General features: G+C 24.8%; 43 protein-coding genes, 10 tRNA genes and 1 rRNA gene (1 of these 54 running past the window's edge). 16 read left to right on the plus strand and 38 right to left on the minus strand.

What is annotated here, in order from left to right; all coding sequences use genetic code 4:
- Positions 1–25: 25 nt before the first annotated feature.
- Positions 26–101 (plus strand) — tRNA-Lys (locus tag EXC48_RS03635).
- Between the two features lie 296 nt (positions 102–397).
- The gene (locus EXC48_RS03640; RefSeq protein ID WP_308506917.1) at positions 398–1,615 is read left to right on the plus strand and encodes a DUF2179 domain-containing protein; all 1,218 of its coding nucleotides are present in this window, start codon (positions 398–400) and stop codon (positions 1,613–1,615) included.
- Between the two features lie 69 nt (positions 1,616–1,684).
- Here EXC48_RS03640 and EXC48_RS03645 read toward each other — a convergent pair whose 3' ends face one another.
- The 5 genes from EXC48_RS03645 to EXC48_RS03665 all read right to left on the minus strand — a co-directional run bounded on the left by EXC48_RS03645 (position 1,685) and on the right by EXC48_RS03665 (position 5,882).
- Entirely contained in the window at positions 1,685–3,310 is a 1,626-nt protein-coding gene (locus tag EXC48_RS03645) for an ABC transporter permease subunit (RefSeq protein ID WP_129720860.1), read from the minus strand.
- Positions 3,303–4,028 carry an ATP-binding cassette domain-containing protein gene (locus EXC48_RS03650; protein ID WP_129720862.1) on the minus strand — a complete coding sequence of 242 codons (726 nt, stop codon included), beginning with the start codon at positions 4,026–4,028 and terminating at the stop codon, positions 3,303–3,305. Before EXC48_RS03650 ends, EXC48_RS03645 begins: the two co-directional genes overlap by 8 nt.
- A gap of 3 nt (positions 4,029–4,031) precedes the next feature.
- Positions 4,032–5,183, minus strand: a complete 1,152-nt coding sequence (gene cypl / locus EXC48_RS03655) for an ABC transporter thiamine pyrophosphate-binding lipoprotein p37/Cypl (RefSeq protein WP_129720864.1) — start codon at positions 5,181–5,183, stop codon at positions 4,032–4,034.
- A gap of 196 nt (positions 5,184–5,379) precedes the next feature.
- Complete coding sequence (locus tag EXC48_RS03660; protein WP_015287576.1) at positions 5,380–5,739, minus strand: hypothetical protein; 360 nt, start codon at positions 5,737–5,739, stop codon at positions 5,380–5,382.
- Between the two features lie 69 nt (positions 5,740–5,808).
- Positions 5,809–5,882: transfer RNA gene (locus tag EXC48_RS03665), tRNA-Gly, on the minus strand.
- A 315-nt stretch (positions 5,883–6,197) separates the two neighbouring features.
- On the opposite strand from EXC48_RS03665, the gene EXC48_RS03670 reads away from it, so the two are divergent.
- The 3 genes from EXC48_RS03670 (at position 6,198) to tig (ending at position 8,699) form a co-directional block, all read left to right on the plus strand.
- A tRNA-Trp gene (locus tag EXC48_RS03670) sits at positions 6,198–6,272 on the plus strand.
- A gap of 66 nt (positions 6,273–6,338) precedes the next feature.
- A complete protein-coding gene (locus tag EXC48_RS03675; RefSeq protein WP_041593900.1) occupies positions 6,339–7,349 on the plus strand; it encodes an NAD(P)H-dependent glycerol-3-phosphate dehydrogenase in 1,011 nt (336 codons plus the stop codon).
- A gap of 36 nt (positions 7,350–7,385) precedes the next feature.
- Positions 7,386–8,699 carry a trigger factor gene (gene tig / locus EXC48_RS03680; protein WP_129720866.1) on the plus strand — a complete coding sequence of 438 codons (1,314 nt, stop codon included), beginning with the start codon at positions 7,386–7,388 and terminating at the stop codon, positions 8,697–8,699.
- Positions 8,700–8,795: 96 nt separating this feature from the next.
- Here the strand turns inward: tig and EXC48_RS03685 are convergent.
- A tRNA-Gln gene (locus EXC48_RS03685) sits at positions 8,796–8,870 on the minus strand.
- 5 nt (positions 8,871–8,875) lie between these two features.
- A tRNA-Tyr gene (locus tag EXC48_RS03690) sits at positions 8,876–8,959 on the minus strand.
- A 204-nt stretch (positions 8,960–9,163) separates the two neighbouring features.
- On the opposite strand from EXC48_RS03690, the gene rpsT reads away from it, so the two are divergent.
- Together rpsT and asnA are read left to right on the plus strand one after the other, a co-directional pair.
- Positions 9,164–9,424 (plus strand): 30S ribosomal protein S20, encoded by a 261-nt coding sequence (gene rpsT / locus EXC48_RS03695; RefSeq protein WP_015287580.1) that lies wholly within the window; start codon positions 9,164–9,166, stop codon positions 9,422–9,424.
- A gap of 130 nt (positions 9,425–9,554) precedes the next feature.
- Positions 9,555–10,538, plus strand: coding sequence for an aspartate--ammonia ligase (gene asnA, locus EXC48_RS03700; RefSeq protein WP_015287581.1), 984 nt, complete (start codon positions 9,555–9,557; stop codon positions 10,536–10,538).
- An 814-nt stretch (positions 10,539–11,352) separates the two neighbouring features.
- Here the strand turns inward: asnA and EXC48_RS03705 are convergent.
- From EXC48_RS03705 to EXC48_RS03725, 5 genes are read right to left on the minus strand one after another with little or no spacing between them, the layout of a single operon-like run.
- The gene (locus tag EXC48_RS03705) at positions 11,353–11,862 is read right to left on the minus strand and encodes an adenine phosphoribosyltransferase (RefSeq protein WP_129720868.1); all 510 of its coding nucleotides are present in this window, start codon (positions 11,860–11,862) and stop codon (positions 11,353–11,355) included.
- A 9-nt stretch (positions 11,863–11,871) separates the two neighbouring features.
- Positions 11,872–13,677 (minus strand): translation initiation factor IF-2, encoded by a 1,806-nt coding sequence (gene infB / locus EXC48_RS03710; protein ID WP_129720870.1) that lies wholly within the window; start codon positions 13,675–13,677, stop codon positions 11,872–11,874.
- On the minus strand, positions 13,653–13,952 hold the full coding sequence (locus tag EXC48_RS03715) for a YlxR family protein (RefSeq protein ID WP_223216326.1): 300 nt from the start codon (positions 13,950–13,952) through the stop codon (positions 13,653–13,655). Before EXC48_RS03715 ends, infB begins: the two co-directional genes overlap by 25 nt.
- Entirely contained in the window at positions 13,933–15,669 is a 1,737-nt protein-coding gene (locus tag EXC48_RS03720; protein ID WP_129720874.1) for a transcription termination factor NusA, read from the minus strand. The genes EXC48_RS03715 and EXC48_RS03720 overlap by 20 nt, the downstream gene beginning before the upstream one ends.
- A 14-nt stretch (positions 15,670–15,683) precedes the next feature.
- Positions 15,684–16,112 carry a ribosome assembly cofactor RimP gene (locus tag EXC48_RS03725; protein ID WP_015287589.1) on the minus strand — a complete coding sequence of 143 codons (429 nt, stop codon included), beginning with the start codon at positions 16,110–16,112 and terminating at the stop codon, positions 15,684–15,686.
- 464 nt (positions 16,113–16,576) lie between these two features.
- Here EXC48_RS03725 and EXC48_RS03730 point away from each other — a divergent pair, with 464 nt between their 5' ends.
- Entirely contained in the window at positions 16,577–17,092 is a 516-nt protein-coding gene (locus EXC48_RS03730; protein WP_129720876.1) for a PTS sugar transporter subunit IIA, read from the plus strand.
- A gap of 133 nt (positions 17,093–17,225) precedes the next feature.
- On the opposite strand, the gene EXC48_RS03735 is transcribed toward EXC48_RS03730, so the two are convergent.
- The 5 genes from EXC48_RS03735 to EXC48_RS03755 form a co-directional block, all read right to left on the minus strand.
- Positions 17,226–18,320, minus strand: coding sequence for an IS30 family transposase (locus EXC48_RS03735; RefSeq protein ID WP_129720878.1), 1,095 nt, complete (start codon positions 18,318–18,320; stop codon positions 17,226–17,228).
- 213 nt (positions 18,321–18,533) lie between these two features.
- On the minus strand, positions 18,534–19,673 hold the full coding sequence (gene metK, locus EXC48_RS03740; protein ID WP_129720880.1) for a methionine adenosyltransferase: 1,140 nt from the start codon (positions 19,671–19,673) through the stop codon (positions 18,534–18,536).
- A 304-nt stretch (positions 19,674–19,977) separates the two neighbouring features.
- Positions 19,978–22,179, minus strand: coding sequence for an IdeS/Mac family cysteine endopeptidase (locus tag EXC48_RS03745; RefSeq protein ID WP_129720882.1), 2,202 nt, complete (start codon positions 22,177–22,179; stop codon positions 19,978–19,980).
- A gap of 800 nt (positions 22,180–22,979) precedes the next feature.
- A complete protein-coding gene (locus EXC48_RS03750; protein ID WP_129720884.1) occupies positions 22,980–23,168 on the minus strand; it encodes a hypothetical protein in 189 nt (62 codons plus the stop codon).
- 514 nt (positions 23,169–23,682) lie between these two features.
- Complete coding sequence (locus EXC48_RS03755; protein ID WP_129720885.1) at positions 23,683–24,963, minus strand: hypothetical protein; 1,281 nt, start codon at positions 24,961–24,963, stop codon at positions 23,683–23,685.
- Between the two features lie 628 nt (positions 24,964–25,591).
- Here EXC48_RS03755 and EXC48_RS04905 point away from each other — a divergent pair.
- Positions 25,592–26,326: an IS3 family transposase gene (locus tag EXC48_RS04905; protein ID WP_223216327.1), complete on the plus strand. Its 735-nt coding sequence runs from the start codon at positions 25,592–25,594 to the stop codon at positions 26,324–26,326.
- A 51-nt stretch (positions 26,327–26,377) separates the two neighbouring features.
- Here EXC48_RS04905 and EXC48_RS05075 read toward each other — a convergent pair whose 3' ends face one another.
- Positions 26,378–26,506 carry a hypothetical protein gene (locus EXC48_RS05075; protein ID WP_268814401.1) on the minus strand — a complete coding sequence of 43 codons (129 nt, stop codon included), beginning with the start codon at positions 26,504–26,506 and terminating at the stop codon, positions 26,378–26,380.
- A 437-nt stretch (positions 26,507–26,943) separates the two neighbouring features.
- Entirely contained in the window at positions 26,944–28,401 is a 1,458-nt protein-coding gene (locus EXC48_RS03765) for a hypothetical protein (RefSeq protein ID WP_129720887.1), read from the minus strand.
- A 766-nt stretch (positions 28,402–29,167) separates the two neighbouring features.
- Here EXC48_RS03765 and rrf point away from each other — a divergent pair.
- A 5S ribosomal RNA gene (rrf, locus tag EXC48_RS03770) occupies positions 29,168–29,273 on the plus strand.
- Between the two features lie 52 nt (positions 29,274–29,325).
- Complete coding sequence (locus tag EXC48_RS03775) at positions 29,326–30,456, plus strand: DnaJ C-terminal domain-containing protein (protein WP_129720889.1); 1,131 nt, start codon at positions 29,326–29,328, stop codon at positions 30,454–30,456.
- A 397-nt stretch (positions 30,457–30,853) separates the two neighbouring features.
- Here EXC48_RS03775 and EXC48_RS03780 read toward each other — a convergent pair whose 3' ends face one another.
- The 7 genes from EXC48_RS03780 to EXC48_RS03815 form a co-directional block, all read right to left on the minus strand.
- Positions 30,854–33,895 carry a hypothetical protein gene (locus EXC48_RS03780; RefSeq protein ID WP_129720891.1) on the minus strand — a complete coding sequence of 1,014 codons (3,042 nt, stop codon included), beginning with the start codon at positions 33,893–33,895 and terminating at the stop codon, positions 30,854–30,856.
- Between the two features lie 1,121 nt (positions 33,896–35,016).
- Positions 35,017–36,522, minus strand: coding sequence for a hypothetical protein (locus tag EXC48_RS03785; protein ID WP_129720893.1), 1,506 nt, complete (start codon positions 36,520–36,522; stop codon positions 35,017–35,019).
- A 365-nt stretch (positions 36,523–36,887) separates the two neighbouring features.
- Positions 36,888–37,322 (minus strand): hypothetical protein, encoded by a 435-nt coding sequence (locus tag EXC48_RS03790; protein ID WP_129720895.1) that lies wholly within the window; start codon positions 37,320–37,322, stop codon positions 36,888–36,890.
- Positions 37,323–37,938: 616 nt separating this feature from the next.
- Positions 37,939–39,270: an MnuA family membrane nuclease gene (locus EXC48_RS03800; protein WP_129720896.1), complete on the minus strand. Its 1,332-nt coding sequence runs from the start codon at positions 39,268–39,270 to the stop codon at positions 37,939–37,941.
- Positions 39,271–39,376: 106 nt separating this feature from the next.
- Positions 39,377–40,249, minus strand: a complete 873-nt coding sequence (locus tag EXC48_RS03805) for an MAGa7180 family putative nuclease (protein WP_041593824.1) — start codon at positions 40,247–40,249, stop codon at positions 39,377–39,379.
- Positions 40,250–40,264: 15 nt separating this feature from the next.
- Positions 40,265–40,897 carry a hypothetical protein gene (locus tag EXC48_RS03810; protein WP_129720899.1) on the minus strand — a complete coding sequence of 211 codons (633 nt, stop codon included), beginning with the start codon at positions 40,895–40,897 and terminating at the stop codon, positions 40,265–40,267.
- Between the two features lie 130 nt (positions 40,898–41,027).
- Complete coding sequence (locus EXC48_RS03815) at positions 41,028–41,864, minus strand: PTS glucose transporter subunit IIA (protein WP_129720901.1); 837 nt, start codon at positions 41,862–41,864, stop codon at positions 41,028–41,030.
- A gap of 241 nt (positions 41,865–42,105) precedes the next feature.
- Between EXC48_RS03815 and EXC48_RS03820 the strand changes: the two genes are divergently transcribed.
- The 4 genes from EXC48_RS03820 (at position 42,106) to EXC48_RS03835 (ending at position 47,576) form a co-directional block, all read left to right on the plus strand.
- Positions 42,106–43,257, plus strand: coding sequence for a restriction endonuclease subunit S (locus EXC48_RS03820; protein WP_129720903.1), 1,152 nt, complete (start codon positions 42,106–42,108; stop codon positions 43,255–43,257).
- A gap of 480 nt (positions 43,258–43,737) precedes the next feature.
- The gene (locus EXC48_RS03825) at positions 43,738–45,834 is read left to right on the plus strand and encodes a PTS fructose transporter subunit IIABC (RefSeq protein WP_015287612.1); all 2,097 of its coding nucleotides are present in this window, start codon (positions 43,738–43,740) and stop codon (positions 45,832–45,834) included.
- A complete protein-coding gene (locus EXC48_RS03830) occupies positions 45,834–46,742 on the plus strand; it encodes a PfkB family carbohydrate kinase (protein WP_129720905.1) in 909 nt (302 codons plus the stop codon). Before EXC48_RS03825 ends, EXC48_RS03830 begins: the two co-directional genes overlap by 1 nt.
- Positions 46,743–46,847: 105 nt before the next feature.
- Entirely contained in the window at positions 46,848–47,576 is a 729-nt protein-coding gene (locus EXC48_RS03835) for an MAG0110 family membrane protein (protein WP_129720907.1), read from the plus strand.
- Between the two features lie 533 nt (positions 47,577–48,109).
- Here EXC48_RS03835 and EXC48_RS03840 read toward each other — a convergent pair.
- From EXC48_RS03840 to EXC48_RS03895, 12 genes are all read right to left on the minus strand, one after another.
- Positions 48,110–48,196 (minus strand) — tRNA-Leu (locus EXC48_RS03840).
- A gap of 45 nt (positions 48,197–48,241) precedes the next feature.
- Positions 48,242–48,317 (minus strand) — tRNA-Thr (locus tag EXC48_RS03845).
- A gap of 3 nt (positions 48,318–48,320) precedes the next feature.
- A tRNA-Val gene (locus EXC48_RS03850) sits at positions 48,321–48,396 on the minus strand.
- Between the two features lie 5 nt (positions 48,397–48,401).
- Positions 48,402–48,477 (minus strand) — tRNA-Glu (locus EXC48_RS03855).
- Positions 48,478–48,485: 8 nt separating this feature from the next.
- A tRNA-Asn gene (locus tag EXC48_RS03860) sits at positions 48,486–48,560 on the minus strand.
- Positions 48,561–48,731: 171 nt separating this feature from the next.
- Positions 48,732–49,616 (minus strand): MurR/RpiR family transcriptional regulator, encoded by an 885-nt coding sequence (locus EXC48_RS03865; RefSeq protein ID WP_041593904.1) that lies wholly within the window; start codon positions 49,614–49,616, stop codon positions 48,732–48,734.
- A gap of 188 nt (positions 49,617–49,804) precedes the next feature.
- On the minus strand, positions 49,805–50,641 hold the full coding sequence (locus EXC48_RS03870) for a hypothetical protein (RefSeq protein WP_129720909.1): 837 nt from the start codon (positions 50,639–50,641) through the stop codon (positions 49,805–49,807).
- A gap of 12 nt (positions 50,642–50,653) precedes the next feature.
- Entirely contained in the window at positions 50,654–52,558 is a 1,905-nt protein-coding gene (locus EXC48_RS03875) for a M13 family metallopeptidase (RefSeq protein ID WP_129720911.1), read from the minus strand.
- A gap of 12 nt (positions 52,559–52,570) precedes the next feature.
- On the minus strand, positions 52,571–54,379 hold the full coding sequence (gene lepA, locus EXC48_RS03880; protein ID WP_129720913.1) for a translation elongation factor 4: 1,809 nt from the start codon (positions 54,377–54,379) through the stop codon (positions 52,571–52,573).
- Positions 54,380–54,990: 611 nt separating this feature from the next.
- Positions 54,991–55,200, minus strand: a complete 210-nt coding sequence (locus EXC48_RS03885) for a hypothetical protein (protein WP_129720915.1) — start codon at positions 55,198–55,200, stop codon at positions 54,991–54,993.
- Positions 55,201–55,241: 41 nt separating this feature from the next.
- Complete coding sequence (locus tag EXC48_RS03890) at positions 55,242–55,607, minus strand: transposase (RefSeq protein ID WP_015287620.1); 366 nt, start codon at positions 55,605–55,607, stop codon at positions 55,242–55,244.
- Positions 55,608–56,089: 482 nt separating this feature from the next.
- A complete protein-coding gene (locus EXC48_RS03895; protein ID WP_129720917.1) occupies positions 56,090–56,275 on the minus strand; it encodes a hypothetical protein in 186 nt (61 codons plus the stop codon).
- A 243-nt stretch (positions 56,276–56,518) separates the two neighbouring features.
- Between EXC48_RS03895 and EXC48_RS03900 the strand changes: the two genes are divergently transcribed.
- Positions 56,519–57,671, plus strand: partial view of a family 20 glycosylhydrolase gene (locus EXC48_RS03900; protein WP_129720919.1) — the 5' end (the start) only. 2,435 nt of this gene lie beyond the right edge of the window; the window shows 1,153 of its 3,588 coding nt (coding positions 1–1,153); it begins with the start codon at positions 56,519–56,521; its stop codon lies off the right edge, out of view.

Below are 57,671 nucleotides of genomic sequence, written 5' to 3' on the forward strand. Positions count from 1 at the left end.
ATTTAAAATTTTGTATAATATATGTGCATTGTTAGCTCAGTCGGTAGAGCAGCTGGCTCTTAACCAGCGGGTCGCAGGTTCGATCCCTGTACAATGTACCATATCATTTATTGGCCAATAACTACTTATTTAAGTAGTTTTTTTATTTTCTTAGTTCTTTTAAAAATTATTCTTAACATTATTCTAAAAAAGTATTAAAATAATTATAGATACATGACAATTATATTGTTGTGTTCTTTCTTTTTTTAGTTTGGAGGTTAGATTGAATAAAAAAAATAAAGAAGACCAAAAACAATTAAGTAATGAAGAGACTATAGAAAATGAAAAGATAGAAAATGAAGGCTTCCTCACTAGTGTTTTTGGGAAAGAAAAACAAGATGAAATAGCAGACGCTTTAATGGGAAAAGATATTTTTTCAAATCGTCTTGTTAAAAAGAATACAATTTACAACAGAACCAGAATGTCGAACTTTGGTATTAAATTAAGTAAATTATATTCACAAATGTCAACATGAAAATTAGTATTAATTACTACAATTACAGCAATTTTCTTTGGAGTAATTAGTGTTTTCTTTGTCAAAAATGTCGGAATATACAATTTTGGTTTGGCTGCATTTGGTCAAGCCCTTGCAAGACTTGTTGTAGTACTTTTTAAAGAGGATCAAGTTTCGATTGCATTAAGAAATCTTATTGAACAATTCATATTTTGAATTGCTTACATTATACTAAGCATTCCAATTTTTATTTTTGGCTACAAAAAAATTGGAAAGACTTTTAGTAACTTAACTGTTTTATTTTTAGTTGTATCATCTATTGTTTCATTCTCAATTGGTTTAATCCCTGGAGCAAATGATATTTATTTAATTGGTGATTTTTCAAATCAATCAGTTAGACAAGCATTATCACCTTTCAAGCAAAAACTTAGTTCTATTATTCCATTATTATGAAATGATGGAGGTAATATAATTGCGCTATTTATTTATGCAATTGTTTATGGATATTTACTTGCATGAATTTTTGCAATAATACAAATAATCGGTGGTACAGCTGGTGTTACTGGGATTATTGGTGAATGATACGCTAATGAAAAGCAAAAATCATTTGGTACTATTTCTGGATATATGAATATCATAATTGTTCTTATTGGAGTTTTAGTCGGTTCATGATTGCCTGGTTCAATATTACTTTCAGAAGCCAATAATTCAAATGCAAGTGATAGTTTAAAAGAAGTTACAAAAAATGCTTGATCTTTCGGAATTTATTTATCACCTAATTTTGTTGCAACAGTATTAACTAATGTTATTTATATCATCGCATTAAATAAACTTTATCCTAAATTTAAGTTAGTAAGAGTTGAGATTTTCTCATTAAATAAATCTTCTGAAATCTCAACAATAATAGCACAAGACAAAAAAATTGTTACAGGTATTACCGAATTCCATGCTCATGGTGGATATTCAAAAGAACTCTTAAATGTTGTTACAACTATAACATTGTTTAGACAAGTAAATAGAATTATTAAAGATGTTAGAAAAATCGATCCAGATGCTTTTATTTCAGTATCAAATGTAAAAAGTATTGATGGATTTATTTATCTACCTAAAAATAAATTCTAAATTTATGACAAAAAATATTCGGATGTCCGAATATTTTTTTTGATATTCAAAAGCCGTTACTCCTAAAAATTAATTTTGTGTTTTTTTTGCTTTATTGTTGAAATATTTTATGACAAAAAACGTAAGTTCTAATAAGATAAAAAATAAAAACGCTGGTAAAATTAATGGAAAAATTCGATCATAAGTATTTTGATCCTGATACTCTGAAAGTTTTTTACTAAGTACTATTGTAGCAAAAATTCCATAAGAAATTCCATTTCTAAAAGTATTTTCAAATTCAAACAAAATTAGTCCCATCACATCCCTTCAAGCATTAGGCAATATTTTCTTACAATAAATGCTTCATGTATTGTATCCAAGTGTTAAATAAAATGAAATTTCTGATTCAGAATAAGAATTAATTTTAGTACAAAAATGCTTTGCTAAAGATCTAAAAGCCACAATTGATAAAACAATTGTTATTGATGTAACTGAATTTAAAAATGTATTAAATAAAATAAATCAAACAAGAACTGGTACCGTCTTAATAATAATCAATAAAGATTTAAATATGGCCGCTATATATGATTTTAGGACTTTTTCACTCATAAAAAATGCATAAATAATGCTAAATATAAAAGCGAAGTATAAACCAACATATGTTTTCATAAATATCAAAACATAATCATAATAATAAATTGGGTTTTCACTAATATCACTAAAATCGAATATAAAAAAAGTTTTAAGATAATTAGTTAATATTTTTCAATCAACAGAAGCAGAAAAAATATCAACAAAACTTCAATTATAAATAATAGCTACTAAAAAAATAATCACACATAAGATAATTTTATTTCGGTTGTATCTTGCTGTTTTATAATATTCATTATTCCTTGTTTTTTTAAAAACAAAATCTTTTAAATATTTATTGTATATATAAATCAAAAATTCTAAAATAAAAACAACTAAAAAAATGTAAAATAAACTAATTCCTAAATATTGAAAATCATTCTTATTGTTTTCGATGAAAAATCCGATACCAATTATTCCTATTGAACCAAGAATTGTGCTTCATCTAACATTTGATTCATAAGCTAAAAAAGAATTTGTAACATATCTAGATTTATTAAGTAAATAAATATTTTTATAAAAACTTAAAAATTTCGATCTTCCTATTTTTATTTCTTGCCAATATATTTTAGTATCAGAACTTTCAATTATCTCAATAAAATACTTATGCATTCATAATCAAGTACTTCAGAAGAAAATCATTCAAGCAGCTAAAATACTAGAAAATGCACTTTGAAATAAAAGAATTATGATTAAGACTGGAAAAGATCGAAGAAAAACAACACTAAACTTGATACAAATAGCAATTGCTCTTTTATTTTTAAGATTAGAAGCCGCGTTATATGAAGTTATAATAGCTAAAATTAGACCGGTTATTGTTCCGCCAGTAACTGTTTTTAGTGTAATTCATAAATATTTAAAATTAATGATCCATAAAGATTGATTTGGTAAATCCGGATGATGCGAATTAAAATAAAACAACAAACCAATGTATCTAAAAAATCTCTTTAATCCGCTTGAGTATACACTAGTAAAGAAATTAAGTTGATACATAAAGAAAATTAATAAGATTAATGAAATAGAAATAAAAATAAACTTCTTTCGATTCTTGTTTTTAATTTTTTTAAAATATATTAATTTATTCATGATAATATTTTGTTAAATTGTCCATATTAAATTCATCATTTGGTATTTCTATAATTGATTTCTGTTCTTTATTAATGGTAAAAATATGATCGAACTCGCTAGCATTATTAAGATCATGTATAGCGACAAAAATTAATGACTTACTCTTGTATTTTTGAAAAAAATCAAAAACTTTTTTGGAATTTAAAATATCTAAATTACTAGTTGGTTCATCAGCTAAGATTATTTTCGGTTCATTAAAAAACATTTGTACTATGCTTAAACGTTGTTTTTGTCCTGATGATAAATTAGCTATTTTCTCAAAAGCTAGTTCTTCAACATTAAAATATTTTAATAAATCAAAAAGATAATTTTTCTGACTTTTAGTAAGAATTTTGAATAATTGATAAAAAATGTTTTTATATTTCCTAAAACCTAATAATATATTTTGAAAAAAATCTAATTCTTCGAGAAAATTATTATCAGGTCTAAGATAAAAAATTGATGATTTATATAACTTTTTCTCTTTTTTTGACATCATTTTAACATCTTTATGATCTTTTGATATTAATGAACCTTCTAAAATGAGATCTAAATCAAAAAAAGACTTTAAAATAGTAGATTTACCTACACCACTTTTTCCGATAATTCCATTTAATTCACCAATTTTTAATGTTAGATTGACATCTTCCAAAATTATATTTTTTTCGTAACCAATTTTTGCTTTTATAAATTTCATATTTTATTTATTTAAACTTTGTTTAACAACATCTCAAAATTCATTTTTAGGATCTTCAATATATCCATAACCATTAAATCCATTTAATGGACCTCATGGATCTTTACCATTTTTAGCTAATGACTCAAACACCTCAGCTAATTTTTTTATTTCTTCCTTTGTAATTTTAGCTGAATTATATAAACCTATATTATAAGGTAAAACATCTGTAACAGTTAAAAATGTAATCTTTTGACCGCTTCTCTTTGATGAATTAATTGTATATGGATCAAATTTTCCTGGTTTAAACCTACTATAAGCATATACACCTTCATTATCGAAGAAAATTTTAATATCTTTAAAACTTTCATCATTCATTTTTGATCATTTAGTTTCTTTAATCTTATCTTGATAGTTCTTATTTGTTGATAATTCTAATAATGAAGTAAATTTATCAGCAAATTGCTTTTTAAGCAATGCCTCTGGAAGTAAATATTTACTTCCTGAATCTTTTTTCCCAATTCCAAGACCATAATTTATGAATTCATTAAGATTTTTTTCATTTCATGCTTTAATAATACCATTTGTATCATTTTCATTAGCAACAATAACAATCAGACCTCTTTGGTATGGGGTTAATTCATCATTATAAAATGCCTTATAAACTCCATTTGAAAATTCGTTTTTATCATTTCATTCTGATCTAGGAAATTTTTTAAATAACTTTTCTTGTTCATTTGCTAAAACTCTTAATGGATCCTCTTCTCTTCCATTAATATATTTATCCATATTATGATTTAATGACCCTTTGAAAGCCTTCGTTTTAGTTTGGATGCCTAAATCAATTTTGCTTAGTTCAATATCCTTCTTATTTGCATAAACTTGTCCAGCTGATACAAAAACAAGGTCTTGACTACCTTTTAAAATATCATCCTTATTAGTTTGATATGCATCTGTATCTCCATCAAAACTAAACTTAACACTAAATTTTGAACCTCTTTGCTTCAATAATTTATTAACATCTGCTTCGAATTCTTGTTGTTTGTTCTTATCTTTTAAAGAATTCCCTAATTTGATATTAACAATCTTAGATTCAGAGCCTTCACTAAAGCTACATGAAGCAACGATTAAAGGCGCTAAAAGCGCACTACTAAACAATAATTTTTTAAATTTCATAAATGTTCTCCTTGATTTTTGGACAAAGTTAGGAGAAAAAAGACTCGCTACGCTAGAATTACCTAGATCAGCTACTAAGAGTATCTCTCGACCATTCTATAAATATAAAATAGTACCCCTGTCCATGACTATATTATAATACAAAAAGTATTTCACTACAATATTAGTTAATATTTAAAAAATAAAAATCTACATTTTACAATGTAGATAATGTGTTACCAGCTATAAAAGCTACACCAATAAAAATCACAAGAATTCCAAAAAATAATGGAAAATTAAATTTTACTCTTTCTCATGATGGTATGTAAAGTCCTGTTCTTTCATAAGGCAAATGAGTTTTTTTGGGATTATCATTATAATAAGTTTGCAGTTGTCTTTCTTTAAATTCACGAAGTTTTTTAATACTTATTTTAATATAGTAAAGAAAAAATAAAAGTCCAATCACAATAAAAATAGCACCGATTATTATTAATGCAATCTTATTTCCCGGAATATTAGAAACCTTTTCGTTATAAAAAGGATTAATTTCAAAATATTTTGTTATGGTTATATTCATAATTACTATTTTACCTTAAAATTATAAAAAACAATCCAAAATTGGATTGAATCGGTCAATTTCTTGAAATGGAGCGGGTGAAGGGAATCGAACCCTCATAGTCAGCTTGGAAGGCTGAAGTTCTGCCATTAAACTACACCCGCACTTTTGGAATGCTTAAATATTATAACACTTTTAAAATTAATAAAAATATTTTTTTATTTTTTTATTCCGCAAATTATAAAAGTCATATACAACTTTTAAAAATACATATAACTTATTTTATGTATCACATAATAATTATAGTTTCAACAACAACAACAACAAAAAAAAAAAAAAAAAAAAAAGCTTAAGGTCTATAATAATATATTTTAAAAAATATACTTATAAAATAATAAATTTTTTTAATATAATAAAAATACTTCTTTTTAAATTTTCATTTAGTTCAGGTTATAGTATAATATTTTGGATTCTTAAATAGGAGTATAGTTCAACGGTAGAACAACGGGCTTCAACCCCGTGTGTTGTGGGTTCGAATCCTGCTACTCCTGCCAGAAAAAATGTTTAATAAATGATGTTTTACCTCATATATTAAACATTTTTTTATATATAATTTTATTATGCAAAAAAAATATAAATTTGGTTTTATTGGAACAGGTGCTTTCGGTTCTGCGTTAGCTAATGTTTTAACAACTAATAATCATAAAGTTATAATGTACGGAATTAATGAACAAGAAGTAAGAAATATAAATAATGGTAATAATAGAAAATATTTTGAAAATTCTGAGTTTACAAATCCTGAATTAATCTCTGCTACAATGAATTTTGAATATTTAGTTGATAATTCTGAAATTCTAATGTTAGCCTTACCGTCAATCGCAATTAACGATACCTTAGCAACACTAAAAAAAATACGTCCAGAAAGAAAATATAACATTATAAATTTAGCAAAAAGTTTTGAAAAAAATACTAAGATGTTTTATTCAACCTATATTAAAGAATATATGAAAGATAATTTAGAAAATATCGCCACTTTTATTGGACCATCCTTTGCAAATGAATTATTCAATAAAAAAGCAACAATAATAAATGTTTTTGGAAATAATCCAAGATTCATTACTAGTATTCAAAAATATTTTAATAATGAATATTTTAGATTGCGCGTCGCGGATGATGCACTAGCTGCCGAATTATTTGCTTCGTTAAAAAATGTCTTAGCAATTGGGGTTGGAATACTGAGTTATTTTGATGATGCCAGAAATACAAATGCAGCATTTTTGACAATCGGTATCAAGGAAATTCTAAAAATTTATAAAGCGTTAGCAAAAACTAAATCATATAAATCAGTTGCTGATTTTGCAACATTTGGAGACTTAATTTTAACTTGTTCATCAACAAAGAGTAGAAATTTTTGTTATGGACTATCTATTGCTCAATACGGAATTATAGATACAGAAAAAAACTTCGAAGGTACTATAGAAGGTAAATTTACTGCAAAAATTTTAGAAGAGATATTAAAAGTTTTAAAAATTAAAACAACTATTTTTTGATTAATTATTAACATTTTAAATAACAAAATACAACCTAATAAAATTCTCTCATTTTTAGCAAAAAGTGATGAAATAGTGTAAAATATTGTCTATATTGACAAAGAAATGGAGATATAAATGTTCAAACACAAATATGATGAAAAAAATAGCGTTGTTAGTGTAACAACAATTTACGAATATGAAGAATTTGACAAAAAATTTAATAAACTTTTAAGTCAAGCTTGCTCAAAAATAAAAGTTCCTGGTTATAGACCTGGTAAAGCACCTAAAGAACAACTTTTAGCAAGAATTTCTCAATTTGAAATTCAAAATCAAGTACTTGATGAGTTTTTAAACTCCAAAAAATCAGATATTTTTAAATATTTACAAGATCAAGGAATTAAATTTGTACCTTATATTGATGGAGTAGATATTAAAGACTCTAAAGATAAGGATAATAAAGATCTTGAATTAGAAGTCACTTTCGCGACTTTTCCATTATTAGAAAATGTAAAATACGATGATGTTGATGTTGAATTTAGCATCAAACAAATATCTAAAAGCGATCTTGAAAATGAAAAACAAGCAATTTTTAGTAAATTTAATACTCCAGAAAAAGTTGAAGATAAAAATGCAAAATCTAAATTAAATGATATTGTAAATATTGATTTTAAAGGTTATATCAATGACCAGCCTTTCGATGGTGGTGAAGCTGAAGGTTATAATCTAAAATTAGGTTCAAATACATTTATACCAGGTTTTGAAGAACAACTTTTAGATAAAAAAGTAGGATACAAAGGAGAAGTAAAAGTTAAGTTCCCTGAAAATTATTTTGTTAAAGAATATGCTAACAAAGATGTTGTTTTTGATGTTAAAATTAATGAAATTTTAAGAAATAAATATCATAAAATTGATGATGAGGTTGTTAAAAAGCTAAATATTGAAAATGTTAATAATGTAAAAGAATTTGATAAATATATGAATAGTTTAATTTGTATGAATAACTTAACAAAAGCAATCAACAATTATCTTGAAAAATTAGCTCATGAAGTTTTTAAAAAATCTAACATTTCTATTCATAAATTCTTTTTAACAGACGAAATGAAATCAATGAAATCTGATTTTGAAAAGGCATTAAATACAAATGGATTGAAAAAGCGAGATTATTTAAAATTAATTAAATCTTCTGATGAAGACTTAGAAAAGGAATTTTTTAATCAAGCACTTGAAAAAGTTGGTGCAAATCTTGTCCTTATGAATATGAAAAATAATATTGAAGAAAACGATAAGGATTATGAAGAAAAATATATCAAAACTTTTGAAAAGCATTTTCCAAGCGAAGCACAAGAACTCTCAAAATTTATTTCTTATTTCCTTAGAATATTTGAAAAAATTGGTAAAACAAAAGTTGTTGATGAAGTGAACAATTATATTTCAAAAAATTTTAAATAATTATTTATTCTATTTAAAAACTGGTTTTTAACCTGTTTTTTTTTTTTTTTTTTTTAAAAAAAAAAAAAAAAAAAACACCACCATTAGGTGATGATATGGCTGCCCCAGTTAGATTCGAACTAACGCGTGTCGGAACCAAAACCCGATGCCTTACCGCTTGGCTATGGGGCAAAAAATGGTGGGGGGGGAGGGATTCGAACCCCCGAATCCTAAGAAAGTGGGTTACAGCCACCCGCATTTGGCCGCTTTGCTACCCCCCCATTTTTTGATTGCTATAATATTATACATAAAAACAAAAAAAATAAAGAAAATAATATTTAAATTTTTATAAAAATTTTCCTTTAATTTTTAAGTATAAAAAATATATTTATGCATTGTATAACATATATTTATTTTTAAATTTTAAATATTTTAATATAATAAATATGATTTTTCAACATAAAGAAAAAGGGAGGTCATAAAAAATGGCTAATATCAAATCAAAAGTGAAAAGCATTGTTAAAATGGAACAAGCACGTCAAAAAAATGCTGCTATGAAATCACGTGTTAAAACAGCAATTCGTAAAGCAAGAGAAGCTGTGCTAGCAAAAAGTGAAAATGCAAATAGTTTAATTGCACAAGCACACAAAATAATTGCAAAAGCAGTCTCAAAAGGCGTTTTCCATACAAACAAAGGTGCTAGAAAACACTCACGTTTAGATATGTTTGTAAATAAAGCAAAATAAGTTTATAAACATACATTTTCAAGTAGGCAAATAATTTTTGATGTTTTATCCAAAATTATTTGCCTACTTTTTAATAAAAAATAAAATATTGCTTTTCAAATTAATTAAAATACAATAAAATTTATTCATTATGTATGAAAGTAAATTAAATATTAAACAAACTCAAAAAGCAATTCAAGACCTAAAAAAATTCTTTCAGAAAAGCTTACAAAAATCGCTAAATTTAACAAGAGCTACAGCTCCACTATTTGTTGAAACTAAAACTGGCCTTAATGATGGATTAAACGGGGAAAAACCTGTTACCTTTAATCCGAAAAACGATAATTTTATCAACCTTGAAATTGTTCATTCATTAGCAAAATGAAAGAGAAATGCATTAAAAGAATATCATTATGAAGTGGGTGAAGGAATTTATACTGATATGAACGCAATTAGACGTGAAGAAGATTTGGATAATACTCATTCATATTATGTTGATCAATGAGACTGAGAAAAAATTATTTCAAAAGATCAAAGAAATATTGATTTTCTTAAAGAAACAGTAAATAAAATATACAATTCTATCTATCAAACTAAATTAATGCTTATAGAGCAATATCCAATACTAAAAAATAATTTAGTCAAAAATGTTTTTTTTATTTCATCTCAGGAATTAGAAGACTTATATCCAAATTTAACTCTTTCAGAACGTGAAAATAAAATAGCAAAAGAAAAAGGTGCAGTTTTCATATATCAAATTGGTCACAAATTAAAGTCAGGATTAATTCACTCGTTAAGGGCATTTGACTATGATGACTGGAATTTAAATGGTGATTTAATTGTTTATTCAAATATCTTAAATAAAGCATTAGAACTTTCATCAATGGGTATTAGAGTTGATGAAAAATCGATTCTAAAACAAACAAAATTAAGTTACCAAGAAATTTATAAACTTTCTCCATATCATAAAGCACTTTTGGATTCAAAACTTCCATTAACAATTGGTGGCGGTATTGGTCAAAGTAGACTAAGTATGTTTTTACTTGAAAAAATACATATTGGTGAAGTTCAAGCAAGTTATTGACCAAAAGAGTATCGTGATGAATTAGAAAAAGAAGGTATTAAACTTTTATAATTCCATTTTATTTTTATACTAGCAAAAATAGTTAAAATTCTATTTTTGTTTTTTTTTATAATTTTTTAATTTGTATTTATTATTATTATTATTATTTATTATCCAATGACTTTTTTAAGAAATATTGTTATATAAAATAATCATTTGAAACTTATTTTAATGTATTTTAATATCATTTTAATAGATAGATTATTTGTAATTTTTTAAGTATTTTACCTATATGTACTACGCCAGTTGTGGTGACTTCTTGTTTAGTTTTAGGAGGAAATTCAGAAATGCAAAAAAAAAAAAAAAAAAAAAATCAAATAAGTCCTAAAAATTCTAATAAGGTTAACAAAAATAAACAAGAGAAAATTAAAAATCCTAACAAATCAGATAAATCAAATATGTAAGATCAAGCAAATCCTAATGGGTCAAATGAATTAGAAGAAAACCGAAAAAATTCTAATAAATCTACAAATGATTCATTAGCAATGAATACCAAACAATGTAAAAATAAAAGAAGGAGATTTTTTAATTTTTACTAAAAGTTCTGAAAATAGCAAATAACAATTGAACTAAAAATACTAAAATGTATATAAAGATATTGATGTAACATCAAAAATTATAGTTAATGTTATTTAAAAAAATACATTAGATTTTGAATTTAATATTGATGAAAAAATGACGCCTAATTTAAAAATTCAATTGGTAAAAATTTTAGAATTATTAATTCGTGATGTTGAAGTTCAACTTTAATTTATTAAGTTAAATAGAATAAAAAACATTAACATTTATAATGTTAATATTTTTAAATTATTTAAATCACTAATTATTAAACTTTTATTAATGAAATAGTTTGTATATCTTTATTAAATAGTTTTCTGCCATTTAGATCTTTAAGTTCTAAAAGCACAATTACTTTAATAACCTTAACTCCTTGTGATTCTAATAATTTTATGATTGCGTTAGTAGTTCCACCGGTCGCTAAAACATCATCAACAATGGCTGCTGTTTGTCCTTGTTTGACAAAACCTTTTTGAATTTCTAAAACATTCGAACCATATTCCAAATCATATGACATAGAGATTACTTCACCAGGTAATTTATGTGGTTTTCTAACCATAATAAATGGTTTTTTTAAAATAGCTGCTGCTGGGGTCCCAAATAAAAAACCTCTGGCATCTGGTCCAACAATAATATCAACATCTCCTGCATATTCTGCAATTTTATTAATTGTATAATTTAAAGCTTCTCCATTTGCTAAAAGCGGCGAAATATCTTTAAACATTATTCCGGGTCTTGGAAAATCTTTAACATCTCTAATATATTTTTCTATATTCATTTTGTTCCCTTAATTTATTCTTACATCCTCAAAAAACTCTAATACATCATCTAATGCAATATCATTGAAATTTTTAATATGAGTACCAAATTCTTTTCCTTTTGCAACTTCTTTAACATCATTTAATTCACGGCGAAGGCTCTCTATAACCCCTTCATAAATTAATTTTCCTTTTCTATAAACTTTTACTTTTGATCTTTCTTTAACTACACCAGAATCTTGTAGACATCCAGCGATCTTACCGACTTTAGAATAAAAGAAAACTTTAATAATATGAGCCTCGCCTATTTTTCTTTCTTCATAAATTGGAGTTTTTTCACCTTCTAAAAAATTATTACAATCTTCCACAATTTTATAAATAACTGTATGTTCAATAATACTAATACCAAGGTTAGTTGCGTTTTGCTTTATTGTACTTGGTGTTTTGAGGTTAAAAACAAAAATAATTGCATTCGATGCCTGAGCTAGTAATATATCACTACCATTAATATGTCCAACACTTGAAGATATAACTTTAATTATTGCATCAGAATTCATTAAATTATTGATTTGTCCCTTAATTGCTTCATTTGTACCATGAACATCACTTTTAATAATAATATTAATAATTTTCTTACCGTCTGATTCAGTAGCCTTAAGATTTTTATCATATAGAAGATTCATTTTGTCAGTAATTGCCTTATCATTAGCCAATTTCTTAGCAAATTTTTCATCATTAAATCCAATAAATTTATCTCCTGCATCAGGGGCGTAATTTAATCCGGTTATAATACCAGGACATCCAGGAAGAACTTTCTCAATTTTATTACCTAATGAATCGGTTAAACTTCTAATTCTTCCGTATTTTGAACCAGCAACAATGAAATCACCTTTCATTAAGGTACCATTTTCAACAATGATTGTTGATACCGCTCCAGTTCCTTTATCAATTCGAGACTCAATAACTGTACCAATTGGATATCTATTTGGGTTTGCTTTTAGATCTAATATTTCAGCTAATAACATAATAGCATCAAATAAATCAGTAATTCCTTGACTATTTATTGCTGAACCATATACAATCTGGGCATCACCTCCATATTCTTCAATAACAACACCAGCCTCTGCTAATTCACCTTTTATTCTATCGAGATCTTTATTAGGTTTATCCATTTTATTAACAAAAACAATAATTGGAACATCAGCAGCTTTTGCATGAACAATGGCTTCTTTTGTTTGTGGCATAACTCCATCGTCAGCTGCGACAACTAAAATAATAATATCAGTAACTTTCGCACCTCTAGCACGCATTTTTGTAAATGCCTCATGTCCAGGGGTATCTAAAAATGTGATCTTACTATTCTTATGTGTAATTTGATATGCACCAGTATGTTGAGTGATTCCGCTTGATTCAGTCAATGCAATATTTGAATTTCTTATTTTATCAATTAAAGTTGTTTTTCCATGATCTACGTGTCCCATAACTGTAATAATCGGACACCTCTTAACCAAGTCATTTTCATTATCTTCAAAATACACTTCTTCAAGGAAATTTGAACCATCTACATTTGTTTCCTTTTTAAAATCATATCCATTTTCTATACATATTTCAGCAATTTCTTCTTCATCTAAAATGTGGTTTAAATTATACATTTTACCTTTTAAAAAGAATTTTTTAATAATGTCATTAGCATTAATTTTTGTTAGTTGTGAAAAATCATTAATCGACATTTTACTTGTAAAAACAAATATCCCGTCTTTTAGTTCTGTTTTTGTCGTTTGTAATTGATTTTTAACATCGCTAACATTACTTAATCTTGATGTTTTTTTGCTCATAGTTTCTCCTCTAACTCTGGTTCGAGTTTTAAATATAATTCAAAGGTAAAATTAGTCTTAAATATTCTATTTAATGCTCTTGTTTTTTTTATTTTCTCTCAATTTTGTTTTTCTGGTACAAAGTATGCACCTCTACCATTCATATTTTTATCTCAATCAATTTTTAATATATTTGTTGCCTTTTTATAATCAAATCGTATAAGTTTGGAAATTTCAATTATCTGATTTGTAATTATGCATTTTCGTTTTAAAGAATTAATTTCATTCATCTTCATCAAATTCACTTAAATCAATATCGCCATCTAGTCCATAATTAGCTAAATCATTATCGACTTTGAAATCTTTAATTTTCTTATATTCTTTAATTATTGTTTTTTCCTTTTTAGTTGATTCATTATCGTTTCTGTTATTAGTAGGTTTTTCTTCAACCTCATTATAGTTTTCAAATTCTTCATCACCAGCAACAAACTCAGGATCAAACATTTCATTTAAATTATCAATAAAATCATATTTATTATTTATTTCGTGTTCTAATGAATTATTTACTTCCTCAAATATATTATCAATGTCTTTTAAATTAGGTTCATTATCTATAGGAGTTTTTGGTTGTTTATTTAAAATAGTTTTTGGTTTTATTTCTACCTTATTTTGCTCATCTTGTGAAATTAATGCTGCCAAATCATCATTAAGATTACTTAAAGCCTTTTCTAATTCAAAACTATCAAGAAATTTAGCTGCATTAGCTCTTCTAATACTTTTTGGCTGAGTCTTTTTAAATAATGGTTTTTCATAATTTGAATGTTTAACCATTGTTTCAAGATACTTTTTATTATATGGCAATTTCTTTTCATCTGCTTTTGTAATTCCGACAACCTCAAGATTAATATTTGTAATTCTTGAAGCTAACTCAACATTAATCCCGCCTTTTCCGATTGCTTTTGTAACATCTTCATCTTTAACAATAATAAATGCCTTTTCAAGATTTTTAGTTATTAAAACATCAACCGGTTTAATTGGAGAAATAGCATTTTTAATAAATTCTTTTTTGTTATCAGAATATCTAATTACATCAAGTGATTCACTTACTCTTTGTGAAGCAGCTAAAATTCTTTTTGCACCCTCACCAAAAATTGAACCAATAATATCAAAATTAAACTCTTTTGTCGGATTAGGTCTAACAGCTACTTTCGTTCTATTTCCAGCATCTCTTTCAATTTTTACAATTTCAATATCATTATTTTCGATTTCATAAATTTCCTCTGTCAATGCTTTTCTAACCTCATTTGGATCAATCATAGAAACTTCTAATGAAAAAGTACTCTTTTCAAGATTAATTTTTTCTAGTGTTACTTCGACTTTTGAACCTGGATTTATTTTTTTACTTTTATTTATCTTATTTTTAGGTAAAAAAGCTCTAAACTGTTCTCCATCATAAAATAATTCAACATCATAGCCAAACTTCATAGCTGTATTTATTTCTGCAATAAAATTTTGACCGATTTTATCTTGAAATAACGAATTTACTCTAGTATGTTCGGCATTTTTTATTTCTATTTTTACACCATTTAAAATTGCCGCTTTAGACTTGAAGGGTAAATCGTTAAAGAAAAATTCAATCACAATTTCACTACCATCTTTATATTTTAATTTATCTTTAGTAGGTAAATCAGAAATTTTAGCATAAATAAATTTTTGAATTTCAGAATTATCACCTTCTTTAAGAATCATATCAACTGTTTCATCAGAAATAGCTTGACCTTTAATATTTAATAATTTAGCAATTTTATTTTGATCATCATAAATAATTTCAATCATTGCATCAGGGTCAAAAGTCTTATTAATAACTTTTTGAATTTCTAATTTAAAAATATCAATAATGGTTTCTTTTGGAAGTTTTTTGCTTTCTGAATAAGCTTTAATTGTTTGGTAAAAGATTGCTTGTTCTGAGTTTTCAATATTTTGATCTTTTATTATTTCTTCTTTTTTTCTCACAATATTTCCATCCTTTAAAATTTTATATACTTCTCTATTTTTTTTATTTCTGATTTAGGAATAAGAATTTTTCTTATATTCCCTTTTTGGTTTCATAAAAATTTTATTTCATCATTTAAATTTTCAAGTATTTTAGCTATTATAAATTCATTGCCATTAAAACTTTTAGAAAATGTCACTTTAACATCATTATTAATAAAATCGCCAATTTGTTCAAATCTTATTTCTAGATCTTCGCCTTTTGATAAAACCTCTAAAGTATATTCATCATTAAATCATTCTTGAGTATCAAGAAAATCGCTAATTTTTCGCGAAATATCTTCAACATCATTTAGATCAGTATAATTCACCACAACCTCAAACGTATTTCCAAATGAATTTGTTAATTTCGCAGAAATTATTACATTCCCAAAATGATCAATTAACATTTTTTTATAGTCCATAAAAACTCCCTAAAAATAGGAAAGAGTTGCACGTATGCAACTCTTAGCCTTTGTACTTACATATTTTATACACTAATTATTAAAATACATATGAAATTATACACTAGTTCAAAAGATTTTTGAAAGAAATATTTTCGTTTTTTAGTTGGTGCTAATTTAGGCATTCAAGCCTATATTATAGATGTTTACATAAAACTAATTGTTTAAAAATATAAAAACATCTATTTTTATAAAATATTTCTATCAAAGTAGTTTTAACAAAATGAATAATTCCATTTTTTTGGTTAAATTGATCTAACAGAAGATAAAATACTAATATTTTCATTGAAAAGTAAATTAACAATTCAAAAAAATGCAATATTTCATCAAAAATTAACAAATTAACCAAATATGTATTTGTATTATTATAAACTTTTTATTGGAAAGTAATATAATATTTATATAATTTTTTTAAGGACAATTTTATGCGGTTTTTTAACTTATTTAAGAAAAATAAGGTTGAAGAATATGTTGAAATTTCACCAGTATATGAAGGAAAATTAAAAAGTCTTCAAGAGCTAAATGACCCAGCTTGTTTTTCTAGCGAAGCATTGGGAAAAGGTTTTGCTATTGAATTTTCAAACGATGAAAATGAAGTCATCTTAAAAGCGCCTATTACTGGAAAAATCTCTGCAATATTCCCCACCAAACATGCTTATGTATTTGAATCTCTTGATGAAGTAAAGGTTTTAGTCCACATCGGTTTAGACACTGTAAATTTAAAAGGTGAAGGTTTTGAATCATTGGTAAGCATTGAATCTATGGTAAAGAAAGGTGAACCATTTGCGAAAGTTAATTTAAAACTAATTCGTGAAAATAATCTAGTTTCAGATGCAATCGTAACAGTTCTACCAGAAAGTAATGTGCATTCAATGGATATTGTTGATCTAAACGGCAGTTTTATTACAACCGATAATGTAGTTATTAGAGTAAAGAAGTAAGCATTATATAAAAAAGTTAACATTATTTTGTTAACTTCCCAAAATGCAAAGTCAAGTGCAACACTTATTTTGTATAAAAATAACAATCAAGAATTGTAAAAATGATTGTTATTTTTTTATTTAAAAAATTTATTTATTTTATTTTTTTAAAAAATAAATTTCTACTTGTGTTTGAAGTTCTTTTTTTCTGATTATAAATATAAAGAGGTTCTTCCTTAGGTATTTCCTTTCAAGGTTCATCACTATAATTTAAATTAAAAAATAATTCATCAGCAGAGAAATAATTATGAATTTTTCTTGGCATATTGTTTATGGTCTTTTGAAGGTCATAAATTTCTTTTTCTGATATTTTGTTGAAATTTGTTCCTTTAGGAAACTCTCTTCTTACCAATCCATTAAAATTTTCATTTAGTCCTCTTTGGAAGGAAGCATAAGGATCAGCTTGATAAATTGGTATGTTTAACCTATAGCCAATATAAAATAAAGCTTTAAATTCAAATCCATTATTAGTAGTTATTGATTTAACATTTAGTTTGTAAATTTTAATATATTCCCAAAGCTTTAATATTAATTTCCATAGATTCTTGTTTTCTAATTTTATTATAAGTCCTCATCTTGTTTTTCTTTCAGTAAATGTTAATAAATGGGATGATAAACTACTTCTTTTTCCGACTATTAAGTCTATCTCTCAATGACCAAATTCATTCTCAAAATTTTTATTAAAACCCCTTGTCCATATAGGTTTTACTATTCTATTACCGACTAAAGTTTTGACAACATCATGTGTTTTTCTTCCTTTATTATATTTTCTTAAACGTTGTTTCGAATTCAATACTCATAGACCACTATTTATTCAATTAAATACTGTTCTTAAAGTAGGTATTTTAAATTTGAAATGATGTTGAATATAAAAATGAGTTAGATCTACTCCAAAATATTTTTTGTTAAATTTTAAAATAAATTGATTAGTAAATTCTTCATATTTATTTATATTATTAATGAGTTTAATTTGTTCTTTTCACCTTATTCTATTTAAATGTTTGTTATGTGCTTCCATACCAATATAACCATTTTCAGTTGAATTATTTTTAATTTCTCTTAGTACTGATGATTTTGTGTAACCTAAAATTTGAGAAATTTCAGAAATTGGAGTTTCAAACTTTTTAAGTAAAATTTCTAATTCAATTCTTTTTTCTAAGTTAAAATGTTTATAATTAATAATGAGCACCTCCTGAGTTTATAAATTGGTGCTTTTTCTTTTTTAAAGCACCAATTTAATTTTATATTTTATTAAGAAAAGAATAATAAAATTTCCCCCCACCCAAACACATAAAAACAATTAAGTTTTTTTGTGTTTGGGTGGGGGGAATTTTTAATTAAGCTGTTGCACTTGACTTTGCAATTCAGCAAGTTAACATTATTTTGTTAACTTTTTTATTCCTTAATTTTTAGATTGATTAATAAATGTCTTTATTTGTTCGACTCTATTTAACTTTTCTCATGGAAATTCAACATCTTTTCTTCCAAAATGACCAAAATATGATGTTTTCGCATAAATTGGTTTTCTTAATTCAAGAACATCAATAATACCTTTGGGTGTTAGATCAAACACTTCATCAATAATACTTAAAATAGTTTGATTATCAATTTTTTCAGTTCCAAATGTTTCTACCATAACAGAAACAGGTTGAGCTATCCCGATCGCATATGATAATTGAATTTCAAGTCTATCAGCCACACCAGCTGCAACTAAATTTTTAGCAACTCATCTAGCTGCATAAGCTGCAGATCTATCAACTTTTGTAGCATCTTTACCACTAAATGCACCACCACCATGACGAGAAGCACCGCCGTAGGTATCTACAATTATTTTTCTACCGGTTAAACCTGTATCCCCAATTGGTCCACCGATAGTAAACTGTCCAGTTGGATTTATTAAAATTTTATCTGGTTCAGATAAATTATATTCATTTAATGTTGGTAAAATAATTTCATTTTTAATATAATTTTTAAACTCATTTTCAACATATTTTGTTGAATGTTGAACGCTCATTAAAACAGTATCAATTTTTGTTTGATTAGGATCAGAATAATCAACTGTAACCTGAGTCTTCATATCTGCCTTAGCTCATTTAAATTTTCCATTTGCTCTTAATGTTTCAGCTTTTTTAACTAATTCATGGGCTAATGTAATTGCTAACGGCATATATGTGTCAGTTTCATTGGTAGCATAACCAAACATAATTCCTTGATCACCTGCTCCAATCTCATAATTTTCCAATTCAACTCCCATTGTTATATCAGAACTTTGTTTTCTTATATCTGTAATAATACTTGTTTGGGTTGTAAAATAATTCAATGATTTTAAAATATTAATTGCAATTTCTATAACATAAATATTAGCAGTTGATTTTACTTCTCCTGCGATAAAAATATTATGTCCACTTGCCATTGTTTCAATTGCAACTTTCGCTGATGGATCTAGTGTAATATAAGCATCTAATATTGCATCAGAAATCTGATCACATAATTTATCAGGATGTCCCTTCCCAACTGATTCGCTTGTAAATAATTTTTTCATAAAAACCTCACTTTTCTTTTTAAATGAGGTATAAAGATTTTATAGTATGTTAGAATTATAATTCCCTGACTATCCACCTTGCAAACGCAGGTTGGCGATGGTTATCGTTGTCAAACTACCATCCTCTTTATACCTTAGTAAATGTTTTAATATTATATTACGATTTTGTTTTTACAAAACAAAAAAGTATATATTCCAAAAGCGTATATTCCAAAAGTTATGTGCAACTTATTAGTAAAAAAATGTTATTCAAAAAACCAAAAATATTAATTTTAAATTTAGCAATATTTTTGGTTAAATTTAATTAATTATTATCATTAAAATATTGATCTCAATATTTTGTTCCTAGATCATATGTATAAATATCAAGAGCTTGAGTTAAATTTTCTTTCTTCCCACCGATGTAAATTTTACCTGTTTTAGTATCAAAGTCTACTTTATAACGTTTCATTCCAAGCCTCTTTTTAATTCCACCTTGTGTTAATTCAAATTTAGGGTCATCAGAATCAGTCACATAAAGAGCCTTTAGAATACCATCTTTATCAAAATCCGCACCTCATACATTTATAATGTGATTAAATCTTACAGATGAATATGTATGAGAAATTGCAAGTATTTTGTTTGCTAATATTTCGTTTTTTAGTTTTTGGCTCAAATACTTAGCTCCATATCCATTTCTAAAAGATCATCTATTTGTTAGTAAATGACTACCAAAAACATCTTTAAAAAATCCATGAAATGATGACTTATTTCTTTCATAATTAGCTTCTATATTTAAATTTGGATTAAAAGGCGTATATCCATAACCATTAATAAAAGTATCGAATAATTTATGAGGTCATGCAAATCTACCACCTAGAAGTTTTCTGAATATTTCAAAAAGTTCACTATGTTCAGAATTAGTAATGATGTTATCGCTAGATTCTGTTTCTTTAAATTTATTTACTTCTCTAAAATCTGCATAAAAACTACTTATTGAATTTGTATTCTGCACAATTCCTTTTTTAGGGTCTTTTAAATATTTATCAATATAATTTTTATTTTGCTTACTTCAATAATGAATAGCATTAGCGGTGACAATCGCAGCACATAAAAAGTTATCTCCTCTATCAAACTCTTTATTTACATCAAATCATCCTTCATTACGATCATTATGTGCATATCATCAACTATCTATGTCATCGCTTTCATTTTCATAATGCACAAATTCATTAAATTTTAGATTTACACCTTTTAAGAATAAAGTTTTAGTTACTCCTTGTTCTTCTAAAAATTTACCTAATTCTGTTCCTTTTAATTGATCATTTTTAAGATAATCCTTTAATTTTTGATCATTTTTCCTTTCTTCTAATATTTCTTTCTGTTTAGCATCAAGTGTTCTTAAGTCCTCATTTTCTGCGTCTTTTGCAAGTTTGTCCATTAATATTAATCTAGTTTTTAAAACATCAATTGTAACATTATGAGAGTTTTTGTTTTGTTCAGGTATTTCAGGAATTTGATTTAGATATTCATCTCTTTTTTGGTCACTTAAACTAGTTAGTGACATAATTTTTGGATAAAAAGCATAAGATCTAATGGTTTCATATATATAATAAATTAAAGCTAATTCAGTATATTCTTGATTATAATTATCCCCTGAAAATCTTATTAGTCTAGCATTTAGTTCATCAAGTTTTTCATCTTTTCCATCTAATCATTCGCGAACATTAATATTAGATAAAGGCAATAAAATTAAATTCTTAAAATTTATAATTTTATCTTTTAAATCTTTCGGAATAATTGATTTTATTGCTTTTAAGTCAGTTAAATTGCTCAACTTTTCTTTAAAATATTCAATTGCCAATTGACCATTTAAAGATTGTTTAGAGTCTGGATATGGAAGGGAATTTATTTCATTTAATGCATTTTTAATTTCATTTGATAATTGCTGAATCTCATTATATTTTTGAAGGATTTGTTCAAATTTTAAATCATTAATCATTACTTTTAAATTATTCTTTGGGTTCTTTGCATTCGGATAATCCAAATTATCAATTTTATCTTTTAAATCTTCTTTTATATATGATAAAACTCTTAGTTGCAGATTTGAAAATTTATTATCAGATATTTTATTCAATTCAGTATTTAAAGAAGCTTGCTTATTATTTGGTAGCTTTGAAATTATGCTTCTATATTCAGAAACCATAATTTTTAGTGTAATTATTTTTGATTCTAATTTATTTAATACAACAATTTTATTAGCATCAGATATATTTTTTTCGTTTAATATTTTAGCTAATTCATCATTCAATTTTACTTTAGCATGCGCATTTATTGATGGATATGAAATGTTATTTATTAAACTTTTTATCCTATTTCTTTTCATTAATAGTTGTTGCTTCAAAGGAGAATTTAAATCATTGTTATTAGAAATTGATGACAAATCACAAGAAACAACACCACCTATAATTAATGTTGTAAATGATAATAATCCTAGAGTTTTAAAAACATTCTTATACTTTTTCATTTTATTCCCCTTGTAATCATCTATAACTTATATATTGATAAAAAAATTTTATTTTATAAATAAAATGTTAACAATTTGTCTACTATTTTTTTGTATTACAAGAATGCTTTTTTTTTTTTTTTTTTAGAAGTGAAAATGATAAAATAAAATGTTATTAAAAAATGATAAATAAAATTAATCAATTTTTCAAGGTATAAACTCAAGCGTGCCCTAAAAACTCGTTAATAAAACAACAATCATTAATAAAATAATTGTTGTTTTATTATATTTTTAAAAATATCAAAATTATATAAATTCTTCTATTTTTTTCATCTTTCATTAAAAACACTATTGGTTTTTTGTTGCTTTTAACTGAAACTCATTTCTCTTTATTATCAAATTGTACCTAACAAATAATTTGATTTTATCTTGATTAATTGCTACCAAATATTCAACTGAATATCAATCCAAAATGAGATATCTATCTTTTTTATTATATTTATCGAATAAAAAATAATTTATGCTCATTATCTGTTTTAAAAATTGTATAAATTTTTCACTAAGTTTTTTTAAAGATTTCTTTATTACTTTTGATTTTTTCCTTGTGAATTAATTAATTCTTTAATTTGTTGTTTTGTATACTCGTCAGTGTTAAAAAGACTCTCTTATTTTAAAGAACTTTTAGATGCAGAATATAAAACTTGATAAAATTGGGTAATTGCCATATTATAATCTATCATTTTATGCAATTCCTTATTACCTTTAAGAATATAAAAACATCAATTTTATCGCTAATCAGACTGAATATAAAATTTTATTTTTTAAGGTTTTAAATGCATTTCTTTTAACTTCTTAGAGTATCCGTGTTTATTAGTTTTAGTATGTAATTCATTTTTTATAATAGATTTATTTTGATTTATTAAATTAAACTTTTCTTCAAATTCTTTTATTTCATTAAGAGCAAATAATAGTGTTCTTAATATATAAATATATGCTATCTTCTTTTTCATTGAAAATTTGTTGTGTAGTTTTAGTATTTCAATCTTTTAATTGATAATATTTAGATACTCGTGATTTAAAGTCGCTTGGGGTTTCAACTTTATTATCTTTAAATAATTTTTCATCAAAAAGACCTCTAAATTAGATGTTTCAGAAATACATTATAATAATAATAATAATTTAAATGGTAATTTAAAATAAAATTTATTTTAAAAGCTGAATTGCAAAGTCAAGTGCAACAGCTTAATTAAAACCCCCTACCCAAGCACAAAAAACTCAATTGTTTTTTTGTGCTTGGGTAGGGGGAATTTTATTATTCTTTTTTAATAAAATATAAAATTAAATTGGTGCTTTAAAAAAGAAAAAAGCACCAATTTACAAACTCAGGAGGTGCTCATTATTAATTATAAACATTTTAACTTAGAAAAAAAGAATTGAATTAGAAATTTTACTAATTTTTAAATTTTCTAATTAAAAAAATAAGTGTTACACTTGACATTGCATTTTGGGAAATAACCTAAATGGTTATTTTTGTTTTCAACTAACAGTATTTCAAACGTGATTAGTTTTTTTATCAAATTTTAATTTAAATTCATCAGTTGATTTATTATCAAATATTACTCTAACATATCAGGTTAATTTATTATGATTTTTATCATTAGGTTTAATCAATTGTTCGATTTTTCAACCGTCTTTTTCATAAAAGCGAGCTTTATTATCTTTAGAAGTATCAAATAAATGATTAAATTTAATATGGTCTAATTCAATATAGACATTTTCATTAAGTTTTTTAAATAATTCATCTTTCTTACTAATTGCTTCTATGATTTGTTGTTCTGTATATTCTTTTGGATTAAATCCATTTTCAAATTTAATTTGAGGTTTAGTTGCAGTATCTAAAATATGATAAATCTTAGTTAAAGCTAAATTATAATCAAACATTTTATGTAATTCTTGATTTTTAAAAAAGTCATAAAAATCATCATTTTTATTTTTGGTTCAAGTTTCATATGAACTTTTTTCTTTTAAGGTTGTAAATGCTTTTTCACGATATGCTTTTAATTTATTAAAATCCCCGTGTGCATCTTTTCCTAATTTAGCATTAACTTCATCTTTTGTAAGCGCTTTTGGTTGTAAATTTAAATTAAATTGTTCTCCAAAGTGTCTGATATCAGAAAAAGCAGTTAAAATTGCTTTTAATTTAAAATGATATTCTTTAAGTTCTGATTTAAAGTTTAATATTTGATTAATTGTTAAATCATCTCATTTTAAATTTCTAAAATAAGTTAAATTCTTACTTCCAATCTTGTCTAAATCAACTTTTGTTTTAAACTCAGTATCATCTTTAAATAATTCATTTCATTTATTTCAATGTAAAGCAAGATGTTTTTCAACATCATTTCTAATATTTTGCTTGATGCTATTATTTACAATTTCACTAAATTTTACATCTTGATCTAATAGTGTGACAGGTTTATCAAAATTCTTCTCATCATAAGCGTCAAATACTGCTCGATATGCTTTTTTAACTATTTCTTCTGGATCTTGTGTTTTATGACCTTGAATTTGTCTATTAAAATCTTGTTCAGAAATAGAACCATTAATATTATCTTCAAAACCTAATAGTTCAGTTCCTGAAGGGACACGGTTATGTTTTGGTGCTTGTCATTTTTGAGATTGTTTTAATGTTGATTGAGTGTCTTTTGCACTTGATTTATTATTTGCACATGCAACAACGCTAGCTCCAATTAGTGTTGTGATTGATAATAATCCAAGACTATTAAAAATTTTCTTGTACTTATTCATATTATTTTGAGAATCTCCTTATAATTTTTCACTTAAAAAAAAAAAAAAAAAGTACTTATAAATATAAGTTAAATAGTCAATATGTTTTGAATATTCTCAAAAATTCTAATAACTTTAAATTAGCTAATGTAAAAATAAATTCCTCGAAAATGGACAAGTTCCTTTTTTTTTTTTTTTTTAAGTAAAAAAGCAGTAAAATGTATAAATTTCTTTTTCGTTCTTATTTTAAGAATATTCTATTACAATATATATTTAAAAAATAAGCTTTATTTTCTCATAACTTCTTAATATGAAAAAAATTTTCCAGAATATACAAAAACAAATTAAATATTATTACAATCCCTTATTTCAAGTAATTAATATAAATCATTTTTTATTTAATTTAATAATTTTTTATTCTTCTTATCATAAGATGAGCAATATCTTGACTTAGTAAATCTTCTAAACTCTTTTTATATGAAACTAAATTTTCTTTAATCATTCTAACATTCTAATTTTTTAGAAATTAATTTCTTTTTTTAATTTATTATCATCTATTTAATTTAAAATATTTTTTTTATTTTAGACTGGGAAAAATCATTCGGACACTTCCGAGTGATTTTTTCACATATTTAAAAGGAGAATATTTATGAGACATTTAAAAACAGAAGAATGAGTAAAAATCTTTAACGCATATGATAACTTCAAGAATCGCAAGATCAGTAAATTTGAGTTCGAACAAATCTCTTTTTCTATTAGACAAAATTATTGAAATAAAGGATCATTAAAAAGAATGTTGAGAAAAAGAAAAATGTATCATTTGAACATGAATATTCAATCTAAAACTGGTAAAGCAAGCAAAAAAGGCAAAGGTGTAGGTAGAAAGAAAAGGAAAGCTCTTGACTATACGTGAATTGATACCCTTAAAGATGATGAAAAAGATGCGGTAATAAAATACTATTACAGAATTTTTAGCGAAAATAACATTGATGCTGATATTAAAAATATTAAAGAAATAGAAAAGCTTTCATCAAGCAATAAAGCAAAAATTTTATTAATAGCAAAATCAACATATTACGAAAAGTTAAAAGTTAAAAAAATTGAAAAGCAAAAATATATTAAACACGAAGAGGTTATTCGTCAAAGTTTTATGGATAATAAAATGAGATATGGCAGAAGAAGATTATCCAAATATTTATTCTTAACTTATAACATTAAAGTGAACCCAAGAACCCTCGAGAACTATATGAAGAGATTAAATTTATTCACTTTTGTACGTAGAAAAAAGAGACAAAAAAACACAAAAATACTAATGTTAAGTTTGCGGATTTGGTTCAAAGAGATTATAATTCAAAGAATAATACAATTTACGCAACTGATGTAACTTATATACCAGCACCAAAAGACATTAATCAAAATCATACTTATTTATCAGCTATAATTGATCATAAACAAAGTTTGTAACATATGAAATATCATTAAATAATGATACTGAATTAGTTTTAAATAATATTAAAAATACGAAATTTGAAAATAATTTTACATTTAAATCATGGTTCTGCATATTTTTCGATAGATTATATTAATAAAATTAAGTCTTTAAATGGCTAAATATCAATGTCAAGAATTGGCAATAGTTTAGATAATCGTGAAATTGAGTATTTTTTTTCAATACTCAAAAGCGAAATTTTTCTTCACTTTTCTATGAAGTGTGCCAAATGAATTTTGATGAATTATCATACAAAATCAGTGAATTTGTAAATTGATATAATTATAAAAGAATAAGATTGTAAAAACAAAATCCTATCCGGATTCCATTTTTGGTTAAATCTAAAAATGGAATCCGGATAGGATTGAAGTGTCCGAAAAAAATTTCCCTGTTTAAAAACACCCTTTTTCAAAAAGTTTTTAACCTTTCAAAAAGGGTGTTTTTTAAAAAATGTTATTTTTTGTTTACAATACAAGAAATAATTAATTAAGACTATTTCATCTTTATTTTAATTATTTTTTCTTAGGTGTTGGTAATGGTTGTGTAGCATTAGGTTTAGATTCCGCAGGTTTTTTAGGTGTTGTTGATAGCGGTTTTCATTTAATACTACTAATAACTGCTTGATTTTTATAATCAATCATCAATTTAAAATCATCTGTTTGTTTATTATCGTACATTACTCTAACAAATCATTTTAATTTATTTTTATCAGGTTTAATTAAATATTCAAATTTAAATCCGTCTTTTTCATAAAATCTATTAATTTGGGTTTTATTACTATCGAATAAATGATGATATTTATGTCCATATAATTCAATATAAAGTTTTTCATTAAATTTTTGTATAGTATCTTGAATTTTCTTATTATAAGCATCTATTATTTGTTGTTCTGTATATTCATTAGGATTTAATCCTGTTTCAAATTTAATATCAGGTTTAATAACCGCATCTAAAACCTTATAAATATGAGTAATAGACATATTATAGTCTATCATTTTATGTAATTCTTTATTTTTTGAAAAATCATAAAACTCGTCAGTTTTATTTTTTAATCATTTTTCATATGAAATTTTATCTTTTAAGGTTTTAAATGCGCTTAAACGGTATTCTTTTAATTTATTAAAATCCCCGTGTTTGATTCCCTTTAATTTTTTATTAAATTCATCTTTTGTAATAAACTTATTATTAGGATCATTTATGAAATAAAACTTCTCACCGAATTCTTTTATTTCACTAAAACCAAATATTAAAGTTTGTAACTTAGTAATATATGCTTTAACATCTTCTTTTTCATTAAGAATTTGTTGCGCAGTTTTAGCATTTCAATTTTGAGATTTATAGTATTTTGATATTTGTGATTTAAAGTCACTTTCAAGTGGTGAATTATTATCTTTAAATAATTTTTCATCAAAAATACCATCTAACTTCTTTCATTGACGAGCAATATATTTATCAAAAAGTGTTTTAATGTTTTCTTGTTCTGATGTTGAAAAAGTATCAAAGGTTACTTTTTGTTGTTCTGGGGTTAATGTCTTTTTTTCATCTTTAAAGTTTTTTTCATCAAAAGCAAGGGTTAAATTTTTTAAGGTTTCTTGCGGAAGTTTATTTGGGGTGTTTCCCTCTAGCTGATTATCTTGTTTATCAGGTTTAGAACCCTGAATTTGTCTATTAAACTCTTCTTCACTAATAGAATTATTGATGTTGTCTTCGATACCTAACAATTCAATTCCTGATGGAACTCTTCCGTGATCAGGCACTTTTCATTTTGGTGATTGTTTTGGAGCACCTTTCTTTGGTGTTGATTGAGTATCTCCAGGTTTTTGCCCTGTTTCCGGAGCTTTTGGATCTTTTTGTCCTGATTCTGGTGCTTTAGGATCTTCTTTAGGTGAACATGCTACAATACTAGCGCCCATAAGTGTTGTAATCGATAATAGACCAAGACCACTAAATATTTTTTTATACTTTTTCATAATTTTTAGAAATTCTCCTTATAATAGTTAAAGATTTGTTACTTAAAAAAAAAAAAAAAAAACTTATAAATAAGCAATATAAATATTCAAACTTAGTATTTAAAATATTTAAATATTCAAAATAATTTTATTTTTTTATGCTTATTATAAGTACTAGTCTACTAGCTCAAAAATGGACAAGTTCTTTTTTTTTTTTTTTTTTAAGTAAAAAAGCAGTAAAATGTATAAATTTCTTTTTCATTCTTATTTTAAGAATATTCTATTACAATATATACTTAAAAAAATAAGCTTTATTTTCTCATAACTTCTTAATATGAAAAAAATTTTTCCAGCAATATATAAAAACAACTTAAATATTATTACAATCCCTTATTTCAAGTAATTAATATAAATCATTTTTTATTTAATTTAATAATTATTTATTCTTCTTATTATAAAATGAGCAATATATTGACTTAGTAAATCTTCTAAACTCTTTTATATGTAGCTAAATTTTCTTTAATCATTCTAACATTCTAATTTTTTAGAAATTAATTTCTTTTTTCTTTTTTTAATTTATTATCATCTATTTAATTTAAAATATTTTTCTATTTTGCGAACTTTTTTAATAAATAAGATTTCATATATAAATTATGTTATTTTAATTTTTCATAGTTATATAAAAATCTAAGTTATTTTGCACAACACATAAAAATTTTATTTTATTTTTTTATTTTTTTTTTTTTTTTTTTTTTGCTTGTTTTTAAAAACTTAGTATATAATATTAATCAGTGGTCATAGCAAGAGGGATCACCTGATACCATTCCGAACTCAGTAGTTAAGCCTCTTTACGCCGAAAATAGCCGAAAGGTGAAAATAGGGAACCGCTGTTTTTTTTATATTTTTTATTAGCAAATAACATATAATTGTGCTAAAATTTATTCTATGAGTACAAAAAGAGATTATTATGAAATTTTGGGTGTTAATAAAAACGCTACTGAAAAAGAAATAAAAACAGCATATCGTTCGCTAGCAAAACAATATCACCCAGATAAGTTAAAAGATGGAACTAGTGACCAAAAAATGAAAGAATTAAATGAAGCTTATGAGATATTATCTAATAGTGAAAAAAGAAATATCTATGATAAATATGGTCATGATGCGGCAAATGGTAGAGCAGGCTCTGGCGGATTTGATGCTAGTGGTTTCGAAGGTTTTCAACATGGTTTTGGAGGGTTTGAAGATATCTTTGAAAATATTTTCGGAGGGTTCGGTTCAAGTAGTAGAAAAAGTTCATACAACCAACCGCAAAGAGGAGATGATGAAAAAATTGTTAAAGTTATTTCCTTTATGCAAAGTATTCAAGGTGATACATTAAAAGAAACTATGAATAAGTATGATTATTGTTTACATTGTGGCGGGACCGGTGCTGAAAGTAAATCAGATATATCCTCATGTGACAAATGTAACGGAAATGGTTATACTTTCAAAAAAATAAGAAGTATTTTTGGGATGACACAACAGAGCGTAGTTTGTGGTTATTGTTCTGGTACAGGGAAAAAAGTAATAAAACAATGTTCAAATTGTCGCGGAAATAAATATATTAAAACAAATAAAAATGTCAATATTCCCATTGCTCCTGGAACCGATAACAACACATTGCTTAAATTAAATGGATATGGAAAACCTGGAATAAATGGTGGACCTAGCGGCGATCTATATATTGAAATAAAGGTTCAAGATCATAAATATTTCCATAGAAAAGGTTATGACTTATATTTAGATTTTCCTGTTTCATTTGTTGATATAATGTTAGAAAATAATATCTTAGTACCAACTCCTTATGGTAACATAACTATCACATTAAAAAAATCATATGAATCTGGTCAAATAATTAAAATTCCTGGTAAGGGAGTACAACATAAAAATTATGTTGGTGACTTAAAATTGATATTAAAAATAATTAAGCCAACTATTTCAAGAACTGAGACAAAAGAATTAACAAAAATTCTTGAGAAACTTAATGATACTTCAAATAGCGATTTTACAAACATTGTAAATAAAACTTTAAAATAATTTAAAAAATAAAAATCGGACTATTAATTTAGTCCATTTTTATTTCTTGTATTTTAATTTTTTATGTGTAGTAAATTATTGTAACTTAAAATGATTAGTGAATAAGTCCAATGATTTATCAAAATAAAAACCATTGTTCATCAGGCACCGATTTAATAATTTTATTATTGTTTTTAATTTATATTTATTTTTTTCTTATAGCTAAGAATATTTTTAATTGTGTAAAAAGTATAATTAATACATCTCTCTCCAAATAATGTATTAAAATACTTTTAAATTCATATAGTTATATTTATACATTATATTTGATTTTGTTTAGATAAAATTTCATAAATTTCTTACTTTGATGATATAAAATCTGATCCGTTAACAGCTTTATTTAAATTACTTTTCAAATTTACATTTTGCTTTTTAATTTAGCTAATGATATTTTGGACTTAATTATATTTATAGCAATTTCATCTAGTTTTACTTCAATTTCTTTAAATTGATTTAATGAATTTAATTCATTGGAATTAATTTTTGTTATTATATCCTTTATTGTTTTTGCAGATGCGTCATCTGGAAAATCTAAGTTATTAGCTTTATTAATTAAAAATATTTTATAATCACTAATATTAGCAAAATCAAGAATTTTTTTGACTTTATCGTATGAATCAGTTGTATCTAAATCGATTTTACTAATAGCATCATTTTTTGCTTTTTTACTTATAAAACTTAATAAATTAATTTTTGTTTTAGCTTCGTTTTTATCGGATTTAATAGATGTTTTAAAAGCCTTATCAAATTTTTCGAATTCATCTGAATTATTAGACAAAAAACTCGCCTTATTTAACAAAATGTTTAAATATTTTCTTCTTTTTGGTGAAACATAATTTATCATTATTTTTCTTTCATTTATCATTTTGATTAAATTATCATATTTATTTGCGATTTCCCTTATTTTTGTCAATTTATCTGATTCATTCAAATTTTCTTTTTGAATCTTTAAAATTCTAGCTAATATTTCTTTTATTGCTGGTGCATTTTGTCCATCTGGATATGGTAATGTATTCGTTTTTGCAATAATTCTTTGAATTTCATTATTTTTAGTACTTGCGCTAAATATAATAGCCTCATTAATAACTTTTTCTATCTGTTCTAAAGCATCAATTGATGAAGTGCTTATATCAATGAGCTGTTTGGTAAATTCTTTAACCTTCTTAGAATCATTAAGTTTATTAATAAGTTCTAAACCATTAATTTTTCTATCAATTAATCTTAACTCAATAATATTTTTATCACTTTTAATTTGTTTCATTAAATCCATAGCACCTTCACGCGCTTTAGCTTTTTGATGTCAATTAGTAAGTATTTTAGATTTTTCATCATCATATAAACCAGAAGCAACTGAAATAATATCGTTTAATTGATCTTCAGAAACAGATAAATCATTAGCTTCAATAATTAAAGAATCATAATCATCTAAACCTCTGATTTTTTCAACCTCATTTATAGCATTATGTTGAACATTTCTAATAATTTCATTTGCTTTATTTGTTGCATTAATAAGCATTTCCTTTGTAGATTTAGGATCATTTAAAGTATTCAATAACATAAATCTTTCAAAATTAAAATTTGATAATTTATTAATGGTTTCAAATGCTTTAATCTTTTCATACTCTCCATTTAACAATTGCATTTGAACTTCAATTAAGTCAATATCTGATTCAGTTTTTGATTTAGACAATTCATCTAAAAGTTCTGCTTTAATACTTTCATCTTTTAGTTTTAATATTTCATCTCTTATTTTTTTATTTTTATCATTAATATTTTTTTCTACATTATTAATGATATCTACAAGTTCAAAAGGTTTAAGATTTATAACTTCTTTTTGTTCAAGCTTACTTCTTGATTTATTGTTTGATTTATAAATTGCCTGAATTACTTTTTGTTGTAGAATGTTTAAATAAATTTCTTGATTTACTTTTTTTTCAACTTCATCAATTTCTGCTTTTGTAGCACGGTGAACTTTACCAAATAGTTCATTCTTTTTACTTGAAAATAAATCAGAATTTTTTATTTTATTGTTTAATGTATTTTGGATATACATTAAAAACTTACTTTCATTCTCATTTTTAAGTTTTAAAATAATATTTTGTTTTATTTTAAATAATTCTTTTGAGTTTTTAATAGCATTGATTTGTGAGTTAAATTTATTCTTAGTATTTATATCTGAAATTGAATTAGATAATTCTAATAATTCTTTTTTATTAATTTCCATAACTTCATCAGTTTCTAAAACTCATACAAATTTATAAAAGTTTTGAGCATCAATAAAAATATTTTCATAATCATTTTGAGTTTTAGCATTCATTAATTTCTTATTCAATTCTTCTTTTTTAGCATCTTTTTCATCTAATAAGAATATAGCTTTTTCAGCATTAGATTTAAGGTTATTTAAAAAATTTTCAATAGTATTAATTGCTTCTAATACATCAATCGGGTTCTTAACTTTATTGTAAACATATGTAAATGAATTTTTAAGTTCTTCACCATTTTTTAACAAATTAAGCAAATTTCCTAATTTAATCTTTACATTTTGACTTGATATTGCTTCATTAATATCGAACTCAATTTTATTAATTTTAGAAATGTCCTTGGTATTTTTAAGTAGATTTTTTAATTTAACTTTTTCAGTGTCTTTTAAATTTTTATCAGAATCAATTTTAGATTTTAAAATTTCAATTTTCAAAAGAATATATTCCTTTTTACTTGATTTTAATAATTCTTGTTCAATTTTATCTTTGATTGTATCAATTTTATCAATATCATTCGCAGAATTAAATTTAGTCATTAAAACATTTCTCTCATTAGAGTCTTTGACTTTATCAATTCATTTTTGAGTTTCTATTTTATCTAATGATATATTTCTACCCTTTTCAATTACTTCATATTTTTTAATTTTTTCTTGCATCTCTAATCGTCTATGTCAATTTGTAACATTTTTAAGATTATTTTCTAGCTTAGAACGTAGTACAGTTGATTTAAGTTTTTTAATTCCATTGATTAATGAACTTTGTTCAAAGTTATATTGTTTTTCAATTTCTTTTAATTTACTATTTAAAAAATCATAATTAGTCTTTGAATATTTCTCAAATTCGCTATTTTGACTAATTTGTTCAACTTCTCTACGGTATTTATCTAAAATTAATAAATTTGAAAATTCTAAAATTTTGTTCTTAATAACTCTATACTGATTAACAAGTTTAATTTCATCACCATGTCTTTGAATCTCTTCATTTGGAATTTTATCAACTTGATTATGATTAATTTCATTACCAGTTTCTTGTTTTTGTTTATGTTTTAGATTATTTGAACATGATACAACCCCAAGTGATGTTGATAATACTAAATTTAATCCAATAATGAAATTTTTTTTCAAAATATTTCTTATCATATATTCTTTTACCTAAATTTTTAACTACGAGTATTACTTAATAATAATATAACATTTTTTATTACTTTTTAGTAATTTAGTGGCAAAAATTTTAAAAATATAAAAAAATTTTTAATACTTGTATTAATGTTTATAAATATCAAAATATGATGCTTTAATATAGACAAAATATTTTTTTATATACGAACTTATAAAAAAATACAAGAAAAAATGCAATTTTTAAACAATACATAATATAGACAAAATTAATAAAAAATCTGTTTTTTGATAATATTTAAATAAAAAAGTGATATTTTACTTCTAATAATAAAAAATATCATAGACAAAATAATCTTTAACTACCATATTAAATTTTTTCATAAACTTTATCAGTTCTTTTTTAAAAATAATGTCAATAAAAATATCATTTTTTAAGCAATTTTATCTTAATTACGCTCGACCTTTTTATACTAATATTAATGCTTTTAGACTTAATAAAATACAACTTAACCATCTAATTTTGTCTATATTATAAAATTCAAAAAACTGCTATTTATGATTAATATGACTCTTTATTTACTTTTAAAGATATACAAACTTCAAATAGATAAAGCAAAAAACAAAACAAATATATAAATGCTAAAATAACAGTTAGTAAAATGGAAATATTCAAGTTGAAAATAATATTAGATCATAATTGATAAATAATTAAAACAAATGCACCTAATGAGCCAAATGTAAAACTATTGAATGTAATTAGGTTAAATTTCTCGATTTTTCATTCCTTAGTTCTTTTATATATCTTATAAGGTTCTTTTATTCTTGTATATAAAATGATTAATGTAAAAAAATTTCATAGAAGAAAAATAATAACTTGAATAATAAGTAACTTCATATATTAATTATAGACCAATCAAATTTTATAAACAACATTTTTGTTTTATGATTTTTGATCTCAATATGAAATAATAGGTAATACTAATAATTCCAGAAAAAAGCATAAAATATTAAGTAAGATTATATTCAAAAACAAGATGAAGTAGAAAAATATTCGGATTTTGTCCGAATATTTTTCTACCTTACTTTTTACAGAAAAAACTTTTAAGTTTTCAGAAAGAGAGGTATTTTAAAAAATAGAAATATTATAAGCTAGTTTTTTTAACAATATTCATAGCTTCTATTTTTAATTGTTCCAACTTTGTAAAAATTTCACTTGCTTTAGTTTCAGAAATGTTCTTAATTTTTTCTTTAAATTCAGCTTCTTTATTATTTTTCTTAGCTTCATCAATAACTTCTTTTACCTTAGGAGCAATTTTTTGAATTTCCGCAATTAATAAATCAACTTCTGTAAGTTTAGTAGCTTTTTTAACAAGTTCAACTAATTTAGCATTTAATTCAGTAGGTTTTTCTGTATCTGAATATTTAACTAAGTCGATATTCAAATTAGCGGCTCCTTTTGCTATTGAAATAATTGTTTCGGACATCTTATTTACTTTTTCTTCTAATTGATTAATATTCAAACCAGGATTATCTTGATTTTTTTGGTCAATTTCAGAAATTCCAGATTCTTTAATAATTTCGTCTTTTTTAGCTGTTTGATTCATTCTTTGATAAATACCATATTTATCAATTTTATTTTTGAAACCATTTCTTCTTATGGTTTCAAAAATATGTCAAATGAAACGACTTTCGGTGTATTCCTTGTCATGATCATCATTATAAAATTTAGCTAAACGACCATTTAAACCTTTTTTTCTTGCGTCATTATATTCAGTACCATTAAATTTATCACTATTAATAATATCTTTATACTTATTAAATTTTGCTTTATATTCATCAGTTATTACTTTTGAAACATCTGTTGCAGACTCTAATGTATTTAATTTTGCTTTAAAATAATTTTTCGCAAGACTATTGTACTCATCTTTTTTAGTTTCTGGATCTGGTTCAACTGGTCTAGCATTTTCAGGAAGTTTACTAAAATCAAATAACTCGTCAATTTCTTTAATTTCTGAATTTAATGCAGCTGCTAATTCATTAATTTTTTTAGCACCAGCTTCATATGTTTGGATAGTTAAAGCTTCAACCTCTTTTTTTAATTTTTCTCTTGTTGCTTTTGAAGCTTCTTTATCAGGATATTCTAATGATTCTACTTTTTTACTTAATTCAGTTTTAGCTAATGGAAAAGATTCAGCTTTAATGTTAATTAAAGTTTCATAATTTGTAGCTGATTCAATTTTCTTTATTAATTCAGCTTTTTTAGTTTCATCTGATATAACTTCGATAGATTTTTTCACTTCTGCTTTTGAATCTTGTAATAATTTGTTTGCTTCAGATTTTGCTGTGTTTAACTCTTCTTCTGTTACATCTGCTTTTTCTAATTTTGCCTTTAAATCATTATATTTTGGGTGATTTTTTAAATTTTCAACAGCTTCAGAAACTTCTTTTTTAAGCGCTGTTAAATCTTTTTTATCACCTTGTTCTGATCCACTATTTTCATTAGAACCTGGATTATTTTCACTAGCTCCGCCATTATTTTCAATTTCTTTAGACTTTTCTGTACGTGAGCAAGCTACAACACCAGCACCAATTAGTGTTGTGATTGATAATAATCCAAGACCACTAAAAATCTTTTTATATTTTTTCATTATTCTCCTTAATACTTAAAAATTGTTAAAATACTTATTAAAATAAGTCTTTTTAATTAAATTAGCTTAATTCGAATATGAAGTACAAACAAAATTTTATTGATTATCACATTTAAATTTCTTATAATTCAATGACAAAAAAGGACAAGATCTTTTTTTTTTTTTTTTAGAAAAAATATAATAAAATGCAAAAATGACCCATTTTTGCATAATAACTATTAAAAATATTTCAATTTATTTTAAAAAAATAGGATTTTTAGCTTAATTATTTTTAGTAAAAATATGTGAATTTTCATTTTTTAAGCATTTATATAAATAGCAAAAAAAGAACAAGCTTATTTGTTCATTCAATAAAAGCTTGTTGATTAATTTTTAAGTGCTTTCGAAGCTTCTGCTAAAATAGCTTGACGTTCTTGGAATGTTTTTGCATTTTTCAAACGATTTTTTAATGTATTTTTAGTTATTGGAGATTTGATCTTTTTAATTGCGTCATTTATATTTTTTTCTTCTTTTTTAAATTCTTGTATCAATTCTTCTTTTAATATAGATAAGCTATTTCAATTTTCTTTTGTGTATATTTTGGCGTTATTTTTACTAAGAAAACTATTTGCATTTTTTCTTATTTTTTCTGAAATTGTCTTTTTAGATAATAAAATAACATCATTTCTTAAATTACTATATTCTGTTTCATAATATTTTTGAACTATATTATGAGAAGCTCACCCTGTTATTCCTACCGAAACGGCAATTAATGGAATTGATAATGATAAAACAATTTTATTTATTCTTTTCACTTGCATTACCTTTCTTATATATATTTTAGTTAATTATATCAATTTTATTTAAATTTATTTTATTGTTTAATAAGATAATTGATGTATGAAATAACCTAGATTTTTATACAGGGTAGTAGAAGAATTAAAATGATTTAAGACTCAAATCTGATGGTTTTAGAGATCATTACAATACAAGAAATAATAAATTAATTTCAGAACATATTTTTTAAATCAAGAGAGTAAGAAAAATGGCAATTAAGCCATTGATCTTGTGATTAATGAAAAGGAAAAAAATAGAAATTATGTTGTATTTAATTTAAAAAGATTGCCTTTGTATTTTAATTAATGTTTTATTAAGATAGTGAAATAAATTCCATTAATGAAATGAACATAAAACATTTAAGTTTTTTTATATGCAAGTACCAAAATAAATGCTTGCATATCAAAAATTGTCGTTACAAAATTAACATTTCTTTACAAAACTCATTTTATGTGCTTAAAATCTTTGATAGAAAGGTATTATTTTAGAACTAAAATACAATTCATTATATTTCATACTTCTAAAATAATATAAAAACAACAATCAAACTGTTATTGAATGTTGTTTTAGTATTAAATTTAAATAAAATTAGATATTAAATTAGACCTTTACTTTTATTTTAACTAAAGTATGATCAGAAACTTTTTTAACCAGTTTAAAAGGGTCAAATTTTTTACCAGTAGATTCTTTTTCTCAAAGTTTTTTATATTTTTCTTTATCAAATTTATTTTTAAATGCTTCAACAATATCATATTTATAATCTTCTTTATTTACTTGATCAACCCTATTATTTGGATCGTATACAATAAATTTGTCATATGCTTCAGAAAATCCTTTTTTGTTTTTTGAGTATCTTGTCCCTAAACTTGAAGCATAATAATTATGTAATTCAGATTGAGATAAATTTGTATCTTGATATCCAGATTCAAGACCAAATTGCTTAATAATTTGCTCACCAAAATTTAAATTCTTGGTTTTAATATTTGTATCACCATTAAATATAACTACAGAATCAGGATACTTTTTCTTTAACTCAGATACTAATTTAATTGATGCAATAAATTCCTTAACTTCTTTTTCACCTTGTGTTGCTCAGTTATAACCATTAATATTACCAGCTTTTTGTTCGCCAGCTTTTGCTTTAGCTCCTGGTGAATCTAAATGTGCATCTACAATGTAAATTGAATTATTCTTTTTATCAATAAATTTCGATACTCATAATGGTCTAACAAATTCTCCACCATCATAATTTCTTATAATACTTTCTTCAGTAGATAATTGTATATTTGTTAGTTTATTTTTATCATATAAAATTGCAAATTGTTCTTTTTGAGACTCATATTTATTTGAATAAATATTATCCGGCGACTTTAATAATTCATAGTTTTTTTTGAAATCGCTTAAAAGTTTTTCCTTAATTAAATTAACAGATTCCGCAGCGCCATAATTAATTTCTTGCAATGAAACTAAGTCTAGATTATTATCAGCAATTACCTCGGAAATACCTGTAATTTTTACTTCTGATATTGTTTTTTTACTTTTGTTTGATTGCCCATAATTCAAAATATTTCAACTTCCAAAAACTAAATAGTCATTAGAATCTAATCCTAATTCCTTTTCGACATTTTCTTTTGATTTACCTGGTGTATCTGTTTTTGGATCAGTTTCTTTTTTATCATTTATTTTCTTGGATGTATTTGCGTTATTATTATTATTATTAATAATATCACTTGTGTTATCAGATTGACTAATATTAGGTTTTACTTTTTTGGTTTCGCTTAAACTTTTATCAGCATCTTTTTTCTTAGTATCCTCGCTAATATGTTTAGTTGTATCTGTAGACTGTGTGTTTAATTCACATGAAGTCGATGAAAAAGCTAATATTGGTGTAACACAACTTAAAATTTTAAATAATAGTTTCAATTTTTTCATATTAATATTTTACAACAATTAATCTATACATCATAAAAATAGGGAAATGTTTCCATAAATATTTTTCAAAAAATTCAATAAGATAATATCTTACTGAATTGTTTCTTTATGGCATTGCATCCGGATCTGCTTTACCAATAGCTTTTCACTTTTCTAATAGTTCAATTCACTCTTGCTCATTTGAACATGCTAAATATTCTAAATCATCTGCATTGGTGCTACGATTAAATTTTGGCGAGGTATTACTTTTGGTATAGTGTTCATATCATTCTTTTACTAATTTTATATCTTCTGCTACTTCAAGCTTATTCACATCAAAAGAATAAGTTTTCATTCTTCTTTGATATAGATTAACAGCTTCTGGATTTAAATAATCATTAATTCCCGCTTCTTCATCCTCTTTTAAAAAAGCTGCGACAATTGCATATTTGTTCACATCACAATTAAGCTTTTTACTCATTAAATAAGCATACAATTGTGCTTGCTTGCGATAAGAAGGATCTACACCATTTTTTTCTCATAAATCATATTTTTTTTCACCAGCAGTTTTAATTTCTAAAATAGTTTTTTTACTTGGAATATATCCATCAGGTACACCACTTATTACATCATCAATCCCAGAAAAATAATCATAACCAACATCGGCAGCTACATAATTTTGAATTTCTAAATTCTTAAATTGAGATCTAAGTACATCGAAAATTTTGGGCTCCAAAATTGAACCAGCATTAATATATTTCTTACTTAAAACAGGCATTTTTATTTTAGCAATATGACAATATGCTTTAAATTCACTTTTAAAAATATCACCTTTAATTAGAATATCCCCAACTGAACTACCACCAATTTTTTTAAATCCAGTTCATTTTGAAAATGTTAACAATTCCTTATGAAATTCAGGTTTTAAAATGATAACTGAGTTATTTCAATCAATTGTATAATGAACATTATTGTAGTATTTTCTAGCAACTTTCATAATTAAATTATATCATTATTACTTTATGAAGTCTCTTATTATTGTATCAGCAGAAGCATTAACACCATCAAAATTTGCTTCTCAATTTCTGTCAATTAAAGTATCTTGTGGAATAACATAATCAAATACAAATGCAAACTTATCAAAACTAATTTCAGTTGAATTATCATCAACTCCATTAACGAATTTCTCTGCATCCATAAATTTTTCAATTCTGATAGATACAGCTTTTATTTCGTTGCCTTCTGGATTATTTTCATTAAAAGTTTTTATATTTTTAATGAAATAATCTAATTCATTTGGAAAGCGCAAATCATCAATTAAAAATAAACTTGATTTATTATTTTTAATTGATTCATCAATAATTTTAACTATCTTATCAAGCACTTTAGCGCATCATATATTTGCATCAATATTTCTTCCTACTTCTCCCATAGATATTCATAAAGGTCTAACAATTTCTTTATCTTGCCCATCTCATTTCAACTTATTCAAAATTGGTTTAGTGATATCTTTTATAGGTTGTGCAAAAGATAAAACATGAATATTATCACCAAACATTTTCGCACATTTTTCTTTTAATTTTTCTGTCAAAAGCCCTTTGCCACTTCTTCTTTTGCCGTTGATTAATATAATAAAGTGTTTATTCATTCTATACCTCTTTCTTATAATTTAGTTGTAACATTTATTATAATAGAATTATTTTAGAAATTAAGAAAAAAACGATTTTGAATTAAAAACTTCAAAATCGTCCATAAAGTATTAATGTAAAATAACAATTTTATTCAAGCTCAAATAACTCAACACCTCTTTTAGCATCGACTGAAAGATTTTTTATTTTATTCAATAAAGATGATTCAGTAGCGCAAATTATAATGTGTTTATCAATATTTTCATTTTCAAATTTCGCAAGATCCAATTCAAATAAAACTTCACCAGCTTTAACTTCTTGGTTTGCTTTTACTTTTGCTTCAATACCAATTCCGTCTAATTTATAACTATTTAATCCAAGAACCATAACAACTTCAACATGTTCTTTTGAACTAAATATTAATTGATTTTTATTTGCGGTTAATAAAATAATTTTACCATCAAAAGGAGCAACAATTTTGTTATCTTTTTCAAGTAAAATCGCAACACCTTCACCAACCATATTATTTGAAAAGATTCCATCATTTAATTCTTTTAATGAAACAATTTTTCCTGATGTCGGACTTAAAACAACTTGTTTAGATGTTTTTGAAGCATGACATTGAGTTGCATTTGTTTGTTTAAAGTCTTCTTTATTAATTTCTGATGAATCTTTGGTTATTAAATGTGCAAATTTTTTAATTTCTGTATTTACATTTTCTGCATTCTCTTTTAGCTCAACTCTAACGTGGTTTATTTCACTAAAAATAGAAACATTTATAGCACCAAGTTTTAAAAATAACTTTTCATCTATTAAATCGGAATTTTTTAAATCATATCTAAGCTCTGAAACGCTACAATTAAATCCTTTTATATTTTCAATTCCTCCAAAAGCCTCAATTAATTTAATAACCTTTTCAGGAATTTTTTGACCGCAAACACAGCCATAAACAATTTTACATTGACATTCTTTTTTACAATTACTCATATGAAAATCTCCATTCGTATTAGACTTTTATATTTTACCAAATTAAAATAATGAAAATTTTATATTTTTTTGTTTTTTTTGTCAAAATAAATCTTTTTATTTTTTAAATTTTTTTGGTTATTTTCACATTAATAATAAAAATATAAAAAAATAACAAAAAAAAGTATTACAATAAAATTAATAATATTAAAAGTAAATTATAAATAAATAGAAAGAAGATGCATGATTTAAATCATCTAAAATGATTGAGAGAATTACTATAAAAAAACTAATTGAAACACCTCAAAGAGGAAAAACAAAACGAACTTCCATTTCTAATAAGGGCGAATTTCCTATATTTTCAAGAAGAAGTTTATTAAACTATGTCAGTGAAGGTTATTCAAATAATTATGATTTTAATGGAAAATATTTAATTTTAACAGCAAATAATGAAGAAAAATTGGAAATTTATTATTATCAAGGAAAATTTTCAGTTTCTAATGATTGTTTAGTTGCTCGAATAAAAAATAATGACCTTCTAAAATCTAAATTTATTTATTATTGACTTGAAACAAAAGTGACTAAAATGCAAACAAAAGTAAATTTCAAAAACAACCTATTTAAATACATTAAAAACTTAAATATTCCAATTATGCAAGCAAATTTTCAAAATGACATTATTAATGTCTTAGATGGTTTTAATAATCTAATTTATGAAAAAATAAAATCATTAAATAATCACAAAAATCTAGAATTTACAAAAGAAATATTCACACTACAAAGATTAACAAAATTACTAAAACCAGGCGAAAAAATTCAAACTAAAAAATTTTTTGAAGTAGTTATATGTGATCAGGACTTTTCAAACATCGCTTTATTAAAAAGACCAAAAATTATAAATTACATAAAGAAAAATGAGTCAAAAATTAATGAAATTAAATGCGATAATTCAAAAGTAAGGTTTATTTGTAAAAATGATATCTTTAACATCAAAGAAAATAAATTAGTAAATGAAGTTTTAAGTGACTCAATAATTTTTTTTAACATAAATGAGCAAATAGATTTTAAATACTACCAAGGGAAATTTATTCCTGGTGATATTAATATAATTAAATCAGTAGATAATAATTTTTTAAGACATAAATATTTATATTTATTATTAACAACTAATAAAGTAAATATAATTTCTAATTATTTTGATAAAAAGCAAAATAAATTTAATTTAGATAGGCTTATGGATTTTGAAATATTTATTCCTCCTCTGAGAATACAAGATCTTTTGATAAAAACAATGGAAAAATATTTCCCTATACACATTGATATTTTGAAAATCCTACCAAAAGAAATTGAGAAGTTAATGAATAATTATCATAATTATAGAGATTTACTATTTTTATTTGATAATGAAAAATAAGTTGCATTAATTAAAATATCCAGATAATTTCTGGATATTTTAATTAATAAAACGCTATGAAATAGCGCTTTAAATAATCTTACACAATTTAAATAAACAATCATTATCAATCTTTAAGTTATAAGGAAGAAAAAAATAAAATGATATCTAAAAGCAATGTATGAAATATATACTATTATTGAATCGGGATAAAAACTAAAAATATATAATTAACATAATTGATAATGACTTATTAATATGATGTTTAGATCTATGCATCTAAACATAAATATTATAGTCCTTTTTAAATAGCATAGACAAAATTAAATTAAACATTCATAAAAAAATGAAAATTTCCATAATATAAAAAACTATTTATAATTACGAGAAAAAAATAATATGTGAAAATTTCCACATTTTTATAATAAGTTCTTTATTTATTTTTCTAAGATAAAAAATAAAATATTATTATAGATAAGATTTTTATAGAAAGGAAATGATATGCAATTAAGAGATTTATTTCATGAAGATTTAATATTTTTAAATAAAAAATCTCGCACAAAAAAAGGTGTTTTAAAATTTTTCTCAGATGAATTATTTAAAAAAGGTTATGCAAATAGCTCATCTAAAGTTTTAAATTTATTTCTAAATAGAGAAGAACAAGGTTCAACTGGTATTGGCGATAAAATTGCAATGCCTCATTTGGGCGATGATGCAATTTTAAAAAGTACTTTAATATTCGCAAAAGTAGATAATTTAGATTGAAACTCAGTTGATAATCAACCTGTTTCTTTTATTTTCGGTATTGCTTTATCAAAAGATAAAAGACAAGCAGGGCACATTGAAATTATTCAAAAACTTTCGACTTTATTAATCAATCCTAACTTTGTCATTGAGCTTAATAATGTCACAAGTAAAGATGAATTTTTAAATGTTATTAAAAAATATGAAACAATTGAAGATCAAAAAAATGAACAAGTAGTAAAAGAGCTGACTAATCAAAACCATTATGATATAGTCGCTGTCACAGCGTGTCCAACTGGAATAGCTCATACTTTCTTAGCTAAAGAAAAATTAATTGAAGAAGCTAAGAAAATGAATATTTCCATTAAGGTTGAAACTCAAGGAACAGAAGGAATTCAAAATAAGCTTACACATGAAGATATTTTAAACGCAAAAGGTGTTTTATTAGCAACTGATCGTGAAATTGAAAAAGATAAATTCGCCGACGCTACCAATGTTTTAGAAATTTCAACTCAAAAAGCTATTCATGATGCTAGAACACAAATTCAAGCACTTTTAGATAATAAAGGTAAAAGACTAAAAATAGCAAAAGGACAATCCTCTTCTTCAGATGGTGAAATGACATTTGATGGTTTTGCTGGTAAAATGCGTCGTTCATTAATGTCTGGTATTTCACATATGCTTCCATTTATTGTTTTCGGAGGTATATTAATAGCATTAGGATTTTTAATTGACATTATTATTGCATCAAGTTCAGGTGTTGATATTAATTCAAAAAACTTCCTAAGCACATTTGGATTTGGGCATCCAGTAGCAAAAATTGTTTTCGATTTAGGAAAAGTAGGCCTTAGTTTTGCTGTTCCGATTTTGGCAGCTTATATTGCTTTTTCACTTGTGGGTAGACAAGGATTGCTGCCAGGATTTGTGGTTGGAGCAATATCGAGCGGTACATTAAGTGGATCATATGGATTTTTAAAAAATGCAATTGCTAGCTCTGGTGTTGCAGATCCTGATAAATTCTTAGGAACTGGATCAGGATTTATTGGTGGAATTTTTGGTGCATTCTTTGCTGCTGCAATGGTAATTGTGTTTTCAAAATATATTTTTGGAAAATTACCAAAATCATTGCAAGGAATTAAAAACATTTTATTTATTCCGCTTTTCGGGACATTAACAATTGCTGTTTTATTTTGAATAGTTAATATTGCTTTAATTTTTATTAATCTTGGATTAGTTTTATTCTTACAAATTTTTGAAAATAGAAGAGAATTAGCTTGAATACTCGGTTTAATTCTTGGTGCTATGATGGCAATTGACCTTGGTGGACCAATTAATAAAGCGGCTTATATCTTTGGTACCTTAACTATCGCAAATGGTCATTCAACTATTTCGATGGCGGCTGTTATGGCTTCTGGTATGGTGCCTCCACTAGGAATTTCATTATCAATGTTTATTAATAAAAAATTATGAACCAATGAAGAACTTGAATCAGGAAAATACTCAAATATTTTATTTGGTCTATCATTCATTTCGGAAGGAGCAATTCCATATACAGGTAGAAACCCAAAAGTATTAGTTCCTTCAAACATTATAGGTGGGGCTGTTGCAGGGATTGTCTCTGCTGCATTAGGAGTTAATATTATTGCTCCCCATGGTGGAATATTTGTTAGCTTTTTAGCTAGAACTGACTTATTTAATGACTTTGCACTTAGCGCTGGTTTAGGAATAGTATTTTGAATTTTAGCAATTATTATTGGGGCTATTACACAAGCAGGGGCAATTATATTGTTTAGTCACTTAAATAAAAAATATCCAAATTGAACAAAAATATTTATTAAAAAGAAAAGAGCATAATGATTTATACTTTAACATTATCTCCCTCTGTTGATTTATTAATAAAGTCAGATGATTTTGAATTAGAAAAAGTAAATAGATATCATGATTTTGAAATTCTTCCTGGTGGAAAAGGATTAAATGCTTCAATAGTATTAAAAAGACATAACTTTGATAATGTTGGAATTTCATTATTTGATTCAAACACTTTCTTAACTTTTACTAAACTTTTTAATGATGAAAAAGTTAATATTCATAACATTAATGCATCATCAAAAACTAGAATAAACATAAAATATTATGGAAATAAAGAAAGTTTTGAGCTTAACGGACCTAAAACTATTTTAAATGATCAAATTAAGTCAAAAATTATAAATAAACTTAAAAACTTAGTATCAGATGATATTGTTTTTATAATGGGAATTAGTGACGAACTTTTTTTAAAGGAAATTCTTTTATTATTAAATCAAAATAATGTCAAATTCATTTTAGATATCGACACTCCTAACCTTAAAGATTTTCTAGTTTTTGAGCCTTTTTTGATTAAACCCAATCTAGATGAATTGAAAAAGAATTTTAATTTTAGTATTAATAATGAAAAAGAACTTATCAATTGTATGAAAACTCTTCAAAATTTTGGAGCAAAAAACATAATCGTATCTATGGATAAAAATGGTTCATATTTATTAACAGAATCAAACAAATTATATAAAGCTTCAATTCTCAAAAAAGTTGATGTTATTTCTGCTACCGCTGCTGGTGATACTATGGTTTCCATATTTGCTGCTAATTATTTAAAAACAAATAATGCTGCTGAATCATTAAAACTAGCTAGTTCAGCAGCCGCTGGTACAGTTAATTCACGTTGATTAGGAGATTCATTAAAAACTAAAAAGTTTTTAAGTTATATTAATGTTGAAGAATTATAAAAAATAATTAAATCTCAAAAAGGCGCTTAATTAATAAGCGTCTTTTTGAGATTCATAAATTTAAATAGTTTTATAAAGATTCAAAAAAATGTATAATAGTTAATTATGAATAGTTTAAGATTTAATTTTCAAAAAGAAAAAACTAAAAAAATTAATTTATTTTGAGGTTCTGTATTAGGAATTTTCACAATTGGAATTTTAGGTTTTTTTGTAGCGATGTTTGGGTTTTTACATTTATTAAATAATGTAATTGAAATATCAACATTTGCAAAAAGGTTGTTATTTATTCCTGCTGCAATTGGGATTATTATAATTTCAATAACAAGAAGACCGCCAGGACAAAGAACAAATATAATAACGTCTATCTTCTTATTTATTTTAAATATAGCAATATGGTCATTTTTTTCAGCACTTATCGTTGATATCATAGTGTCATCTGCAATTAATGATTTTGATAGTAAAAGTTTATTATTTTCAGCATTAATTCCACTAATTATTATGGGTATTTGTGCTGCATTATCATTTTTAAATGTTTTTACTGTTGCTAGATTAAGTGTTTTAATTTCAGTTTTATTTATTGCATCTATAATTACATTTTTAGTAGCTTTTTTTGTATATAGAGCTTACTTTTGATTATTAGTTATTGAAGTGGTTCTTTTTAGCGTGGTTACTATCTGAAACTTTAAAATGTTCAATACTGAATTACAAAACTTTAATTTAGATGATAATAGTGAAATATTGAAAAAGAGTATATTTTATGGATTAGAATTTTTAATTTCATATTTTAATCTCTTTATCATTATGCTAAGACTAATATCATTCACAAGAGATTAAATCCTTCCAACTTCAAAATAAACAAAAAGAAATCACTAGCAGAGTGAAACACTAGTGATTTTTTATAATAAATAAAAAAATATAATAAAATATAGAACTATTTTTAACAATATAATATAGGAAGATTATATATAAAATTAATATTATTTAAGATTGTTATTATATTATGAAAGTAAAAATTTAATGAATGAAAGCTAGACAGTTTAAGTATAAAAAAGATGTGTAAGAAGAAGGAGAGAAAAATAAATTATACATTTTGAAAACTATTATATTGCTTTCACACAAAAAGCCCTATTTTCAAGGACTTTATTATATGAATTTTAATGAACACGACATTTATACAAATAAATGGTAATTATTAATTTAATTATGAATATAGTCAAACAATTTCATAAAATAATAACAAATAAGATCAAATATATTTTTGATATATATTTGTAAAAGTAAATAAGAGATAGATTATTAAGGGGATTAATAAAAATCTCTAAGGATATAAATAAAATAAAAATGTTTAAAAAATAAAATTAAAAAAGTGGTGCGCGAAGAGGGACTCGAACCCTCATGCTGTTTAAAGCACTAGAGCCTAAATCTAGCGTGTCTGCCAATTTCACCATTCGCGCTAGTTGATAATTTGTGTGTGTCCGCATTAAAAAAGGCACACAATATGGTGCCGTCTATAGGACTCGAACCTACGACCTACTGATTACAAGTCAGTTGCTCTACCAACTGAGCTAAGACGGCATATGGTGGAAGATAAGGGACTCGAACCCATGACATTCGCCTTGTAAGGGCGACGCTCTCCCAACTGAGCTAATCTTCCAAAAATGGCAGTCTGTACGGGGATCGAACCCGTGCATGCATGGATGAAAACCATGTGTGTTAACCGCTTCACCAACAGACCAAATATAATGGCGCCGATTATTGGGATCGAACCAACGACCAACTGGTTAACAGCCAGCTGCTCTACCGCTGAGCTAAATCGGCAATTTCTATTATGTGCCTATATATTATAGCACCTTTTTATAATATCAAAATATTTTTTGAGATATTTAGTTTCTGTGTGTTTTCGTCTTTTTTAGATCTAAGAAAATTATAGCATTAAATAAAATTAACAATAATAAATTTTAAAAAAATAAACTCTAACGCAAGCGGAGTCTATTCTTTATTTGGCAGCAATTCATTTCAATCAGCTATTAAATTTTTTATATTATTAAAAATGATTTTATCTTTATCAATCTTTAATGCTAAAAATGAATATATTATATCAGCAACCATTAATGCAGATACTTTTGAACCTAAGGTACCTATACGGTAATTTTGATTAATGCTATCAATAATCAAAACATTATTAGGATTATACTTTTTCATTTTTTCATTTTTAGTTCAAATAGAATATTTTATTTGATTGTCTTCTAAATAATTTAAAATCTTTTTAACTTCTAATGTTTGACATGATTTAGAAATAATAGTTATATGCATTTTAGGTTTAATTATTTGAGCAAATGAGAAGAATTCATGTAAATCATCAAGAAAAATAGCATTAAATCCTATTTTTCTAAGATTATATGCAAAATACTTTGCTACAAGTCCTGACTCCCCAATTCCAAAAATAATATTAACTTTTCTATATTTTAATAGTGTTTCAATATAAATATTTAACTCTGGATTATGCTTTATCCATTCTATAGTTTTTTCAATTGCGAATAAATAGTGTGATCTAATATTTGAAATAGTGTCATCTAAAGTTAAGTTTGTCCCTTCGATAATGTTCAATTCATAATCTTTTTTATGTTGGTATCTTGTAGAAACATATAATTGTAACTCATTAAATGTGCTAAAGTCTAAAGAACGAGAAAACCTAGAAATGGAAGCCTGACCTATTTTCAATTTTTTAGCTAATGAAATTGTATTGTGAGCAAGAAATTCCTGGGGCTCGTTTTCAATTAATTCAAGAATTTTTCAATTAATTGTCCCTTTTTTAGGGGATTTTTTAAATTTATTTAGCAATGATGTTTCTATAATTGGGGAGTTTGTTTTCATAATTAAAATTTTATTGCTTTTTTTTTTTTTTTTTTAGGAAAAAGAAAAAATAAAGTCAATAAAATATCTTTTTTTCATAAAAATCATACTTTTTTCATATTTTTTCATTAATTTATTTTGTCTAGGACAAAATAAATTAAAAATATGCGCAGTTCTAAAATTGCACATATTTTAAAATTCTGATTAATTTAAATTTCAGCAATATATGATAAATTCTTTTCAATTATAGTTCAATCTTTACTTTTGATAAGTTCATCAAACATTCTCTGGATAAAACTTTGCGTTGGCATTAGAATTCTTGAAAAAACTAATGAATCATTGTCTTTGAGTCTTATTGGGTCCGAATTTAATCTAATATTATCTTTAATATATTTATAAAATTGTTTTAAAATTTCTTTATGGCGATATTCTATACTTTTATAAGTATAAAAGTTTCTTCTAAATTTAGCTATAACTTCTTCTTGTATCTTAATAACTACTGAATTATCTGTTTGATGAAAAAAGTCCTTACTTAAAATTATATCAGTCTCAACATTTGATAAAGAAATATAAAAGTAAATAAAATTTATAATACTATCAAGTGAATATTTTTCTTTAAATTCATATCCTAATGTTTTTAAAAACATCAGGAAAAAAACATATAAAAAACGCTTGTTAGATTTAATCAACTTTGGTGATTGCAACATTTTAATCATAAATGAACCTATAAATTCAACAATTGTTTTAACATCACAATAATGAATATAATTTTTCGCTAAATCAATATAAGAATTATTATTATCAAGGTATGTAAAATCATATTTATGTGAATAAGGAAATTTTAATAAGCGCATTTGCTTTATAGTTAATTTAATTAAATTTTCTAAGTAATGAAATACATCTTTATAATCTTTCTCTATTCAAATACACTTATTAATTAAAACTGTATCATCAGAGTATTCCTTACTTATATGATCTAATTCCTGTGATAAAATTTCCTTAAAATCATCATCTTCAAAAATATAATAATGAATCTCTTTTTTCATTTTTCTACTTCACTATCAAATTTTTACTCTTTTTTTGGGGTCTAAGTACATTTTATCTTCAGGTTGAATATCGTATGTTTGAGCGAATAATTCACTATTTGATAACACTACATTCGCTCTTATTTTTGTAGGTGAATGAACATCTGTTTCAAGTAACCTTTTTGCTGCACCTTCTTTGTATTTTGAACGTCAAATTGTCGCTCAAGATTCAAAAAATGACTTAGCATCAAAATCAGATTCTAATTTAGCAGCTTCAAGCGCACACTCAAATCCGCCTAGATCAGCAATATTTTCAGAAACAGTTAATTTTCCATTAACTTTTCCAAATTCAGTTTCCTTGCCATCAAATAATTCAATTGCCTTTTTTGTTCTTAATTCAAATTCTTTACGATCTGAATCAGTTCATCAATTATTTAGTGACCCTTTTTCATCGAATTGAGCACCGTTATTATCAAATCCATGTGAAATTTCATGCGCTATAACAGCACCGATCCCGCCGTAGTTAGCAGATGAAACTCTATCTAATTGATAAAAAGGTCAAGCTAAAATTGCTGCAGGGAATACGATTTGATTTTTATTTGGATTATAATAAGCGTTTATAGTTGCAGGTGACATTCCTCAAAATCTACGATCTTCATCTTTAAGATATAAAGAAATTTTATATTCTGCAATAATTTTATTAAAATTAGATGCATTTTCAAATAAAGTTCCACCTTGTTCATATGTTTTTACCTTGAAATTAGTATAGTAAGGTCTAATAACTTCCGGAAATCCTACCATAACTTCAATACTTGATAATTTTGTAATTGCTTTTTGAATTGTTGTTTGAGATAATCAAGTGTTTTGATGTAATCTATTTTTATAAATTTGAATCATATTAGCTACCATATGTTCAACATCTTGTTTTGCTTTTTTACCAAAAAATTCATTTGCATAATACATTCCTAATGGCATTCCAAAAAATACATTAGTCATATCAAATGCATAATCTTCTAAACTACGTGAACGGTCTATTGAATATAAAACTTTTTTAAATTCATTAGCTTTAATTCTTATTTCCTCGCTCAACATTGAAGTTGTACCAAGAAGATTTTTAATAAACATAAGTGCTTTATAACCTTCAAAATTTTCATCACTAAATATTTTGTCGAAGTTTGCAAAAAAGTTTGAATTAATTACTGATGCATTTGAAACATCTCTCTTTACAAAATCATTCAAAATTTTAGGAATATCAAATTTATGTGAAATTTTTTTAATTTCACTAATATCTTTTAAATTATATAAAGCCACATAATTAGCTCATTCAACTGAGCTTAATAAATAATCCTTATAAAGTTGATCAAATTCAATTGCTTGATTAATTAATTTTTCTGACTGTGTTTGAGTTTTTCCATAACTTAATAATAGGTCATTAACCATTTTCTTTCATGCTTCAATTAATTTAGAAGCTTCTTGATTTTGATATGTTTCTTTTGAAGGCAAAATGGATATTTCAGGGTTTGAAATTCAAATAATTCTTTTAGTATTATCAACAAAGTCTTCAAAAATATCAATTGATAAAGGTAAAGCTCCATATTGAATTCAAAAATCACGTCCTTTTGAAAAAAGTTCTTTAAATGATGAAATTTTTTCCAATGTATTAAGATATTTTTTGACTGGTTCTCAACCTAGCTCTGCTCTTTTTTGATCATCTAAAAGCATTGAATAATACTTTACATATTCATGTATTAATGGATCATTAGGAAGAGTTTTTGAGTACTTATATCAACCATTAATAGTATCTTTCAATAACTTCTCGAGTTTTATATCCATCTCAACAAATGAACCTATTTGAGAACGATCCTCAGGAATTTTAGCTTGTTTTAATCAGTCATGATTTATAGCATCATAATAATCATTTTTTAAATTCTTTTGCATATATTTCTCCTCTTATTTCTTTTGATCTATATTCGTTTTAAGAATTGATAAAAATGCTTCTTGCGGCACTTCTATACTTCCTAACTTTTTCATTCTTTTCTTGCCTTCTTTTTGTTTTTTAAGAAGTTTTTGTCGTCTAGTAACATCTCCACCATAAAGTTTGGCAGTAACATCTTTACGATAAGCTTTAATTGTTTCCCTTGCAATGATTTTTCCGCCAATTGTAGCTTGAACTGGTACTTCAAAGTTTTGTCTTGGAATAGCGTCTTTTAATTTAACACATAACTCTCTAGCATTTTCATAGGCTCTATCACGATGGGTAATCATTGAAAATGCATCAACTTTATCACCATTCAATAAAATATCAACTTTGACAAGATCACTTTCACGATATCCAATTCATTCATATTCAAATGAAGCATATCCCTTTGTTGAAGATTTCAAACGATCAAAGAAATCGAAAATTGTTTCAGCAAGCGGCAACTCATAAACAACTGAACTTCTCTTTGAATCGATCATCTCTAAGGATTTATAAATTCCCCTCTTATTTTGACAAAGCTCCATTACATTTCCGATATATTCATTTGGAATAAAGATATGAGCTTCTACATATGGTTCTTCAATTTTTTCGATATAAGTTCTATCTGGTAAAAGAGTTGGATTTGCAATCATTTGAATTTCATTATTTGTTAAATACACCTTATATTCAACACTTGGACTAGTTGCTATAATTCCAACTTTATATTCACGATCTAATCTTTCTTGAAGGATTTCCATATGTAATAAACCTAAAAATCCAACTCTAAAACCAAATCCTAAAGCTTTTGAAGTTTCTTGCTCTCATGTAATTGATGAATCACTCAAAGAAATTTTTTCCAAACTTTCTTTTAATTGAGCATAATCTCTAGTATCAACTGGATAAAATCCTGTAAATACAACAGGTTTCATCTTTTTATATCCAGGCAACGCTGTTGGAGTCGGGTTTTCAATTAATGTAATAGTATCACCTACATTAACTTCTTTTGCATCCCTAATAGCAGCTGAAACTCAACCAACTTCGCCAGCTTGTAGTGAATCTTTTTTTGTCTCATAAGGATTTCTAACTCCCAGATCAATTACATGATAAAAATTTCTCTCATCATTTCTTGACATAAATTTAAATTTATCACCAGTTTTTAATTGACCTTCAAAAATCCGAACTAACATAACAACACCACGATAAGGATCAAAATAACTATCAAAAATTAATGCTTTTAATGGTTTATTGTCATCAGCATCTATTGGGCTTGGAATATATTTAATTATTGCATCAAGTAAATTATCAACTCCAAATCCGGTTTTAGCAGAAACTAATACTGCATTATCAGTCGGAATTCCAATAACATCTTCAATTTCTTTTTTAACTTCTTCAACATTAGCACTAGGTAAATCAATTTTATTTATAACAGGAATTATTTTTAAATTATTTTCGAAAGCTAGATAAACATTAGCTAGTGTTTGGGCCTCAATCCCTTGTGTTGCATCTACGATTAATAATGCTCCTTCAGAAGCCGCTAATGACCGAGAAACTTCATAAGTAAAATCAACATGTCCTGGTGTATCGATTAAATGAAAAACATAGTCCTTATACTTAATTTGGACTGCATTTAATTTAATTGTAATACCTCGTTCTTTTTCAAGTTCCATTGAATCAAGAAATTGATCAGTAAGTTCGCGGTTAGGAACTGTATTTGTAATTTCCAAAATCCTATCTGCTAAGGTACTTTTCCCATGATCGATATGCGCAATAATTGAAAAATTTTTTATTTTTGATTTATCCATAATTGATTTATATTATATTAAAAAATATCTTTTTTATAAATGTTCGTTCATTAAAGTAAATGTGTGAAATAACCTAAATTTTTATACAGGGTAGTGGAAGAATTAAAATGATACAGGTTCGATAAAAATGATATAACTTATATATCATCAAGTATGAGACAGTTTTTGTTATGTTTTTAGTCCTAAAAAATAGGACTATTTTATTGAAAATTTTAAATATTTAAAATTGATATTTTTTATTAAAAGAGTTAACATAAGAGTTAGAAAACATAAAATATTTTCTTAAAATTTTTCTATATAAATTTTTAAAAATGGAATTTTTTTGTTTTTTTAATCTAGATTTCATTACGCTATAGCGGGCCTTATATTTTTTAATCTCCACGTTCTTAATTGCAATTAAGAGTCCTTTCTTCTTTAAAAAAGTAAGCAAAAACTTTTGTAAAAACACGTTGTGTTTTTGGCTATACATTCCTTTTATAAATAAAAATCTTATATTTTTAAATGCAAAAAAACCTTTGTATTTTTAAAAAATATTTTTTAAATTTCTTAGAAAATATTAAAATTTTTATGTATCAATTTTTATATATTCATTGATATTGATATAAAGTTTTTTAAGCGATAATAAAATTTTTAAAAGTGCTTTTTTCAATATTAATAGAATCTACATTTTTACTTGTAAGAAGTCTATTAAATTTAATCATATATTCTTGCATTGTTTTAAAAAATGAACCACTTTTTTTGTAAAGAAAAGCTAACTTTGTAACGGCAGGTATTGAAATATAAAGCCCTCTTTTGAACGCTCACATTTCTGAAAAACTCAAATATTTTCCGCTTGGTTCTTTAGCAAAATATTTTTTTGCCGTTATATCTTACAACACCATTTAAAACTTTTTCTATTAATAACAAGATCAATGGCTCAATTGCCATTTTTCTTACCCTCTTGGTTAAAAACATTATGTTTTGAAATTAATTTATTATTTCTTGTATTGTAATAATCTCTAAAGCCATTAGAGTTTAGTCTTAAGTCATTTAAATTCTTTAAATTATTTTTATCAATATAAACTGGATATTTGTCTAATGCAGTTCTAAATGATCTTTCTATACGAGGTTTATGAGCAGGATTAGATGAACATTTTATTTCTATACCTTTTTCATTTAGAATTTTTTCAAACGCTGTTTGATTGTTTTCATTACCCCAAAATGTTCTTCTTTTATCTGAATAAATCATTTTAGGAAAACCATGTTTTTAAAAACCATTTCTAGTAATATTTGATAAGCTAATGTTGTTTCTTGTTCTTCAAATCAAACTGCTAATAAACAACCAGTAGCCGCATCGATAGCGCGATATAAATAAACAGGTTTTTCATCTTTAAGATATGGTTCAAATTGTGCATCAATTTCAACTATTTCTCCGTAACTTAAATTCTTTTTAAGATTTAAAGCTATATGTTTCTTTTCATTTTTAGCAACTTCATTTTTAAAATTTTTAAGAATTAGTGTTATCTCATCAGAAATTTTTTTCTTGATTCTCTTGCTATTTTTTTGCCTCTTCTGGTTGTGTGGATTGTATGAAGCCCTAATTGATTAAATCTTTGAATAAGTGTTTTATATGTCATCAAACTTTTTAATTCTTCACTTAAATATGAGTAATAAAATTCTTTAATTAAAAGTTGATTATTTATTTATTGTATATTCAAAATTTCTTTACATTTAGAAATATATTTCAGTTAAGCTATCACTTATATGTGATGCTTTTTTTGTGAATTTATTTTTATGAGAAATTTGAATTTTTTCTCTACTTCTTATTATCTTTTTATATCTTTTTATTGATGATACACATAGACCTGTTTTGATGCTTAATGTTCTTGCATTTTCATCGATATTTTCAGCAATCAATATAAAAAATCTCTCTCTATTTCTTTCAAAATTTGTTAATTTTTTTATTTATTTAAATTGAATAATATTTCCATATATAAGTTATATCACTTTTATCGAACCTGTATCATTTTAATTCTTCCATTACCACGTATAAAAATCTAGGTTATTTGCACAATTTTTGAATGAATTATTTAAAAACGATTATTTTTGAGTAAATATTTTATATTTTTTATATATGGAAATGATTACAGGAGAGAGAATATGAATTTAAAAAGAAAATTTCTATTAATTTGTGGCGGAATGTCTAGTGTTATCCTATTGCCATTAGCACTAGTTTCTACTAACCCAACAACAAATGATGGTACTGAAAATGGTGCAAATATAGCATTAGGCAAATCTACAGAACAAAATGATTTCGAAAACGGTACTGAGTTTAAGGGATCAAAAGCTGTTGACGGAGATTTTAACACAAGATGAGCAACTAATCAAAGCGATCCTTCAAATGGGGCTAAAACTTTAATAATTGATCTAAGGTCAGAACAAAAAGTTAGCTCATTTCAATTATTTTTAGAAAGAGATAATATTACAGGATTTAAACTTTTTGCTTCTAATCAAAAAGAAAATTTGGACAATGATGCAAATAAAGTTTTTGAATGAATTGAATCAAAACAAAATTTAAGAAGAACCATTTACTATGGTAATTTTACTTCAATTAAAGAAAATGTTAGATATGTAATGCTTAAAGTGACTAATTGAAGCGAGAGTGGTAGAACCATAAAACCTAACTTAAAATGAAAAAACATTTCTGTGAAAGAACTAGAATTATACACTGAACCTATGGACCTTCAAAACAACATTTATAATGTATTAGAAAAAATTCAAGATTGAAGACCAACAATTAATGCAGATGGTAATAAAATTACTTTACCTGAAGGAATTGATTCTTCTAGAATTGAAATTCATGCTGATTATGAACAAATAATAGATAGCAAAGGTAATGTTTTTAAACCCCTCACTTCCAAAACTGTTGAATTATTAGTTATCTATACAGATAAAAAGGGAAAAAAACATAAAGTGAAACCTGCTTCTAATTTGGAGGTTACTGGAAAATTTGTTCAACAAGAAAATAAAAACCCAAAACCAAAGGTAGCTGTTGAGATAGCGGAATGATATTCAAACTCAAATGAGAATCTTAAATTAAATAAAGACTTTAAAATTTTTGTTAAAGGTAAATTGGATGAAAAACTAAATAAAATGTTTAATGAATTAAAATTAGATTTTAAAGATATTTTTAATAAAGAAATAGAAATTAAATCTTTTGTTGATTCAGATACAACGAATGGAAATATAGTTTTTGACTTAACAGAAAACAAAATTCCAGGTTATGATGAAGAAACATATGAAATGATTATTG

This window comes from Mycoplasmopsis cynos, assembly GCF_900660545.1.
GTDB lineage: Bacteria > Bacillota_I > Bacilli_A > Mycoplasmatales > Metamycoplasmataceae > Mycoplasmopsis > Mycoplasmopsis cynos.